54 protein-coding genes (2 of these 54 only partly in view) are annotated in these 56,759 nt (G+C 72.4%); 28 read left to right on the forward strand and 26 right to left on the reverse strand.

Annotated elements, in window-relative coordinates; genetic code table 11:
* Together gad and D0Z67_RS16065 are read right to left on the reverse strand one after the other, a co-directional pair.
* On the reverse strand, positions 1–197 hold the beginning of the coding sequence (gene gad / locus D0Z67_RS16060) for a glutamate decarboxylase (protein ID WP_031182751.1). Its footprint begins 1,207 nt before the window's first position; 197 of the gene's 1,404 nt are visible here — the first part of the coding sequence; the start codon lies at positions 195–197; its stop codon lies beyond the left edge, outside the window.
* Positions 198–241: 44 nt separating this feature from the next.
* The gene (locus D0Z67_RS16065; protein WP_031182752.1) at positions 242–1,528 is read right to left on the reverse strand and encodes an ion channel protein; all 1,287 of its coding nucleotides are present in this window, start codon (positions 1,526–1,528) and stop codon (positions 242–244) included.
* A gap of 133 nt (positions 1,529–1,661) precedes the next feature.
* Between D0Z67_RS16065 and D0Z67_RS16070 the strand changes: the two genes are divergently transcribed.
* Positions 1,662–2,423, forward strand: coding sequence for a MerR family transcriptional regulator (locus tag D0Z67_RS16070; protein WP_031182753.1), 762 nt, complete (start codon positions 1,662–1,664; stop codon positions 2,421–2,423).
* A gap of 16 nt (positions 2,424–2,439) precedes the next feature.
* Here the strand turns inward: D0Z67_RS16070 and D0Z67_RS16075 are convergent, their stop codons facing one another.
* Positions 2,440–2,805: a YbjQ family protein gene (locus tag D0Z67_RS16075; RefSeq protein ID WP_031182754.1), complete on the reverse strand. Its 366-nt coding sequence runs from the start codon at positions 2,803–2,805 to the stop codon at positions 2,440–2,442.
* 145 nt (positions 2,806–2,950) lie between these two features.
* On the opposite strand from D0Z67_RS16075, the gene D0Z67_RS16080 reads away from it, so the two are divergent.
* Complete coding sequence (locus D0Z67_RS16080; RefSeq protein ID WP_031182755.1) at positions 2,951–3,955, forward strand: DedA family protein; 1,005 nt, start codon at positions 2,951–2,953, stop codon at positions 3,953–3,955.
* Positions 3,956–3,966: 11 nt separating this feature from the next.
* On the opposite strand, the gene D0Z67_RS16085 is transcribed toward D0Z67_RS16080, so the two are convergent.
* Both D0Z67_RS16085 and D0Z67_RS16090 read right to left on the reverse strand, forming a co-directional pair.
* Positions 3,967–5,622, reverse strand: a complete 1,656-nt coding sequence (locus D0Z67_RS16085; RefSeq protein ID WP_031182756.1) for a threonine/serine exporter family protein — start codon at positions 5,620–5,622, stop codon at positions 3,967–3,969.
* Between the two features lie 117 nt (positions 5,623–5,739).
* A complete protein-coding gene (locus D0Z67_RS16090; RefSeq protein ID WP_031182757.1) occupies positions 5,740–6,231 on the reverse strand; it encodes an inorganic diphosphatase in 492 nt (163 codons plus the stop codon).
* A gap of 124 nt (positions 6,232–6,355) precedes the next feature.
* Between D0Z67_RS16090 and dacB the strand changes: the two genes are divergently transcribed.
* The 6 genes from dacB to folE all read left to right on the forward strand — a co-directional run bounded on the left by dacB (position 6,356) and on the right by folE (position 14,142).
* Positions 6,356–7,906 carry a D-alanyl-D-alanine carboxypeptidase/D-alanyl-D-alanine endopeptidase gene (gene dacB / locus D0Z67_RS16095; RefSeq protein ID WP_031182758.1) on the forward strand — a complete coding sequence of 517 codons (1,551 nt, stop codon included), beginning with the start codon at positions 6,356–6,358 and terminating at the stop codon, positions 7,904–7,906.
* A gap of 261 nt (positions 7,907–8,167) precedes the next feature.
* A complete protein-coding gene (locus D0Z67_RS16100; protein WP_031182759.1) occupies positions 8,168–9,274 on the forward strand; it encodes a zinc-dependent metalloprotease in 1,107 nt (368 codons plus the stop codon).
* Positions 9,275–9,443: 169 nt separating this feature from the next.
* Positions 9,444–10,544, forward strand: coding sequence for a tRNA lysidine(34) synthetase TilS (gene tilS / locus D0Z67_RS16105; protein WP_031182760.1), 1,101 nt, complete (start codon positions 9,444–9,446; stop codon positions 10,542–10,544).
* An 86-nt stretch (positions 10,545–10,630) separates the two neighbouring features.
* A complete protein-coding gene (gene hpt, locus D0Z67_RS16110; protein WP_031182761.1) occupies positions 10,631–11,191 on the forward strand; it encodes a hypoxanthine phosphoribosyltransferase in 561 nt (186 codons plus the stop codon).
* Between the two features lie 194 nt (positions 11,192–11,385).
* The gene (gene ftsH / locus D0Z67_RS16115) at positions 11,386–13,425 is read left to right on the forward strand and encodes an ATP-dependent zinc metalloprotease FtsH (RefSeq protein ID WP_031182762.1); all 2,040 of its coding nucleotides are present in this window, start codon (positions 11,386–11,388) and stop codon (positions 13,423–13,425) included.
* Positions 13,426–13,536: 111 nt separating this feature from the next.
* On the forward strand, positions 13,537–14,142 hold the full coding sequence (gene folE, locus D0Z67_RS16120) for a GTP cyclohydrolase I FolE (protein ID WP_031182763.1): 606 nt from the start codon (positions 13,537–13,539) through the stop codon (positions 14,140–14,142).
* A gap of 13 nt (positions 14,143–14,155) precedes the next feature.
* Here the strand turns inward: folE and D0Z67_RS16125 are convergent, their stop codons facing one another.
* The 6 genes from D0Z67_RS16125 to D0Z67_RS16150 form a co-directional block, all read right to left on the reverse strand.
* Positions 14,156–14,644, reverse strand: coding sequence for a DUF3180 domain-containing protein (locus tag D0Z67_RS16125; RefSeq protein ID WP_031182764.1), 489 nt, complete (start codon positions 14,642–14,644; stop codon positions 14,156–14,158).
* A 60-nt stretch (positions 14,645–14,704) separates the two neighbouring features.
* Positions 14,705–15,316, reverse strand: coding sequence for a 2-amino-4-hydroxy-6-hydroxymethyldihydropteridine diphosphokinase (gene folK, locus D0Z67_RS16130; protein ID WP_031182765.1), 612 nt, complete (start codon positions 15,314–15,316; stop codon positions 14,705–14,707).
* Positions 15,313–15,672 carry a dihydroneopterin aldolase gene (gene folB / locus D0Z67_RS16135; protein WP_030811277.1) on the reverse strand — a complete coding sequence of 120 codons (360 nt, stop codon included), beginning with the start codon at positions 15,670–15,672 and terminating at the stop codon, positions 15,313–15,315. Before folB ends, folK begins: the two co-directional genes overlap by 4 nt.
* 159 nt (positions 15,673–15,831) lie before the next feature.
* The gene (locus tag D0Z67_RS16140) at positions 15,832–16,389 is read right to left on the reverse strand and encodes a nuclear transport factor 2 family protein (RefSeq protein WP_051887941.1); all 558 of its coding nucleotides are present in this window, start codon (positions 16,387–16,389) and stop codon (positions 15,832–15,834) included.
* Entirely contained in the window at positions 16,386–17,246 is an 861-nt protein-coding gene (folP, locus tag D0Z67_RS16145; protein ID WP_031182767.1) for a dihydropteroate synthase, read from the reverse strand. Before folP ends, D0Z67_RS16140 begins: the two co-directional genes overlap by 4 nt.
* Positions 17,247–17,384: 138 nt before the next feature.
* Entirely contained in the window at positions 17,385–19,199 is a 1,815-nt protein-coding gene (locus tag D0Z67_RS16150; RefSeq protein WP_031182768.1) for a phosphatidylglycerol lysyltransferase domain-containing protein, read from the reverse strand.
* A gap of 220 nt (positions 19,200–19,419) precedes the next feature.
* On the opposite strand from D0Z67_RS16150, the gene D0Z67_RS16155 reads away from it, so the two are divergent.
* From D0Z67_RS16155 to D0Z67_RS16165, 3 genes are all read left to right on the forward strand, one after another.
* Positions 19,420–20,550, forward strand: a complete 1,131-nt coding sequence (locus D0Z67_RS16155; RefSeq protein ID WP_031182769.1) for an alpha/beta hydrolase — start codon at positions 19,420–19,422, stop codon at positions 20,548–20,550.
* Between the two features lie 94 nt (positions 20,551–20,644).
* Complete coding sequence (locus tag D0Z67_RS16160; RefSeq protein WP_031182770.1) at positions 20,645–21,844, forward strand: hypothetical protein; 1,200 nt, start codon at positions 20,645–20,647, stop codon at positions 21,842–21,844.
* Between the two features lie 36 nt (positions 21,845–21,880).
* Entirely contained in the window at positions 21,881–23,029 is a 1,149-nt protein-coding gene (locus tag D0Z67_RS16165; protein WP_031182771.1) for an NADH-quinone oxidoreductase subunit D, read from the forward strand.
* Position 23,030: 1 nt separating this feature from the next.
* Here the strand turns inward: D0Z67_RS16165 and D0Z67_RS16170 are convergent, their stop codons facing one another.
* Positions 23,031–24,026: an SAM-dependent methyltransferase gene (locus D0Z67_RS16170; RefSeq protein ID WP_031182772.1), complete on the reverse strand. Its 996-nt coding sequence runs from the start codon at positions 24,024–24,026 to the stop codon at positions 23,031–23,033.
* 142 nt (positions 24,027–24,168) lie between these two features.
* On the opposite strand from D0Z67_RS16170, the gene D0Z67_RS16175 reads away from it, so the two are divergent.
* On the forward strand, positions 24,169–25,374 hold the full coding sequence (locus D0Z67_RS16175; protein ID WP_031182773.1) for a sensor histidine kinase: 1,206 nt from the start codon (positions 24,169–24,171) through the stop codon (positions 25,372–25,374).
* A 53-nt stretch (positions 25,375–25,427) separates the two neighbouring features.
* Positions 25,428–26,099 carry a response regulator gene (locus tag D0Z67_RS16180; protein ID WP_031182774.1) on the forward strand — a complete coding sequence of 224 codons (672 nt, stop codon included), beginning with the start codon at positions 25,428–25,430 and terminating at the stop codon, positions 26,097–26,099.
* A gap of 165 nt (positions 26,100–26,264) precedes the next feature.
* Here D0Z67_RS16180 and D0Z67_RS16185 read toward each other — a convergent pair whose 3' ends face one another.
* A complete protein-coding gene (locus D0Z67_RS16185; protein ID WP_131589659.1) occupies positions 26,265–27,368 on the reverse strand; it encodes a DUF5937 family protein in 1,104 nt (367 codons plus the stop codon).
* 53 nt (positions 27,369–27,421) lie between these two features.
* A complete protein-coding gene (locus tag D0Z67_RS16190) occupies positions 27,422–28,603 on the reverse strand; it encodes a threonine aldolase family protein (RefSeq protein ID WP_037775645.1) in 1,182 nt (393 codons plus the stop codon).
* Between the two features lie 180 nt (positions 28,604–28,783).
* Here D0Z67_RS16190 and D0Z67_RS16195 point away from each other — a divergent pair, with 180 nt between their 5' ends.
* The 10 genes from D0Z67_RS16195 to D0Z67_RS16235 all read left to right on the forward strand — a co-directional run bounded on the left by D0Z67_RS16195 (position 28,784) and on the right by D0Z67_RS16235 (position 36,903).
* The gene (locus tag D0Z67_RS16195) at positions 28,784–29,782 is read left to right on the forward strand and encodes a Rossmann-like and DUF2520 domain-containing protein (protein ID WP_037775623.1); all 999 of its coding nucleotides are present in this window, start codon (positions 28,784–28,786) and stop codon (positions 29,780–29,782) included.
* Positions 29,779–30,780 carry a pantoate--beta-alanine ligase gene (panC, locus tag D0Z67_RS16200; protein WP_031182778.1) on the forward strand — a complete coding sequence of 334 codons (1,002 nt, stop codon included), beginning with the start codon at positions 29,779–29,781 and terminating at the stop codon, positions 30,778–30,780. The genes D0Z67_RS16195 and panC overlap by 4 nt, the downstream gene beginning before the upstream one ends.
* A complete protein-coding gene (locus D0Z67_RS16205; protein ID WP_031182779.1) occupies positions 30,777–32,474 on the forward strand; it encodes an L-aspartate oxidase in 1,698 nt (565 codons plus the stop codon). Before panC ends, D0Z67_RS16205 begins: the two co-directional genes overlap by 4 nt.
* 48 nt (positions 32,475–32,522) lie before the next feature.
* Positions 32,523–33,503, forward strand: a complete 981-nt coding sequence (nadC, locus tag D0Z67_RS16210) for a carboxylating nicotinate-nucleotide diphosphorylase (RefSeq protein ID WP_031182780.1) — start codon at positions 32,523–32,525, stop codon at positions 33,501–33,503.
* 5 nt (positions 33,504–33,508) lie between these two features.
* Positions 33,509–34,306, forward strand: a complete 798-nt coding sequence (locus D0Z67_RS16215; RefSeq protein ID WP_031182781.1) for a type III pantothenate kinase — start codon at positions 33,509–33,511, stop codon at positions 34,304–34,306.
* Positions 34,307–34,443: 137 nt separating this feature from the next.
* Entirely contained in the window at positions 34,444–35,103 is a 660-nt protein-coding gene (locus D0Z67_RS16220) for a hypothetical protein (RefSeq protein WP_031182782.1), read from the forward strand.
* A 77-nt stretch (positions 35,104–35,180) separates the two neighbouring features.
* The gene (locus D0Z67_RS29700) at positions 35,181–35,357 is read left to right on the forward strand and encodes a hypothetical protein (RefSeq protein ID WP_030811235.1); all 177 of its coding nucleotides are present in this window, start codon (positions 35,181–35,183) and stop codon (positions 35,355–35,357) included.
* 66 nt (positions 35,358–35,423) lie between these two features.
* The gene (locus D0Z67_RS16225; protein ID WP_078873509.1) at positions 35,424–35,819 is read left to right on the forward strand and encodes a BlaI/MecI/CopY family transcriptional regulator; all 396 of its coding nucleotides are present in this window, start codon (positions 35,424–35,426) and stop codon (positions 35,817–35,819) included.
* Positions 35,820–35,828: 9 nt separating this feature from the next.
* Positions 35,829–36,362 carry an amino-acid N-acetyltransferase gene (locus D0Z67_RS16230; protein ID WP_031182784.1) on the forward strand — a complete coding sequence of 178 codons (534 nt, stop codon included), beginning with the start codon at positions 35,829–35,831 and terminating at the stop codon, positions 36,360–36,362.
* A gap of 205 nt (positions 36,363–36,567) precedes the next feature.
* Positions 36,568–36,903 carry a histone-like nucleoid-structuring protein Lsr2 gene (locus D0Z67_RS16235; protein ID WP_031182785.1) on the forward strand — a complete coding sequence of 112 codons (336 nt, stop codon included), beginning with the start codon at positions 36,568–36,570 and terminating at the stop codon, positions 36,901–36,903.
* On the opposite strand, the gene D0Z67_RS16240 is transcribed toward D0Z67_RS16235, so the two are convergent.
* Complete coding sequence (locus D0Z67_RS16240; RefSeq protein WP_223179111.1) at positions 36,882–37,544, reverse strand: SCO3374 family protein; 663 nt, start codon at positions 37,542–37,544, stop codon at positions 36,882–36,884. The two genes, D0Z67_RS16235 and D0Z67_RS16240, sit on opposite strands and share 22 nt — an antisense overlap.
* A 430-nt stretch (positions 37,545–37,974) precedes the next feature.
* Between D0Z67_RS16240 and D0Z67_RS16250 the strand changes: the two genes are divergently transcribed.
* Entirely contained in the window at positions 37,975–40,497 is a 2,523-nt protein-coding gene (locus D0Z67_RS16250) for an ATP-dependent Clp protease ATP-binding subunit (protein ID WP_031182787.1), read from the forward strand.
* A gap of 72 nt (positions 40,498–40,569) precedes the next feature.
* Here the strand turns inward: D0Z67_RS16250 and D0Z67_RS16255 are convergent, their stop codons facing one another.
* The 3 genes from D0Z67_RS16255 to D0Z67_RS16265 form a co-directional block, all read right to left on the reverse strand.
* The gene (locus D0Z67_RS16255) at positions 40,570–41,895 is read right to left on the reverse strand and encodes an MFS transporter (protein ID WP_031182788.1); all 1,326 of its coding nucleotides are present in this window, start codon (positions 41,893–41,895) and stop codon (positions 40,570–40,572) included.
* The gene (locus D0Z67_RS16260; RefSeq protein ID WP_031182789.1) at positions 41,892–42,557 is read right to left on the reverse strand and encodes an ArsR/SmtB family transcription factor; all 666 of its coding nucleotides are present in this window, start codon (positions 42,555–42,557) and stop codon (positions 41,892–41,894) included. The genes D0Z67_RS16255 and D0Z67_RS16260 overlap by 4 nt, the downstream gene beginning before the upstream one ends.
* A gap of 103 nt (positions 42,558–42,660) precedes the next feature.
* Positions 42,661–43,272, reverse strand: a complete 612-nt coding sequence (locus D0Z67_RS16265; protein ID WP_031182790.1) for an HAD family acid phosphatase — start codon at positions 43,270–43,272, stop codon at positions 42,661–42,663.
* A 441-nt stretch (positions 43,273–43,713) separates the two neighbouring features.
* Between D0Z67_RS16265 and D0Z67_RS16270 the strand changes: the two genes are divergently transcribed.
* Entirely contained in the window at positions 43,714–44,259 is a 546-nt protein-coding gene (locus D0Z67_RS16270) for a M23 family metallopeptidase (protein ID WP_031182791.1), read from the forward strand.
* A 66-nt stretch (positions 44,260–44,325) separates the two neighbouring features.
* On the opposite strand, the gene D0Z67_RS16275 is transcribed toward D0Z67_RS16270, so the two are convergent.
* Positions 44,326–44,925, reverse strand: coding sequence for a TetR/AcrR family transcriptional regulator (locus D0Z67_RS16275; RefSeq protein ID WP_031182792.1), 600 nt, complete (start codon positions 44,923–44,925; stop codon positions 44,326–44,328).
* A 122-nt stretch (positions 44,926–45,047) separates the two neighbouring features.
* Between D0Z67_RS16275 and D0Z67_RS16280 the strand changes: the two genes are divergently transcribed.
* The gene (locus D0Z67_RS16280; RefSeq protein ID WP_031182793.1) at positions 45,048–46,640 is read left to right on the forward strand and encodes an MDR family MFS transporter; all 1,593 of its coding nucleotides are present in this window, start codon (positions 45,048–45,050) and stop codon (positions 46,638–46,640) included.
* A 316-nt stretch (positions 46,641–46,956) separates the two neighbouring features.
* Here the strand turns inward: D0Z67_RS16280 and cseC are convergent, their stop codons facing one another.
* The 5 genes from cseC to D0Z67_RS16305 form a co-directional block, all read right to left on the reverse strand.
* On the reverse strand, positions 46,957–48,288 hold the full coding sequence (gene cseC / locus D0Z67_RS16285) for a two-component system sensor histidine kinase CseC (protein WP_031182794.1): 1,332 nt from the start codon (positions 48,286–48,288) through the stop codon (positions 46,957–46,959).
* 8 nt (positions 48,289–48,296) lie between these two features.
* Entirely contained in the window at positions 48,297–49,001 is a 705-nt protein-coding gene (gene cseB / locus D0Z67_RS16290) for a two-component system response regulator CseB (protein WP_031182795.1), read from the reverse strand.
* Positions 49,002–49,045: 44 nt separating this feature from the next.
* Positions 49,046–49,702 carry a hypothetical protein gene (locus D0Z67_RS16295; protein ID WP_031182796.1) on the reverse strand — a complete coding sequence of 219 codons (657 nt, stop codon included), beginning with the start codon at positions 49,700–49,702 and terminating at the stop codon, positions 49,046–49,048.
* On the reverse strand, positions 49,690–50,229 hold the full coding sequence (locus D0Z67_RS16300; protein ID WP_031182797.1) for a SigE family RNA polymerase sigma factor: 540 nt from the start codon (positions 50,227–50,229) through the stop codon (positions 49,690–49,692). Before D0Z67_RS16300 ends, D0Z67_RS16295 begins: the two co-directional genes overlap by 13 nt.
* A gap of 272 nt (positions 50,230–50,501) precedes the next feature.
* Positions 50,502–51,377 (reverse strand): HhH-GPD family protein, encoded by an 876-nt coding sequence (locus D0Z67_RS16305; protein WP_031182798.1) that lies wholly within the window; start codon positions 51,375–51,377, stop codon positions 50,502–50,504.
* A gap of 181 nt (positions 51,378–51,558) precedes the next feature.
* On the opposite strand from D0Z67_RS16305, the gene D0Z67_RS16310 reads away from it, so the two are divergent.
* On the forward strand, positions 51,559–52,395 hold the full coding sequence (locus tag D0Z67_RS16310; RefSeq protein ID WP_031182799.1) for a hypothetical protein: 837 nt from the start codon (positions 51,559–51,561) through the stop codon (positions 52,393–52,395).
* 15 nt (positions 52,396–52,410) lie between these two features.
* On the opposite strand, the gene disA is transcribed toward D0Z67_RS16310, so the two are convergent.
* Together disA and radA are read right to left on the reverse strand one after the other, a co-directional pair.
* On the reverse strand, positions 52,411–53,535 hold the full coding sequence (gene disA / locus D0Z67_RS16315; RefSeq protein ID WP_031182800.1) for a DNA integrity scanning diadenylate cyclase DisA: 1,125 nt from the start codon (positions 53,533–53,535) through the stop codon (positions 52,411–52,413).
* 80 nt (positions 53,536–53,615) lie between these two features.
* Complete coding sequence (radA, locus tag D0Z67_RS16320; RefSeq protein WP_031182801.1) at positions 53,616–55,025, reverse strand: DNA repair protein RadA; 1,410 nt, start codon at positions 55,023–55,025, stop codon at positions 53,616–53,618.
* Positions 55,026–55,269: 244 nt separating this feature from the next.
* On the opposite strand from radA, the gene D0Z67_RS16325 reads away from it, so the two are divergent.
* A protein-coding gene (locus D0Z67_RS16325; protein ID WP_031182802.1) for a BACON domain-containing protein crosses the window boundary here: on the forward strand, positions 55,270–56,759 show its 5' portion. It continues 220 nt past the right edge of the window; the window shows 1,490 of its 1,710 coding nt (coding positions 1–1,490); its start codon is at positions 55,270–55,272; the stop codon falls past the right edge of the window.

Raw genomic sequence — 56,759 nt, forward strand, 5'->3', positions numbered from 1 at the left:
TTCAGCCGGGCGTTGCCGTCCAGCATCAGTTCGTCGTGCACCACCTGGTACGCCGTCGAGGGGGCCAGCGGCTTCTCCGGCATCCGGTGGGTGGCCGGGGCCTCGGTCATCCCGCTCACGGGGTCGGCGTCCCCGAAGAACGGGTTGACGGATATGCGGCGTTCCCCGTGCTTCTTGGAACCTCGGTGCAGCGCCATGGGCCATGCCTCCATCTGGGGGGAGATCTCAGATCAGGAACGGTTCAGCGGATCGGGGTCCCGTCCGCGTGCAACTGCATCTGCGGGCGTCCGGTCACCAGCAGCCAGGCGGGCAGCGAGGCGATGCACAGCAGGGCGAGCACTGCGGGGGAGGAGACCAGGGCGGCGGCCGTGAAGAGGCTGATCCAGCCCTGCCGGGTGATCGCCAGCAGCATGCCCAGCACGCCCGTGGCCACCGCGACCGCGGGCTGCACGGCCGGGACCAGGGCGTGCGCGCACAGGCCGAACGCGGCCCCGATGAACACGGACGGGAAGATCCGGCCGCCCCGGAACCCGCAGGAGGCCGCCACCACCAGCGCGGCCAGCTTCACCACCGCCAGCACCGCGAACTGGCCAGCCGACCAGCCGTCGGGGTCCCGCGCCAGCTCCCCGACCTCGGTGAGCCCCTTGAACAGCGTCAGATGCCCGCCCGCCGCCGCCAGCGCGCCCAGCACCAGGCCGCCCGCCGGGAGCATCAGCATCGGGTGCCGCAGCCGGTGGAAGGCGGTGTGGACGTAGGGGAAGACGCGGACCGCGCACATGCCGAGCAGCGCGGCCGCCGAGGCGATCACCAGGGCGGCTACCACGTCGTTCCAGCGGGGGTGGCCGAAGGGCGGCAGGCCCAGGTCGAAGGTGGGGCGGGCGACCAGGGTGGTGGTGATGGCGCCGCAGGCGGCCGCGGTCAGCGGGGCGAACAGGTTGTCCCAGAGCCGCCCCCGCAGCGGGCGCCCGGCCAGCGACTCGGAGATCACCAGCGCGGCCGCGACCGGGGTGCCGAACAGCGCCCCGATGGTGCCCGCCTCCGCCAGCACCGGCCACAGCGCGTCCGGCGCCCGGGGCACCAGCTTCTGCCCGAGCCACATGGCGAGCCCGACGTTGACCGCGATGATCGGGTTCTCCGGGCCGAGGCTCGGCCCGCCCGCCAGCATCAGCCCCACCGCGAGCACCAGCCCCGGCAGCACCCTGGGCGGCAGCACCGGCGCGTCCAGGCCGAGGGTGGCCGGGTCGGGCCCGGCGTGCCCGGGGACCAGCCACACCACCAGGCCGACCGCGACACCGGTGGCGAACAGCATCACGAACATCCAGAGCACCGAGTACCGGCCCACGCCGAGCGCGTCCGGCAGCGGTCCCCACAGCACGTGCTGGAGCTGTTCGGCGGCCGTGCTCACCCCGACGAAGACGAGGCTGGTCACGATCCCCACCGCCACGGAGGGCAGGATCAGCGGCAGCAGCGCACGCGCCGGGGCCGTGGGAGAGGTCGGGGGCGGCTGCCGCGCGGTGTCCTGGGCCACGCGATCACCATAAGCGGACAGAACGGGCACAACATCCCGGGCGGGAGTCCCCCTTGCACCTCACCCGGCGTGAGGACCGAGCGTGGACCCCGGCGGCGCACCCGGCGCCGCCGACGACAAGGAGCGAGGAACGTTGAGCTTCTCCGTGGGACAGGTCGCGGGGTTCGCCGGGATCACGGTGCGCACCCTGCACCACTACGACGAGATCGGGCTGCTCGTGCCCAGCGCCCGCACGCACGCCGGACACCGGCGCTACGCCGACGCCGACCTCGACCGGCTCCAGCAGATCCTGTTCTACCGCGAGCTGGGCTTCCCGCTCGACGAGGTCGCCGCCCTGCTCGACGATCCCGGCGCGGACCCCCGCGCCCAGCTGAGGCGGCAGCACGAGCTGCTGACCGCCCGGATCGAGCGACTGAGCCGGATGGCGGCGGCCGTGGAACACGCCATGGAGGCACGCACGATGGGCATCGACCTCACCCCCGAGGAACGCTTCGAGGTTTTCGGGGACCACGACCCCGAGCAATACGCCGAGGAGACCGAGCGCCGCTGGGGCACCACCGAGGCGTACGCCGAGTCCCGCCGCCGCACCGCCCGCCACACCAAGGCCGACTGGCAGCGGATGCGCGCCGAGTCCGACGACTTCAACGCCCGTTACGCCACCCTGGTGGCCGACGGCGTCCCGCCCGCCGACCCGGCGGCGATGGACCTCGCCGAGGAGCACCGCCGCCACATCGACCGCTGGTTCTACCCGTGTCCCCACGCGACGCACCGCTGTCTGGGTGAGATGTACGTCGCCGACCCCCGCTTCACCGCGTACTACGACGCCCTCGGCCCCGGTGTCGCCGCCCATCTGAACGCGGCCATCGCGGCCAACGCCGACCGGCACGCGGCGTAGGCACCCCGGTCCTGGCTCACTCCTGGGCCAGGACCACCGCCGTGCCGTACGCGCAGACCTCGGTGCCCAGGTCGGCAGCCTCGGTGACGTCGAAGCGGAAGGCGACCACCGCGTTGGCACCCCGCGCGCGTGCCTGCTCCACCAGGCGCTCCATGGCCTGGTTGCGGGTCTGCACCAGGGTCTTGGTCAGCCCCTTCAGCTCGCCGCCGATCATCGACTTCAGCCCGGCGCCGATCTGGCTGCCCAGGTGCCGCGAGCGCACGGTGAGGCCGAAGACCTCGCCGAGCACCCGCTCCACCCGCCGTCCGGGCACGTCGTTCGCCGTCACCACCAGTACGTCCGGCTCGGGCCCCTGGCCGCCGCCGTAGTCTTCGAGTCCCATGACGCACAGCTTTGCGCCGGTCGCCGCACCGTGCATTCTGGGACGGCCGCTGGAACCCGGGCCCGTCACGAAGCGTTGATAGCTTTGGGCGGCCACCCTCGCAGCCGCCGTCGCCGCCCTCTTCCCCCCTCAGGAGCCCGGACCCGTGATGACACTCGCCCTCGGCCCGAGCTGGCTCGATCCCAACTACCTGCTGGACACGTACAGCATCTGGGGTCTGCTGCTCATCGTCTTCGCCGAGTCCGGCCTGCTCATCGGCTTCTTCCTGCCGGGTGACTCGCTGCTGTTCACCGCCGGTCTGCTGATCACCTCGGGGCAGCTGGACTTCCCGCTGTGGGGGGCGATCGCGCTGATCTGCGCCGCCGCGATCCTGGGCGACCAGGCGGGCTACATGTTCGGCAAGAAGGTCGGACCGTCCCTGTTCAACCGGCCCGACTCGCGCCTGTTCAAGCAGGAGAACGTGATCAAGGCGCACGAGTTCTTCGAGAAGTACGGACCGAAGTCGCTGGTCCTGGCCCGCTTCGTGCCCATCGTGCGCACCTTCACACCGATCGTCGCGGGCGTCAGCGGGATGCGGTACCGCTCGTTCCTGACCTTCAACGTCATCGGCGGTGTGCTCTGGGGCGCCGGGGTGACGCTGCTGGGCTCCTGGCTCGGCAACATCGGCGTCGTCAAGGACAACATCGAGGCGATGCTCATCCTCATCGTCCTCATCTCGGTGATCCCGATCGCCATCGAGTTCCTGCGCGCCCGCGGCAAGAACAAGCGCGACCAGCAGCAGGCCCCCGAGCAGCCCGCGTACGAGCAGCAGCCGCAGGCCCCGGTGATGGACGACTCCACGACGCAGCTGCGCCGCATCGAGCCCGACCAGCCCCACCAGGACCCCTACGGCCGCCCCTACGAGCAGCAGGCGGCCCCCCAGCAGCAGCCGCAGCACTGGCAGCAGGGCTACGGCAACCGGCCCCAGGGCGGCCAGGGCCACGGCGGCTACGGGCAGCAGCAGGACCCGTACTACGGACAGCAGCCCCACCAGCCCCACCAGCAGCCGCAGTACGACGGCTACGGACGGCCGCACCACCCCCAGCAGCAGCAGTCCTACCCCTACGGCTACGACCAGGGCCACGGCCAGGGCGGTCACCACCCCCAGTAGGGGATGGCCGCCTAGAAACCCCTGGTCCGCTTGGCCGCCCGGCGCTTGCCGGGGGAGCCGATCCGCAGGGTGAGCCGGGAGATCTCCGCACCCAGGTTCACCCCGATGGCGATGGCCATGGCCAGGGAGACGGCCTTGGCCAGCGACACCAGTCCCTTGTCCACATGGCTCTGCGCGATGGACAGCAGTCCGAAGTACGTGGCCGAACCGGGCAGCAGCGGGCCGATCGCCGCCGTGGTGAACGGCAGCGCGGACGCGAACTGATAGCGCGCCAGCAACTGCCCGAAGAGGCCCACCAGACCGGCCGCCACCGCCGTGGATGCCACCGGCGAGAAGTTGGCCGTGTGCAGCGCGCCGTACACCGACCAGGCGACGCCGCCGTTGAGCGTCACCCACAGCACGGTGGAGCGCTCCTGCTGGAGCAGCACCGCGAAGGTCAGCGACAGCACCATGGAGGCCAGGATCTGCAGCACCGGCCGGGACTGGATGTTCAGCACCGCGTCCGGGTTCAGCTCGCCGCCCACCTGCACACCGAAGTACAGCACCGTCAGCACACCGATCACGATGGCGACGAAGAAGTACATGACCTCCAGCAGCCGCGCCGACGCGGTGATGTAGAAGCCCGTCAGTCCGTCCTGCACGCCCGCCACCAGCGCCCGTCCGGGCAGCAGCGCGAAGAGTCCACCGGTGACCACCGCGGACGCCTTCACGTCCACGCTCGCAAGGGCGAACGCCACGCCGATCGCGGCGGGTGGCATCGCGGCCACCGTGAACTGGTAGAACTCCGGCAGCCCGCGCCCGGCCAGCAGCCAGGCGAGCCGGTCGCCGAGCATCGCGCCCAGCGCGGCCGCCACGAACACGATCGCGTCACCGCCGACCAGCACCGAGGCCGCGCCCGCCAGCAGCCCGCTCGCCAGGGTCAGCGCCCAGCCGGGGTAGGGGTGCCGGTTTCGGCGCATCTCCGCGAGCCGGCCGTACGCCTCCTCCAGGGAGACATGGGCCTCGGCGTCCGTGAGATCGTCCACCAGCCGGAAGACCGCCGCCAGCCGGGTGTAGTCGGTGCCGCGCCTGCGGACCGTCCGGGACGCCGTCACCGGGTCCTCCACCAGGGAGGGCTGGTGGGTGATCGACAGCAGGGTGAAGGTCACCGTCGGCTCGCAGCGGTCCAGCCCGTAGGACCGGCACACCGCGAACATCGCGGCCTCCACGTCCTCGGCGCCCTCACCGCCCGCGAGCAGCAGCTCGCCGATACGCAGGGTCAGGTCGAGCACGCGCGGGACCGCGGGGCCCTCGTCCTCGGCGCGCACCACCGGCTCCAGCGCCGGCCGCTCGGCCACCGGCATGCGCAGCATGGTGCGCATCCGGTCCTGCCAGGGCGCGTCGGTGATCAGCGTGATCATCGGGACGCCCGTCGCGGGGGTGAACGCGGACGACGACTCCTTGACGCTGTAGGTGCGCGGTGTGTTGAACGCCGAGCCCTCCGGCTCGGCCTCCGCCTGCGTCGACTCCAGCCCCTTGGGCATGGCGAACTCGGACGTCGTCTCCGACTCGCCGCTTCCCCTGGCGACCGCGAGTCCCTCCGGGATGGCGAACTCGGACGTGATCTCCGGGTCGAACGTGGCCCGCGCCTCGTCCGACCGGGGCTTGCGGTCCTCCGCCTCCGACACCTCGCACCGCTCCCTGAATGGCACCTTCCGATTACGCCTCAGTATGCGCGTGAAAGCACGAGCGGGCCGCACCACCCCCACCGGGGTGACACGGCCCGCTCGCCGAGGAAGGGCAGGTCAGTGACCGCCCTGCTCCTCCAGGCGCTTGTAGGAGCGCTCGATCTCGGCCTCGGCCTCCTGGCGGCCCACCCAGTTGGCGCCCTCGACCGACTTGCCCGGCTCCAGGTCCTTGTAGACCTCGAAGAAGTGCTGGATCTCCAGGCGGTCGAACTCCGACACGTGGTGGATGTCGCGCAGGTGCTCCACGCGCGGGTCGGTCGCCGGGACGCACAGCAGCTTGTCGTCGCCGCCGGCCTCGTCCGTCATCCGGAACATGCCGATCGCGCGGCACTTGATGAGGCAGCCCGGGAACGTGGGCTCGTCCAGGATGACGAGCGCGTCCAGCGGGTCGCCGTCCTCGCCGAGCGTGTTCTCGACGAATCCGTAGTCGGTCGGGTAGGCGGTCGAGGTGAAGAGGCGACGGTCCAGGCGGATCCGACCGGTCTCGTGGTCCACCTCGTACTTGTTCCGCGAACCCTTCGGGATCTCGATCGTGACGTCGAACTCCACCGGTGGCTCCTCCATGATCAGCGCATAGTTCTGGTGATTAAGTGTCCCTCACGCAGGAGTGTGATCGCGAAAGGGGCTGGTGGTCGTGCCGGAGCTGGGACCTTTGCGGTCCGTGGGACCGCGTGTGAAGCGGCTCGCGGACGCCCTACGACCGAGTCTGGCGCACACGGCGTCCGTGGTGAAACCGCGTCTCGCGCGGTTGACGTCCGCCCTGCGTCCCGGACCTGGCCAGGCCGGTCCCAGGCCCTCTCGGACCTGGTACTTCACCGCCTCGGCGGCCACCGCCGGACTGGCACTGGCCGCCGGCGCAGTGGCCGTGGCCGGCCCCTTCGACGGCGCCGGTCAGCGTACGGCGGAGCGGGACCGCGCGGTCGCCCTCACGCTCGCACGTGGCGGAGATCACGACGCCGTCGGCAGCGTGGGGGGCGGTGCCGAGGCCGTGCCGAGCGCCCCGCCCGTGCTGCGCGCGCTCGGCGCGGCCGCGGAGCCCGCCACGTCCGGCAAGGTGCCGCCGAGCGGCATCGCGGGCGTCCTGGACCCCCTGCTGGCCGACCCCGCCCTCGGCGAGGGCCACGCCGCGGCCGTGGTGGACGTGGCCACCGGCCGCCGTCTCTACGGCACCCACTCCGGCCAGGCGTTCACACCCGCCTCCACCACCAAGATCGCCACCGCCGTGGCCGCGCTGTCCGCGCTCGGCCCCGACCACCGGCTCACCACCCGTACCGCGCTCGACCCCGACACCGGCGAACTGGTCCTCGTCGGCGGCGGCGACCCCACCCTCACCGCGCACAAGGCGAGCGGCGGCTGGGCGAGCCTGCGCACCCTGGCCACCGGCACCGCCGCCGCGCTGAGGAAGCGGGGCGTCGAGAAGGTCACGCTGTCCTACGACACGACGCTCTACTCCGGCCCCTCGCGCCACCCCATCGGCGTCAACGACAACCTCGCCGAGGTCACCGCCCTCACCGCCGACGAGGGCCGCACCGACAACTCCGGCAGCGGACCGGTGACCCGGGTGGCCGACCCCGCCGCCGAGGCCGCCCGCACCTTCGCGGGGCTGCTGAAGGAGGCGGGCATCGAGGCGACCCCGCCCGGCCCCTCCAAGGCGACCTCGCGCGCGACGACCCTCGCCGCCGTCTCCTCGCCCCCGCTGTCCGACGTGGTCGAGCGGATGCTGACCAACAGCGACAACGACATCGCCGAGGGGCTGGCCCGGCAGACCGCCCTCGCCTCCGGGCAGCCCGGCAGCTTCGCGGGCGGCGCCAAGGCGGTCGCCGCCCGGCTCACCAAGCTCGGACTGCCGATGCGCGGCGCCTCCTTCCACGACGGCAGCGGGCTCGACCGGGACGACCGGCTCACCGCCGACCTCCTGACCTCCCTGCTCGCCACCGCCGCCGACCCCGGCCGGCCCGGCCTGCGCCCCGTCCTCACCGGCCTGCCCGTCGGCGGGTTCACCGGCACCCTCGCCGAGCGCTACGCCGACGGCGGCGCGGCCGGCCTCATCCGCGCCAAGACCGGCACCCTGACCGGCGTCAACTCGCTCGCCGGCACGGTCGTCACCAAGGACGGCCGCCTCCTCACCTTCGCCTTCCTCGCCTCAGGCACCACCGACCCCCAGTCCGCCCAGTCCGCCCTGGACCACACGGCAACCACCCTGGCCAACTGCGGCTGCGGCTAGCCTCCGGCGGTCGGACGGGGGCCCAGCCTTGGCGAGCCACGGCCCGCGCCGGGCGCCCCTGGCGGGGTGAGTCTCCGCGCGGGACGCGCCAAGGGGCCGACCATCGGACCGGGCGGCCGGTCACGCGGCGTTGGGACGGCTCGTCTCCCCGGGATCGGCGTCACCGGGTCCCCGTCCGGCACGGTCCGCGCACTGCCCGGAGGGCGGGGGCTCACGTACCGTTGACGCATGACGAGCTTCGGTGGCACCGCTTCTCAGGGGATGGTCGACTGGAACCTCGCGGTGGCGACCGCGACGCGGCTCGTGCGGCCGGGGCCGGAGATCAGCAGGGAAGAGGCCAGGGCGGTGGTCGCTGAGCTGCGCCGGCACGCCAAGGTCTCCGAGGAGCACGTCCGCGCCTTCACCCGCATGGGGACCGGGGACGTCCACGACACCCCCGTACTGGTCGTCGACCGGCCCGGCTGGGTACGGGCCAACGTCGCCGGGTTCCGCGAGCTTCTGCGGCCGCTGCTCGACAAGATGCAGGAGCGGCGCGGCCCCGGCGCGGGCAACGCCGTCCTCGGTGCCGTCGGCGGCAAGGTGACCGGCGTGGAACTCGGCATGCTGCTGTCGTTCCTGTCCTCCCGCGTCCTCGGCCAGTACGAGACCTTCGCCCCCGCCGCCCCCGACCTGCCGGCCGGCACCGCGCCCGGCGGAGGCGGCCGGCTGCTGCTCGTCGCGCCGAACATCGTCCACGTGGAGCGCGAACTCGACGTCGACCCCCACGACTTCCGGCTCTGGGTGTGCCTGCACGAGGAGACGCACCGCACCCAGTTCACCGCCGTGCCCTGGCTCCGCGACCATCTGGAGGGCGAGATCCAGGCGTTCCTCGCGGAGACCGACGTCGACCCGATGACGTTCCTGGAGCGCGTCCGGGACGCCGCCCAGTCGCTCGCCGGGGGCCGCCCCGAGGGCGAGGAGGAGGACGGCGGACGCTCGCTGGTGGAGCTGGTGCAGAGCCCGGCCCAGCGGGAGATCCTCGGCCGCCTCACCGCCGTCATGTCCCTGCTGGAGGGGCACGCCGACTTCGTGATGGACGGTGTCGGCCCCGAGGTCGTGCCGAGCGTCGCCGAGATCCGCGAGAAGTTCCAGCAGCGCCGGGCCAAGGGCGCCTCCCGCCTCGACCTCGCGCTGCGCAAGCTCCTCGGGCTGGACGCCAAGCTGCGCCAGTACCGCGACGGCGAGCGCTTCGTCCGCGCGGTCGTCGACGAGGTCGGCATGGACGGCTTCAACCGGGTGTGGACCTCGCCCAACACGCTGCCCACCAAGGCGGAGATCTCCGACCCGGCGGGCTGGGTCGCGCGCGTGCACCGCACGACTGAACCCTGAGGGGCGGGCGGACGGCAGGCAAACGCCCCTCCAATCACCCGTCCGAGGGACCGTCAGCCATGCGTAGGCGTGCAATGCTCGGGGAAGGGCCCGCTTCTGTCACCATCGACGCACTCTGAGTGACCGGACTTCGGGCTCGTCCCCCGAAACTTCATGAAGGGAACCGGACATGGGTCCCCATCCCGCGGTCGCGGCGATACGCCTGGCGGTCCGCCGCGTCCTCCACGACATCGCCACCGGCCAGGCCGCCGAGCACGGCGGCACCGGACACACCACCGGCCACGGCGCCGTGGCCGTCGCCCACCGGACCGGCGGTCCGGGCACCGCGCAGCGCCACCGGGGCCCCGCCTCCGCCACCGCGCCGCTCGTCCTCGTCGCCTGCTCCGGCGGCGCCGACTCCATGGCGCTCGCCTCCGCCCTCGCCTTCGAGGCCCCCCGCCTCGGCCTGCGCGCCGGTGGCGTCACCGTCGACCACGGCCTCCAGCCCGGCTCCGCCCTGCGCGCCGACGAGGTGGCCCTCAGACTGCGCGAACTCGGCCTCGGCCCGGTGGAGTCCGTCGCCGTCACCGTGGGCCGCGACGGCGGCCCCGAGGCGGCCGCGCGGGACGCCCGGTACGCCGCCCTGGACGCCGCGGCCGAACGCCACGGCGCCGCCGCCGTCCTGCTCGGCCACACCCGCGACGACCAGGCCGAGACCGTCCTGCTCGGCCTCGCCCGCGGTTCCGGCATCCGCTCCCTGTCCGGCATGGCCGCGGTCTCGGGGGCCGACGGCCGTTACCGGCGCCCGTTCCTCCAGCTCGACCGGCAGACCGCCCGCAAGGCGTGCCTGGTCCAGTCGCTGCCCGTCTGGGACGACCCGCACAACACCGACCCGGCCTACACCCGCTCCCGGCTGCGCCACGAGGGCCTGCCCGCGCTGGAGAAGGCGCTCGGCAAGGGCGTCGTGGAGGCGCTCGCCCGCACCGCCCAGCTCTCCCGCGACGACGCCGACGCCCTGGACACCTGGGCCGGCCAGGCCGAGTCCTCCGTACGGGACGCCGAGGGCGAGCTGCAGTGCGCCAAGCTCTACGCGCTGCCGCCCGCCGTGCGCCGCCGGGTGCTGCGCCGGGCCGCCATCGAGGCGGGCGCTCCGGCCGGTTCGCTCTTCGCCCGGCACATCGAGGAGATGGACCGCCTGATCACCGGCTGGCGGGGTCAGGGAGCCATCAATCTGCCGGGCAAGGTCGTCGCTCAGCGGCAGGGTGGCAGACTGGTGATTCGGCAAGGCTGAAATCCCGACCCCCGGAGCCCGACTCCGACGGGCCGGGCCTGCCGGTGGCCGCCGGCGCGGCCATAAGTGCGGGACGACCGAAAGTGATGCGGGTGGACGCGAAAGACATGGGTGCCGACCTCCAGCGGGTGCTCATCACCAAGGAAGAGATCGACGCGAAGCTGGCCGAGCTGGCCGCGAAGATCGACGCGGAGTACGCGGGCAAGGACCTGCTGATCGTCGGTGTCCTCAAGGGCGCGGTCATGGTCATGGCGGACCTGGCGCGTGCGCTGTCCACCCCCGTCACCATGGACTGGATGGCCGTGTCCTCCTACGGCGCGGGCACCCAGTCCTCCGGTGTCGTCCGGATCCTCAAGGACCTCGACACCGACATCAAGGGCCGGCACGTCCTGATCGTCGAGGACATCATCGACTCCGGGCTGACCCTGTCCTGGCTGATCAACAACCTCGGCTCGCGCGAGCCCGCCTCCCTGAAGGTGTGCACGCTGCTGCGCAAGCCGGACGCCGCCAAGGTCTCCATCGACGTGGAGTGGGCCGGCTTCGACATCCCGAACGAGTTCGTGGTCGGCTACGGCCTGGACTACGCCGAGAAGTACCGGAACCTCCCGTTCGTGGGGACGCTCGCGCCCCACGTCTACGGCGGCTGACCCGGGCGGCGCACACCGCCGGGGAAGATCGGGAACCCCGGCGGGCTCCGTGACGTTGGAGCATTGGAAGACGGGCTGTGGTCCGTCCGGGCCGCCGAGTGCGGCTGCGGACGACGAGGCTGGGGTACCGTCAGAAGAACTGTCTTATCAAACTCACTATGGCAGGAGGGACGGGGCGTCACCGCTCCGTGTGGATGGACGTGAAGCGATACTTCCGTGGGCCGGTCATGTGGATCGTGCTGGCCGTCCTTGCCGTGGTCGTGTTGATGCAGGTCGTCGGCAATTCCGGCGGCTACAAGACGGTGGACACCGGCCAGGTCGTGGCGGCGATCAACGACAACAAGATCAAGTCGGCCAAGCTGACCACCGGTGACGAGCAGACCATCAAGGTCACGCTCAAGGACGGCGTCAAGGTCAAGGACAGCTCGAAGATCCAGGCGAGCTACATCGGCGACCAGGGCGTGGCTCTGGCGCAGACCCTGCAGAACAAGTACCAGGACAAGCAGATCACCGAGGGATACACCGTCTCTCCCTCGAAGCAGAGCCCGTTCGTCGGCGTGCTGCTCACCCTGCTGCCCTTCGTCCTGATCGTGGTCGTGTTCCTGTTCCTGATGAACCAGATGCAGGGCGGTGGTTCGCGGGTCATGAACTTCGGCAAGTCCAAGGCGAAGCTCATCACCAAGGACACGCCGAAGACCACCTTCTCCGACGTCGCCGGCTGTGACGAGGCCGTCGAGGAGCTCCACGAGATCAAGGAGTTCCTCCAGGAGCCGGCCAAGTTCCAGGCCGTCGGCGCCAAGATCCCCAAGGGCGTGCTGCTGTACGGTCGCCCGGGTACCGGCAAGACCCTGCTGGCGCGTGCCGTGGCGGGCGAGGCCGGGGTGCCGTTCTACTCGATCTCCGGTTCCGACTTCGTCGAGATGTTCGTCGGTGTCGGTGCCTCCCGTGTGCGTGACCTGTTCGAGCAGGCCAAGGCGAACGCCCCGGCGATCGTCTTCGTCGACGAGATCGACGCGGTCGGCCGGCACCGTGGTGCCGGGCTCGGCGGCGGTCACGACGAGCGCGAGCAGACCCTGAACCAGCTCCTGGTCGAGATGGACGGCTTCGACGTGAAGGGCGGCGTCATCCTGATCGCCGCCACGAACCGGCCCGACATCCTGGACCCGGCGCTGCTGCGTCCCGGTCGTTTCGACCGGCAGATCGCGGTCGACCCGCCGGACCTCCAGGGCCGCCTGGAGATCCTCAAGGTCCACCAGAAGGGCAAGCCGGTCGCGCCCGACGTCGACCTGGCCGCCGTCGCCCGCCGGACCCCCGGCATGACCGGCGCCGACCTGGCCAACGTGCTCAACGAGGCCGCGCTGCTCACCGCGCGCAGCGACCAGAAGCTGATCGACAACAAGGCGCTGGACGAGGCGATCGACCGTGTGGTCGCGGGCCCGCAGAAGCGGACCCGGATCATGTCGGACAAGGAGAAGAAGATCACCGCGTACCACGAGGGCGGACACGCCCTGGTCGCGGCGGCCTCGCCGAACTCCGACCCCGTCCACAAGATCACCATCCTGTCCCGCGGCCGTGCCCTGGGCTACACGATGGTGCTCCCGGACGAGGACAAGTACTCGACCACGCGCAACGAGATGCTCGACCAGCTCGCCTACATGCTGGGCGGACGCGCGGCGGAGGAACTGGTCTTCCACGACCCGACCACCGGCGCCGCGAACGACATCGAGAAGGCCACCAACGTGGCCCGCGCGATGGTCACCCAGTACGGCATGACCGAGCGGCTCGGCGCCATCAAGTTCGGCGGCGACAACTCCGAGCCGTTCCTCGGCCGTGAGATGTCGCACCAGCGCGACTACTCGGAAGAGGTCGCCGGGCTGGTCGACGAAGAGGTCAAGAAGCTCATCGAGACCGCGCACAACGAGGCGTGGGAGATCCTGGTAGAGAACCGGGACGTGCTCGACAACCTGGTCCTGGCGCTCCTGGAGAAGGAGACCCTGGGCAAGGAGGAGATCGCCGAGGTCTTCGCGTCGATCCACAAGCGCCCGCCGCGTCCGGCCTGGACCGGCTCCTCGCGGCGTACGCCGTCCACCCGCCCGCCGGTGCTCTCCCCCCGGGAGCTGGCACTGACCAACGGTGCGAACGGCACGACGCCCGCGATCAGCACGGTCAAGTCCACGACGACCGAGCACGGTCCGGTCCCGGAGCCGTCCCCCGAGGACCGCCCCGAGAGCTGACGCTCCCTTCGGCCACCGGCCGGAATGCATGCCGCGCCCCCCGGGTTCTAGCCTGGGGGGCGCGGCATTTCACCATGTCCGCGCGCTGGACGCACAGGAACGAGGCACCACATGACCGACCCCGTGACGCTGGCCGGTGACGGCACCATCGGCGAGTTCGACGAGAAACGCGCCGAGAACGCCGTCCGCGAGCTCCTGATAGCCGTCGGCGAGGACCCCGACCGCGAGGGCCTCCTGGACACCCCGGCACGGGTGGCACGGGCGTACCGGGAGATCTTCTCCGGGCTCCGGCAGCGCGCGGAGGACGTGCTCACCACGACGTTCGACCTCGGGCACGACGAGATGGTCCTGGTGAAGGACATCGAGGTCTACAGCACCTGCGAGCACCATCTGGTGCCCTTCCGGGGCGTGGCGCACGTGGGCTACATCCCGTCGGTCACGGGGAAGATCACGGGCCTGTCGAAGCTCGCCCGGCTGGTGGACGTGTACGCGCGCCGCCCGCAGGTGCAGGAGCGGCTCACCACGCAGATCGCGGACTCGCTGATGGAGATACTCGAACCGCGCGGGGTGATCGTGGTGATCGAGTGCGAGCACATGTGCATGTCCATGCGCGGCATCCGCAAGCCGGGCGCGAAGACCATCACCTCGGCGGTGCGCGGTCAGCTCCGGGACGCGACGACCCGCAACGAGGCGATGAGCCTCATCATGGCGCGCTGACCGCGCCCTCCGCTCAGGCGGCCGGTTCGGTGCCGGTGGGCGGGGTGTCGTCGTCCTCGGGGAGGCGGCAGACGCGTTCCAGGAGGATGGCGGCCGCTATGACGGCGAAGCCGGCGAGGACCGAGAAGCCGGCGTAGATGGCCTGGTCGCGGCGGGCCGGGATGTCGAGCAGCTCCAGCAGGAGGACGCCCGTGCCGCCGTAGACGCCGCTGACCAGGGCGGCTACCAGGGCGCTCGCGTGGCCGAAGACGACCGCGCGGGCGGCCATCATCGGGTCGACGCCCTTGGCGTCCGGGCGGCGCTCGCGCTGGGCCTTGAAGCGGGCGCGCAGGGAGAGCGCCGTGGCGAACAGGACCACGGCGATCAGCGCGAGCACGATGGGCGCGGCCACCGGTACGCCGGGCAGGGTGCCGAGCGAGTTCCAGAGGCGGGCGCCGGCCCAGGACAGGACGCCGGCGACGACGAACACGCCTGCCAGCACCCTGATGCGAAGCTGTTTCACGGTGTCCCTTCAGGTCCCCCCGGACCGTGCGGGGCCCGTGGTCGTTGTCGACCTTAACGACTACTCGGGCAGTCGGAGTTCCAGATCCGCGCGGGGCGCGACTCCCTCGCGGGTGACACCGGACAGCAGACCGGCGACCGCGCCCTGACCGGGCAGCTCGGCGCCGGGGTCCACGTCGTGCCACGGGGCGAGGACGAAGGCCCGCTGGTGCGCGCGCGGGTGGGGCAGGGTGAGCCGGGGGTCGGCGGAGGTGACGTCGGCGTAGGAGACGATGTCGACGTCCAGGGTGCGCGGGCCCCACTGCTCGTCGCGGACCCGGTGGAACGCCTCCTCGACGGCCTGCGCCCGCTCCAGCAGGGAGGACGGCGGCAGGGTGGTCTTCAGCACCACGACCGCGTTCAGGTACGAGGGCTGGCTGCCGGGCTCGACGCCCCACGGCTCGGTCTCGTACACCGGGGAGACGGCCTTGACGCGGACGCCGGGGGTGTCCTCCAGCGCGTCCACGGCGCCCTGGAGGGTTTCCAGACGGTTGCCGAGGTTGGAGCCGAGGGAGAGGACGGCCCGCTGGGGGTTGTGCAGGGTGGAGTCGGCGTCGTCGACCTGCTGGACGACGGACGCGGGCACCGGCTGGACGGTCGGGTCGCTGTGACCCTTGCTGAAGGGACGGGTCATGCTCGGCTCCGGAGGATGGTGACGGTCACGTCGTCGAAGGGGACGGTGATCGGGGCGTCCGGCTTGTGGACGCAGACCTCGATCTCCTGGACGCCTTCGTGCTTCAGACAGGTCTGCGCGATCCGCTCGGCGAGGGTCTCGATCAGGTTGACCGGCTCACCCTCCACCACGGCGACGGCCTCCTCGGCCACGATGCCGTAGTGCACGGTCTTGGTGAGGTCGTCGTCGGCCGCGGCCGGGCGGGTGTCCAGACCCAGGACGAGGTCCACGATGAAGGTCTGGCCCTCCTCGCGTTCCTTGGGGAACACCCCGTGGTGCCCACGGGCCTTCAGGCCCCGCAGCGCGACACGATCCACGCGAATCACTCCTGCAATCGTCGGGAACGGCCGGTCGCTGCCGCGCTCGGGCGGCACACCGGCCCTGGACGAATCTACCCGCGCGCACGGACAGCGCCGGGCCACGGGGGTGCCGGCTGGTAGCCGCACTTACCCCGGCGAGGGTGATTCCAACCACGCTCAGGCGAGTGTGCCGTCGTCCGGCCCCACGCCCTCGTCACCGCCGGCCCCGCCCGCTCCGCCCTCGTCGTCCTCCTCCTCGTCCTCGGACGTGGCGAGGACCGGGGAGGCGTGGTGGGACCACAGCTTCCAGCCCTCGGAGGTGCGCCGGAACACATTGGTGGCGACGACGAGCTGCCCGACCAGCGGCCCCAGCTCCTCGCCCTCCTCGGGCGCGGGCCCGCCGCTGAGGATGTTCTCGGTGCAGCTCACGATCGCGGTGTTCCCGGTGACGGAGACATGCACGTCGGTGAGGAAGAACTGGATGTAGTCGGTGTTCGCCATGATCAGCGCGTACGACCTGAGCACCTCGCCGCGCCCGGTGAGCACCGGCCAGCCGGGGTGGACGCAGGAGACGACCCCGGTGTCGGCGGGGTCGTGGTACTCCTCGTCGACGCCCAGGTCGGCGGGGGCCAGCCAGAGCCCGGCCACCTCCTCGAAGTCACCGCGCTCCATCGCCTCGTAGAAGGAGGTGTTGGCGGCGGACACCTCTTCGACGTCGACGTCGGCGGCGCTCACCGGGCCCCCTCCACCGCGCGGGCCACGCGGACCGCGTCGGCCGTGGCGCGTACCTCGTGGACGCGGACGGCCCAGGCGCCGGCGTGGGCGGCGAGGGCGGAGACGGCGGCGGTCGCGGCGTCGCGTTCGCGGGCCGGCGGGGTGGTGCCTCCGGGACCGGCCAGGACGTGGCCGAGGAAGCGTTTGCGGGAGGCGGCGACCAGGAGGGGATGGCCGAGCGCGTGCAGCCGGTCGAGATGGGCGAGGACGGTGAGATCGTGCTCCGCGTCCTTGGAGAAGCCGAGGCCGGGGTCGATGACGACGCGTTCCGGGGCGACGCCCGCCGCGAGGACGGCCTCCACGCGCGCGTGCAGCTCGTCGCAGACCTCGGTGACGACGTCCTCGTAGACGCCCCGCACGTTGCCGCCCTCCAGAAGACCGCGCCAGTGCATGACCACGAAGGGGGCGCCGGTGGCGGCGACCACGGGCAGCATCGCGGGGTCGGCGAGACCGCCGCTGACGTCGTTGACCAGCACGGCGCCCGCCGCGAGCGCCTGCTCGGCGACGGCCGCGCGCATGGTGTCCACCGAGACCGTCACACCCTCGGCGGCCAGGCCGCGCACCACGGGGACCACCCGGCGCAGCTCCTCGGCCTCGTCGACGCGGGTCGCGCCGGGCCGGGTGGACTCGCCGCCGACGTCGACCAGATCGGCGCCCTCGGCCGCGAGGCCGAGCCCGTGCTTGACGGCGGCGGTGGTGTCGAACCAGCGGCCGCCGTCGGAGAAGGAGTCGGGGGTGACGTTGACGACGCCCATGACCGCGCAGCGGTCCCACGTCGGAAGACCCGCCACTTCGCCTCGCCCGCTGAGGTTCTTCATACGTTCAGCGTAGGCCCCGGGGCGCACGGCGAAGGCGCCCGGGTCGGTACGGAACGGCACCTTCCGGACCGCCCCGGCAAGGCGGTCCGGGGCCTTCGGGGCCCTCCGCGCGAGCTGCGCGGGATTGGTCCGGCCGGGTCAGGCGGCCCGTACGCCGTGCTCGTGGGAGCCGTGCGCGCAGGGCCGGGCGGCGGTGTTCCGGCGGCGCCGCAGGAAGCGGGGCAGCGGCAGCGCGAGGTCCACGAAGCCCTCCGCCTGCATCGCGGCGAAGCCGATGCGGGGCAGGTCGGCCGAGGCCCGGTAGACCACGAAGCGGGGCTCCCAGCGGGGCTGGAACTTGGCGTTGAACTTGTACAGCGACTCGATCTGGAACCAGCGGGAGAGGAACACCAGCAGCCCCCGCCAGGCCCGCAGCACCGGCCCGGCGCCGATCTTCTCGCCGCGCGCGAGGGCGGAGCGGAACATGGCGAAGTTGAGCGAGACCCGGGTGATGCCGAGCTTGGGCGCGGCCTGGAGGGCGGCGACGATGAGCAGCTCGTTCATGCCGGGGTCGGCGAGCCGGTCACGGCGCATCAGGTCCAGCGAGACGCCGTCCTCGCCCCACGGCACGAAGTGCAGGACCGCCTTCAGATCGCCGTACGGGCCGGGTGTGTCGTCGTGCTTGTGGGCGGTGGCGATCAGGCAGTCGCCGTCGGCGGGGTCGCCGATGCGGCCGAGCGCCATGGAGAAGCCGCGCTCGTTGTCGGTGCCCCGCCAGTCCTCGGCGGCCAGCCGTACGCGCTCCAGCTCGCCGTCGGAGAGGTCACGGACGCGCCGGACGCGGGTCTCGTAGCCGGCCCGCTCGATGCGCTTGACCATCTGGCGCACGTTCCGCATCGCGCGTCCGGCGAGGGAGAAATCCGCCACGTCGACCACCGCCTCGTCGCCCAGCTCCAGGGCGTCCAGGCCGGTCTCGCGGGTCCACACCTCGCCGCCCGTCTCCGAGCAGCCCATCACGGCGGGGGTCCAGGAGTGTGCCTTGGCCTCGTCCATGAAGCGCTCGATGGCGCCGGGCCACGCCTCCACGTCCCCGATGGGGTCGCCGCTGGCCAGCATCACGCCGGAGACCACCCGGTAGGTGACGGCGGCCTTGCCGCTGGGGGAGAAGACGACGGCCTTGTCCCGGCGCAGCGCGAAGTGGCCGAGGGAGTCGCGGCGGCCGTGCCGGTCCAGCAGGTCCCGCAGGCGCGCCTCGTCCTCCTCGGTGAGGCGGGCGGCGGGGTGTTCGGGCCGGAAGGCGAGGTAACTGGTGGTCACGGCGGTGAGCCAGCCGAGGGCGCCGAGGGAGAAGGCGACCGTCCAGGAGGTGCTGCCCTGGTAGTCGACGGGACCCTCGAAGCCGAACAGGCCGTAGACGACATGGGTCAGCCGATCGGCCAGGCTCGGGTCGCCGAGGGTCCGGTCCGGGTGGACGCTGACGATGATCAGTCCGAGGACGAGGGAACCGGCGCTCATGAGGACGAAGTTGGCCAGGGCCCGCCAGCGGCTGCGCGGATCGGGCAGCGCGGCGAACTCGGCGCGGTGGCGCAGCAGCGGCACCAGGAGCGCGACCGAGATGAACACGCCGAGCAGCGAGTGCCGGTACACGAACTCGGCGACCGCGCCGGCCGGCAGCAGCACGACGGCGGCCCGCCAGGCCCGCCGCTTGCGGCGCCTGAGCCCGTGCGCGAGCAGGAGCAGCAGCACGCCCGCGCTGAGCGAGAGGGCCGCGGCGAACGGCCCGAAGGAGCCGGGCAGCGCCTCCGCGATCGCGTGCATACGGCTGTGACGGAAGCGCGGGAACACGCCCGCGGCGATGTCGAGCAGGCCGACGAGGGCGCAAGCCCGGCCGATCAGGGTGGGGACGGCCTCCGCACGCGGGCCGCGCAGTATGCGCCGCGCCCGGTTCGAACCCCGCGGAACCCCGCCTGACAATTCCCCATCTATCCTGACAGACATCGCATCCCGTAGCTCTGCGAGAGACCTTGAACCCGGTGCCGATCGGGCATCCGGTGACATTGCGCCCTCTAGGACGGTGTCTTGGGGAGACAGGTTCCTCCCGCTCCGGAAAGTCGGGTCAAAGGTCAAGGAAAGCCTGGGGCAAATCCGTGCTGCCGCACGGGTGTCCGAGGCGGAAAGCGCAGGCAGGACGGCCATGGGTCTCACGAGCAACTCACTTCTGGTGCTGGCGGTGGCGTTCGCCGTGGTGCTGTTCGCGGCCACGCTGTGGCTGTGGCCGCGCCTGGCCCGGCGCAGCTGGGCGGCCCTCGGCGGCCGGATCGGTCTGCTGCTCGCCACCCAGTTGGCCCTGATCTGCTCCCTCGGGGTGGCCGCCAACCAGAGCTTCGGCTTCTACGCGGGCTGGGACGACCTGCTCGGCCGGGAGACCGCGCAGGGTGTCATCGTCGACCAGTCGGCCACCACCCCGGGCGCGGGCGGCCCGCTCCAGGTGGTCAACATCAAGGCCCCGCCGGGTGACGCCGGTTCGCGGGCCTCGGCGGTGGGCCAGGTCCAGAAGGTCGACATCGTCGGCCGGCTCTCCCACATCGCCACCCCGGCCTACGTCTATCTGCCCCCGGAGTACTTCCAGCCCCGGTTCCGCACCCGGACGTTCCCGGTCTCGGTGGTGCTCACCGGCTACCCGGGCACCGCGCAGGCCCTCGTCACCAAGCTCAAGTACCCGACCGTCGCGCGGGGTCTGGCCAAGGACGGCCGGGCGCAGCCGATGATCCTGGTGATGCTGCGGCCCACCGTCGCGCCCCCGCGCGACACCGAGTGCGTGGACATCCCGCAGGGCCCGCAGACCGAGACCTTCTTCGCCAAGGACCTCCCCGAGGCCGTCCTCGCGCACTACCGGGCCGGTGGCCGCCCCAGGAGCTGGGGCATCATCGGCGACTCCACCGGCGGCTACTGCTCCCTCAAGCTCGCCATGCGCCACCCGGACGTCTACGCGGCCGGCGCCGGCCTGTCGGCGTACTACACCGCGCCCATCGACCCCACCACCGGCGACCTCTTCCACGGCAACCGCAGCCTGCGTGATCACGCCGATCTGCACTGGCTGCTCGCGCACGAACCGGCCCCCGACACCTCCCTGCTCGTCACCAGCAGCAAGGTCGGCGAACACAACTACCGGGACACGCTGAGGCTCGTGAACGAGGTGCGCGCCACCGGCCGGACCAGGATCTCCTCCATCATCCTCGAGAGCGGCGGCCACAATTTCAACACCTGGCGACGCGAGGTCCCGCCCGCCCTCCAGTGGCTCAGCGGCCAGCTCAGCGACCGTTGAGCCCGAGTGCTGAAACCCCGTGAAGCCCTTGCCGTGGCCGGAATTTTGGGCCTCGGGGGCCCATGGGGCGCCTACGCGCGGTAAGTTTCTGGCCATGCCACGTGGACGCCACCGCCATTCACCGCCTCTGCACCGGCTGTTGCCTCCCTCCGCGATCGCCGGTGTCGCCGTCGTCTGCGCGCTGGCTCCCTGGGTGTTCTCCTCCCTCGGGGTGGTGCGCGCCCTGGCCGGTGTCGCCGCGCTCACGGCGATCGGCGGCGCGGTCGTGATGCGCCAGTGGGACGCACAGGCGGGCAAGCAGGTCGCCGAACTGACCCGAGCCCGGGTCAGCGACGAATGGCGGTACGACGAACGGGTCGCCGAACTGGAGACCGACCTGGAGGAGTCGCGCGAGCTGCGCGCCAAGCTGGAGCGGCGCCTGCGGGCCAAGCGCGCCGAACTGGCCGGGCTGCGCGGCGAACACGCCTCCCTGCTGCGCCGGTACGCGACCGCCGAGACCGAGCGCGCCAGCGCGCTGGAGGGGCGCCGGCTGCTGGAGATCGAGGCGGTGCCGGAGTCCGGCGCCCTCGCGCTGCCGGCCGGGACGAGCGTGGCGGCTGCGGAGGACACCACCGAGGCGCCGGAGGCCGCGGAGGCCATGTCGGTCCCGGAAGCCGTGTCGGCCAAGGAGCTGTACCTGAAGGCCGCGACCGCGCTGGCCCGGCTGGAGCGGTCGGCGGAGGAGCCCGAGCCCGTGGCCGAGCCCGCAGCGGACGCCGAGGCGGAGTCCGAGGTGGCAGCCGTTGCCAAAGGAGATCCGGACAGTGCGGGCACTGAGGCCGGCGCCGACGGCACCGACGGGCACGCCGCCGAGCGAGCCGAGGCGCCCGCCGAGGGTCTGGGACCCGTGGACGCCGAAGGCGAAGTGACCGAGGCGCACACCACCCCCGGGGAGGCCGCCGAGGAGGCTCCGGAGGAGGCCCAGGCGCACACCGCCACCGGGCAGCGTGCCGCCGGGCACTTCACCGTGCCGACCGCCGTCGCCGTCGTACCGGCCGCGCCCTCCCGGCGTCCGCTGGTCGAGGGCGGGTTCGACTTCTTCGGTACGCAGAAGGACACCTCGGCGGAGCTGGACGTGCGCAACGAGGACCTGGCCGACGTGGTCGGGCAGGAGGCCCTCGCGCTGCACAAGGCGGACGCCGGGATGGCGTACAAGCCCGCCGGCAGCTACGACGTGGGCCAGGTCATCGACCTGACGGCGCACGACGAGACCGAGCACATCGACGTGGAGGGGCTGCGCAGCGCGGCCTCCTGACCCGCTCTCCCCCAGGCGTGGGGGAGACTGGGACGCATGACTGCCACGGAGACCACGGTCGGGATCGGCGGTGCCGCCGAGAGCACCGACATGGTGCTCAACATCGGCCCGCAGCACCCCTCCACGCACGGCGTGCTCCGGCTGCGCCTGGTGCTGGACGGCGAGCGCGTCGAGCGTGCCGAGCCGGTGATCGGCTATATGCACCGGGGCGCGGAGAAGCTGTTCGAGGCCCGTGACTACCGGCAGATCATCATGCTGGCCAACCGCCACGACTGGCTGTCGGCGTTCTCCAACGAGCTGGGCGTGGTCATCGCCGTCGAGCGGATGCTCGGCATGGAGGTGCCCGAGCGCGCGGTGTGGACCCGCACCCTGCTCGCCGAGCTGAACCGGGTGCTCAACCACCTGATGTTCCTCGGCTCCTATCCGCTGGAGCTGGGCGGGATCACCCCGGTCTTCTACGCGTTCCGGGAGCGCGAGGTGCTCCAGAACGTGATGGAGGAGGTCTCCGGCGGGCGCATGCACTACATGTTCAACCGGGTCGGCGGCCTCAAGGAGGACCTCACCGACGGCTGGACCGGCCGCGCGCGGGACGCGGTGGCCGCCGTCCGCTCCCGCATGGACGTCTTCGACGACCTGGTCCTCGGCAACGAGATCTTCCGGGGGCGCACGCGAGGCGTGGGCGCGCTCACTCCCGAGGCCGTGCACGCGTACGGCGTGAGCGGGCCCATCGCGCGTGCCTCGGGCGTCGACTTCGACCTGCGCCGCGACGAGCCGTACCTCGCCTACGGGGACCTCCAGGACACCCTGAAGGTCGTCACCCGGACCGAGGGCGACTGCCTGGCCCGCTTCGAGGTGCTGCTGGAGCAGACCCACAACGCGCTCGCCCTCGCGGACGCCTGTCTGGACCGGCTCGCCGAGCTGCCGCCCGGCCCGGTCAACCAACGGCTGCCCAAGGTGCTGAAGGCGCCCGAGGGGCACACCTACGCCTGGACCGAGAACCCGCTCGGCATCAACGGCTACTACCTGGTCAGCAAGGGCGAGAAGACGCCGTACCGGCTGAAGCTGCGGTCGGCGTCGTACAACAACATCCAGGTGCTGGGGGAGCTGCTGCCGGGGACGCTGGTGTCCGACATGGTGGCGATCCTGGGGTCGCTGTTCTTCGTGGTGGGAGACATCGACAAGTGAGTCACAGGGGCGGCTCGGGGAGCCCGGCCGGCTGGAGGAGCCAGACGAAGTCGCCGAGGCCGCCCGGCGCGGTGAGTTCGGCGGCGGCTCCGGCGGCCGCGAGGGCGCGTACGTAGGCCGCCGGGTCCGTGGTGGCCAGGGTGAGCGGGGGGCGTGCGCCGGTGACGTCCAGCGCGCGCAGGGCCTCCCGCTGGGTGAGCAGGCGGGGGGTGCCGTGGGTGCTCCCGCCCGCCGCGCAGGCGTCCAGGGCGACGTGCGCGGTGATGTCGCAGGTGCCGTCGGGCACCGGGGCCGTCTCCCGGCCCGCGCGGAATCCGGTGAGCGTGCCGTAGGGCGGGCGGGTGCCGAGGGTGTGGGCGTAGTCCACGGCCACCGCGAGCCCCCGCTCCAGCCTGCCGACGGCTTCGGCCCAGGCCCGGTCCCTCGGCAGCCCGATCTCCGCCCGCAGCCCCTCGTCGGCGGCCAGGGGCCACCACCGGGCCAGCCACTCCGCGTCCGCGCCCGTCACCGGCTCCCCGAGCCGCTCGGTGCCGTCCGGCGCGACCAGCACCAGCCGGGGCACGCCCGCGCGGTCGGTCTCGGCCACGTCCACGGGCACGTTGTCCAGCCACTCGTTGGCGAACAGCATCCCGGTGACCCCCTCGGGCACCTCCGCCCGCCACGCGATCCGCCCGTCCAGCCCCTCGGGCCGGTCCGCGACCTCCACGGCGTACGCCCGCGTGCGCGCCGCCACCCCGTCGGGCAGCGCGGCCAGCACCCCCTGGACCAACTCCCCGCGCCCGGCGCCCAGATCGACGAAGTCCAGCACCTCGGGCCGCCCCAGCGCCACGTCCACCCGGCACAGCAGCCGGGCCACGGCGGCGGCGAACAGCGGCGAGGCGTGCACGGAGGTACGGAAGTGCCCGGCGGGCCCCTCGGGACGCCGGTAGAAGCCCCCGGGCCCGTACAGTGCCCGCTCGGTCGCCTCCCGCCAGCCCCGCTCAGATGTCTCCCGCACCGGGTCAGCCTAGGCGTACGCCCACCGGGTCGGCCTATGCGTACAGACGACCGGGGCATCCACCTTGCGGCGTACGTGTGCCGGGCACGGATCGCCCCTTCGGCTGACCCCCGCACGCACCGGGTTTCCCTACGCTGATGACGTGCAGCGCCTCTATGACTTCCTCCGCCGCCACCCCACGGGGGTCGACTGCTTCTGGGCCGTCGTCCTGCTCGGGCTCTCCGGCGTGAGCGTGGTGAACATGGACGGCGCCCCGCACCACCACGGCTCCTTCGCCGCGGCCTGGGTGATCTCCACCGTGCTGTGCGTGATCCTGGCGCTGCGCCGCCGCCTGCCGGAGCTGATGCTGGTCGCGGTGCTGGCCGCCGGGCTGGCGCAGCTCATCCTGGACGTCGAGCCGCTGGTCGCCGACTTCACCATGCTGGTGATCGTCTACACGGTCGCCGCGACCGGCGCCCTGTGGGCCTCCAGGCTGGCGCTCGCCACCAGCCTGGTCGCGGCCTCGCTGGCACAGCTCCGCTGGCCGAACGAGCAGGTCAGCGGGTTGGGGCAGCTCGCGCTCGCGGTGTTCCAGACGGTGCCGTTCGCGCTTGCCTGGGTGCTCGGCGACTCCATGCGCACCCGCCGCGCCTACTTCGCCCAGCTGGAGGAGCGGGCCGCCCGGCTGGAGAAGGAGCGCGAGGCGCAGGCCAAGGTCGCCGTCGCCGCCGAGCGCGCCCGGATCGCCCGCGAACTGCACGACGTGGTCGCGCACAACGTCTCGGTGATGGTGGTGCAGGCCGACGGCGCCGCCTACGTCCTGGACGCCGCCCCCGACCAGGCCCGCCAGGCGCTGGAGACGATCTCCTCCACCGGCCGCCAGGCGCTGGCCGAGATGCGCCGCCTGCTGGGCGTGCTGCGCACCGGCGAGCACCAGGAGAGCGGGGAGTACGTCCCGCAGCCCGACGTGCGGCAGATCGACGACCTGATCGAGCAGTGCCGCGACTCCGGGCTGCCGGTTGACTTCAAGGTCGAGGGCACCCCGCGCCCGCTGCCCAGCGGGGTGGAGCTGACCGCGTACCGGATCGTGCAGGAGGCGCTCACCAACACCCGCAAGCACGGCGGGGCCGAGGCGGGCGCCAGCGTCCGGCTGGTGTACTTCGACGACGGGCTCGGCCTGCTGGTCGAGGACGACGGCAAGGGCGCCCCGCACGAGCTGTACGAGGAGGGCGGCGCGGACGGCCAGGGACACGGCCTGATCGGCATGCGGGAGCGGGTCGGCATGGTCGGCGGCACCCTGGACGCCGGGCCGCGTCCCGGCGGAGGCTTCCGCATCAGCGCGCTGCTCCCGCTGAAACCGGCGCACTGACACCTGTCACGTACGCGCCCCACACTCCAAGAAGGACACGGAAGAGGACCCCGATGGCGATCCGCGTGATGCTCGTCGACGATCAGGTGCTGCTGCGCACCGGTTTCCGGATGGTGCTCGCCGCCCAGCCGGACATGGAGGTCGTCGCGGAGGCCGGCGACGGGGTGGAGGCGCTCCAGGTGCTGCGCGGCACCCCCGTCGACGTGGTCCTGATGGACGTGCGCATGCCCAAGCTGGACGGGGTGGAGACCACCCGGCGCATCTGCTCCGAGCCCGAGCCGCCCAAGGTGCTCATCCTGACCACGTTCGACCTGGACGAGTACGCGTTCTCCGGGCTGAAGGCGGGCGCCTCCGGCTTCATGCTCAAGGACGTGCCGCCGGGCGAGCTGCTCAGCGCGATCCGCGCCGTGCACAGCGGGGACGCGGTGGTGGCGCCCTCCACCACGCGCCGGCTGCTCGACCGGTTCGCCCCGATGCTGCCCTCGGCCGTCAAGGAGCCCCGGCACGCGGAGCTGTCCCGGCTCACCGAGCGCGAGCGCGAGGTCATGATCCTGGTCGCCCAGGGGCTCTCCAACGGCGAGATCGCGGCCCGCCTGGTCCTCTCCGAGGCGACCGTGAAGACGCATGTGGGCCGCATCCTCACCAAGCTGGGGCTGCGCGACCGGGTCCAGGTGGTCGTCCTCGCCTACGAGACCGGACTGGTCCGTGCGGGCGGCCAGCCTTAGGGGGTGTCTTGTCGATCGGGCCGGATGAGGGAGCGGCGTCTGGTGCCGTGCATCGCAAGGCGGAGGAGGGAGTCGATGCGGAGCATCGGGGACCGACGACAACGCGGCGAGGTGCGGTGCCAGGCGTCGCGAGCCCGGCGTGATCGACAAGACACCCCCTAGGGCTCAGCGCAGGACGCCCTCGATGAAGTCGCTGCCCAGCCGGGAGACGGCGGCCAGGTCCAGCTGGTGCTGGACGTAACGGCCCTGGCGGCAGCTGGTGATCAGGCCGGCCTTCTTCAGCACGGCCAGGTGGCGGGATACCTCGGGCGCGGACATGCCGTGCGCGTCGGCGAGTTCGCTGGTGCTGTGCGGGCTGCGGGCGAGGTGGCGGCACAGGCGCAGGCGCGCGGGGTGGGCGAGGGCCTCCATGCGCAGGGTGAGCTGCTCGACGGTGGGCGCCTTGGGACGCGTGGCCTTGGCGGGGTAGGTGATGACGGGCTGCCAGTCGTACCGGTGCAGCACGATCACATGCGGCCAGCCGAGGCTGGTCGGCACCAGGACGAGGCCGCCGTCACCGGTGGTGCCCCGGCCCACCAGGAGCTTGTCGATGGTGACGATCCCGGCCTCCTCGTCCAGCGACACCGCGCCGGAGAGCGAGGAGAGGGCCTCGGCGGGACCCTTGCGGCGCAGCAGCTCGGTCTTGTGCCGTGCGTCGGCGGCGAGTTGGGGTTGCAGCCGGGCCCAGGTGTCGGCGAAGAACGCCTCGTCGCAGTCGAGCACCAGCTGCCGGAACCAGGCGCGGACCGTCGGCGGGTCCTCCAGCAGGCGCCGGGCGAACCGCTCCTGGACGGCACCGCGCGCGGCGGCCAGGTCCAGGGCGCGGCGGCGCAGCTCCGGGTCGCCCAGCGGGCCGGGGCTCCGCCGGGAGTACTGGGGGTGGCAGGTGAACTCCAGCGCCGCGTCGACGAACTGCTCGTCCGTCAGCTTGTCCAGCTGGTCGAGATCCTCGGCGAGCGTGCCGCCCGGCAGCCCGCGCCGGCCGGGGAGCCCGGCGAAGGGCGCGAACACGTCGGAGAACGTGGTGCGCCACAGGAAGTCCGCCTCGCAGAGCCGGTCGGCCAGGCACGGGTCCAGCCGGCTGGACACGGCGGTGACCCAGCCCTGGAGCTCCGGATGGTGACCGGGCTCGCTGAGCGCGTGCAGGGCCATCCCCAGCTCGGCCAGCGGTGAGGGCACCACGGAGATGCGCTCCGCCGGGAGCCCCTTGACGTCGATGGTCACGCTCATGTGCCCATGGTGCCCCCGGCCACTGACAACGCCCCCCGGATTGACGGCCCCCGTCAATCGACGGGACCCGGGGGCCGGTCGTCCCGGGCCAGCCGTCCGGCGAAGTCCACGGCCGCCTCCCGTACGTCCTGTGCCGTCCACTCCAGGCCCGCCGCGCGTACCCCGGTCTCCGTGAAGGAGAGGCCGGGGCCCCGGGAGTCCCAGGCGCCGGCGAACAGCAGGGTGCCGGTCTCCTCGGCCTGCCGCACCGCCGCCTCCGCGAGTACCTCGGGCTCGTACGGGAGCCAGACCTGGAAGTCGTGGGTGTGCGGCACCTCGGGGTGGACCCGCGCCCAGGGCAGCCCGGCCTCGGCGAACCCCTCGCGCAGCGCGGCGGCGACCACGCGCGCGTGCCGGACGTATTCGGGAAGCCTCGGCAGCTCCCGTTCCAGGCCGGCGAGGGCGGAGAGCGCGGTCGGGAACTGCTGGAAGACCATGCCCCCGTACCGGTGCCGCCAGGTGCGCGCCTCCTCCACGAGGCTCGCGGGACCGGCGAGCGCGGCGCCGCCCAGGCCGCCGAGGGACTTGTAGAACGACACGTAGACGCTGTCTGCCAGGGCCGCGATCTCCGCCAGGGGGCGGCCGAAGTGCTCGGTGGCCTCCCACAGGCGGGCGCCGTCGAAGTGCACCACCGCCTCGCGCTCCCGGGCGGCCTCGACCGTCTCGGTCAGCTCCTCCCAGGAGGGCAGCAGGAACCCGGCGTCGCGCAGCGGGAGTTCCAGCATGAGCGCGCCGACGGGCTCGTCCAGGCCGTGCACGTCGGCCGCTGTCACCGGGCGCGGCTCCTGGCTCACGGTCACCGGGCGCAAGCCGCTGACCTGGCTGAACGCATGGCGTTCGTGCACCTCGGGGTGGGACAGGGCGTGCAGGGCGACGGCCGGGTCGCCGGTGCGGGCGGCCCAGCAGCGCAGGGCGACCTGCTGGGCCATGGTGCCGGTCGGGAAGAAGACGGCGGCCTCGGTGCCGAGCAGTTCCGCGACCCGGCGCTCCAGGGCGGCCACCACGCCGTCGCCGTAGACGTCGGCGGGCTCGTCCAGGTCGTACACCTCGGGGGCCGCCGCGGTCAGCTCGGTGAGGCGTTCGCGGAGGGTGCCGCGCCAGCCGGCGCGCGCCAGCACGCGCGGGGCGGTGCGCATCGCGGTCCGGCGCCGCTCCCGTATCGAAGGTCGCTGTTCGTCCTCGGTCGTGTCGCTCATGCGGGGGATCATGCCGCGCCGGGCGCCGCGCGGGTACCGGGTTTTCCGGGCGGGGCGGGGGCGGGCCGGTGCGGTGGCCCACAGCCTGTGGACAACCGGGGGCCGGCCGCCGGATAGCGTTAACATGACGAGAAATCGTCCGGTACCCAGAGCGGACTGGAACGGGAAGGTCACGGTCGCGTGAGTACAGTCCATCCCCCTAACAGCACAGACGGCGCGGGCACCCAGGACCGCCCCGCGCGGCTCACTGTCGGCGTCGTCGGCGCCGGACGCGTGGGCCCCGCCCTGGCCGCGTCCCTCCAGCTCGCCGGACACCGCCCGGTGGCCGTCTCCGGCGTCTCCGACGCCTCGCGGAGGCGCGCCGAGAAGATGCTGCCCGGCGTGCCCCTGGTGCCGCCCGCCGAGGTGCTCCAGCGCGCCGACCTGGTGCTGCTCACCGTCCCCGACGACGCCCTGCCCGGCCTGGTCGCCGGCCTCGCCGAGACCGGCGCCGTCCGCCCCGGCCAGCTCCTCGTGCACACCTCGGGCCGGTACGGCGTCTCGGTGCTCGACCCGGCCCTGCGCGCGGGCGCGCTGCCGCTCGCGCTGCACCCGGCGATGACCTTCACCGGCAGCCCGGTCGACGTCCAGCGCCTCGCGGGCTGCTCCTTCGGCGTCACCGCGCCCGGGGAGCTGCGGCTCGCGGCCGAGGCCCTGGTCATCGAGATGGGCGGCGAGCCGGAGTGGATCAGCGAGGAGAGCCGCCCGCTCTACCACGCGGCCCTCGCCCTGGGTTCCAACCACCTGATCACCCTGGTGGCCCAGTCCATGGAGCTGCTGCGCACGGCCGGGGTCGGCGCCCCCGACCGGATGCTCGGCCCGCTGCTCGGCGCCGCCCTGGACAACGCGCTGCGCTCCGGTGACGCGGCCCTCACCGGCCCCGTCGCGCGCGGGGACGCGGGCACCGTCGCCGCGCACATCGCCGAGCTGCGCGAGCACTCCCCGCAGACCGTCGCCGGGTACGTGGCGATGGCCCGCGCGACCGCCGACCGCGCCCTCGCCCACGGCCTGCTCAAGGCCGAGCTGGCCGAGGACCTGCTCGGCGTGCTCGCCGACGAGGGGACCGGCACCGGCACCACCCCCGGCGAGGGCACCGACGCGGACGACGACGAGAACGGCCCCGAGGGGAACGACCGATGACCACCGCCCTGCTGAGCACCGCCGACGAGCTGCACGCACGCGTGCGCCACGGCCGTCGTGCCGTCGTGATGACCATGGGCGCCCTGCACGAGGGCCACGCCACGCTGATCCGCGCCGCCCGCGAGATCGCCGGGCCGGACGGCGAGGTCGTCGTCACCGTCTTCGTCAACCCGCTCCAGTTCGGCGCAGGTGAGGACCTCGACCGCTACCCGCGCACCCTGGACGCCGACCTCGCGCTCGCCGGGCACGCGGGCGCCGACGCGGTGTTCGCCCCGGCCGTCGAGGAGGTCTACCCCGGCGGCGAGCCCCAGGTGCGCGTCACCGCGGGCCCCATGGGCGGCCGGCTGGAGGGCGCCACCCGCCCCGGCCACTTCGACGGCATGCTCACCGTCGTCGCCAAGCTGCTGCACCTCACCCGGCCCGACGTGGCGCTGTACGGGCAGAAGGACGCCCAGCAGCTCGCGCTCATCCGGCGCATGGTGCGCGACCTCAACTTCGGCGTGGAGATCGTCGGCGTGCCCACGGTCCGCGAGGAGGACGGGCTCGCCCTGTCCAGCCGCAACCGCTACCTCGCCCCCCAGGAGCGCGCCACCGCCCTCACCCTGTCCCGGGCCCTGTTCGCCGGCCGCGACCGGCACGCGGCCCAGGAGGCCCTGCGCGCACGGGCCCTGGAGGTGCCGTCCACGCACGCGCGTGCCGAGGCGCTGAGCGCCATAGGCGAGTCGCGGGCGGCGGCCGACGCGCACGCCGTGGCCACCGCCACGCCCGGCGGCCCGGCGGCCGTCCGCGCGGCCGCCCGCCAGGCCCTGGACGAGGCCGCCCGCTTCGACCCGCCGCTCGACCTGGACTACCTCGCCCTGGTCGACCCGGCCGACTTCACCGAGATCGCAGACGACTTCACCGGCGAGGCGGTCCTCGCGATCGCCGCGCGGGTCGGCTCGACCCGGCTGATCGACAACATCCCGCTCACCTTCGGCAGCCCTGGAGCCGCCCTGTGACCAGCACCGGCATACGACTGCACGCCCCCGCCCCCGGCTGGTCCATCCCGGCCGACGTCGTGGTGGTCGGCTCCGGCGTGGCCGGCCTGACCGCCGCGCTGCGCTGCGAGGCGGCCGGCCTGACGACGGTCGTCGTCACCAAGGCCCGCCTGGACGACGGCTCCACCCGCTGGGCGCAGGGCGGCATCGCGGCCGCCCTGGGCGACGGCGACACCCCCGGACAGCACCTGGACGACACCCTGGTCGCGGGCGCGGGCCTGTGCGACGAGGACGCCGTACGCCTCCTGGTCACCGAAGGCCCCGACGCCGTACGGCGGCTGATCGGGACCGGTGCCCGGTTCGACACCGACGACGCGGGCTCGATCCAGCTCACCCGCGAGGGCGGCCACCACCGCCGCCGCATCGCCCACGCGGGCGGGGACGCCACCGGCGCGGAGATCTCCCGCGCGCTGGTCGGCGCCGTCCGCGCGCGGGGCCTGCGCACCATCGAGAACGCGCTCGTCCTGGACCTGCTCACCGACGCCGAGGGCCGCACCGCGGGCGTCACCCTGCACGTCATGGGAGAGGGCCAGCACGACGGCGTGGGCGCCGTGCACGCGCCCGCCGTGGTGCTCGCCACCGGCGGCATGGGCCAGGTGTTCTCCGCGACCACCAACCCCCCGGTGTCCACCGGGGACGGCGTGGCGCTGGCGCTGCGCGCGGGCGCCGAGGTCAGCGACCTGGAGTTCGTGCAGTTCCACCCCACCGTGCTGTTCCTCGGCCCGGACGCCGAGGGCCAGCAGCCGCTGGTCTCCGAGGCGGTGCGCGGCGAGGGCGCCCATCTGGTCGACGCCGACGGCACCCGCTTCATGCTCGGGCAGCACGAGCTGGCCGAGCTGGCCCCGCGCGACATCGTCGCCAAGGGCATCACGCGGCGGATGCAGGAGCTGGGCGCCGCGCACATGTACCTCGACGGACGGCACTTCGGCGCCGAGATGTGGGAGCACCGCTTCCCGACCATCCTGGCCGCCTGCCGCGCCCACGGCATCGACCCGGTCACCGAGCCCATCCCGGTCGCCCCGGCCGCCCACTACGCCTCCGGCGGCGTCCGCACCGACGAGCGCGGCCGTACGACCGTGCCGGGCCTGTACGCGTGCGGCGAGGTCGCCTGCACCGGCGTGCACGGCGCCAACCGGCTCGCCTCCAACTCCCTGCTCGAAGGGCTCGTCTACGCCGAGCGCCTCGCCGCGGACATCGCGGCCGAGCACACCGAGAACGGCCCGCACACGCGCGTACCGGCCCCCGTCCCGCACCACGGCACGCCCGCGCACCCGCTGCTGGCCCCCGAGGACCGGCTCGCCGTGCAGCGGATCATGACCGAGGGCGCGGGCGTGCTCCGCTCGGCCGCCTCCCTGGAGCGCGCCGCCCGGCGCCTCGCGGAACTGCACGCCCGCGCCAGCGACACCCTGGACGGCGAGGGCAAGACCGCCGAGCCCGGCGTCGACACCTGGGAGGCCACCAACCTGCTGGACGTGGCCCGCGTCCTGGTCGCCGCCGCCGCGCTGCGCGAGGAGACCCGCGGCTGCCACTGGCGCGAGGACCACGCCGACCGCGACGACCCGCACTGGCGCCGCCACCTCGTGGTGACCCTCCGCGCGGACCGTTCGCTGGCCGTACGCACCACCGAGAGCGCAGACTTCCCCCCTACCCGGTGACATCTCGGTCCACCGGGTGAACCAGCCTCCCCAGGAGCAGTGACGAACGTGAGCACCGACGACCTTCCCCTCGCCCCGACCGGCGGCTGCGGCGACGGCTGCGCCTGCGGCGCGGACGAGGAGGGCGAAGAGCAACTGGAGTGCGGTCTCGACCCCGCGCTGGCCGCGCTGCTGGCCGAGTCCGGGCTCGACCCCGTCGAGATCGAGGACATCGCCAACGTCACCGTCCAGGAGGACCTGGCCGGCGGCGTCGACGTGACCACCGTGGCGACCATCCCCGAGGACGCGGTGGCCACCGCCGACTTCGTCGCCCGCGAGGCCGGCGTGGTCGCGGGCCTCCGGGTCGCCGAGGCCGTGCTCTCCGTCGTCTGCGAGGACGAGTTCGAGGTCGAGCGGCACGTCGAGGACGGCGACCTGATCGAGGCCGGCCAGCGCCTGCTGTCGGTCACCACCCGCACCCGCGACCTGCTCACCGCCGAGCGCAGCGCCCTGAACATCCTGGGCCGCATGTCCGGCATCGCGTCCGCCACGCGCGCGTGGGCCGACGTGCTGGAGGGCAGCCGCACCCGCGTGCGCGACACCCGCAAGACCACCCCCGGCCTGCGCTCGCTGGAGAAGTACGCGGTGCGCTGCGGCGGCGGCGTCAACCACCGCATGTCGCTCTCCGACGCCGCCCTGGTCAAGGACAACCACGTCCTGGCCGCCGGCGGCGTTGCCGAGGCGTTCAAGGCCGTACGGGAGACCTTCCCGGACCTCCCCGTCGAGGTCGAGGTGGACACCCTGCACCAGCTCCACGAGGCCGTCGAGGCGGGCGCCGACCTGATCCTGCTGGACAACTTCACCCCCGGCGAGTGCGCCGAGGCCGTCACCCTCACGGCCGGCCGCGCCGAGCTGGAGGCGTCCGGGCGGCTCACCCTGGAGAACGCCCGCGCCTACGCCGACACCGGCGTGGACTTCCTGGCCGTCGGCGCCCTCACCCACTCCTCGCCGGTGCTCGACATCGGCCTGGACCTGCGCCCGGCGGAGTGAGGCGGATGCTGCTCACGATCGACGTCGGCAACACCCACACCGTCCTCGGTCTCTTCGACGGCGAGGACATCGTCGAGCACTGGCGCGTGTCCACCGACCCGCGCCGCACGGCCGACGAGCTGGCGGTGCTGCTCCAGGGCCTGATGGGCACGCACCCGCTGCTGGGTGAGGAACTGGGCGACGGCATCCACGGCATCGCCATCTGCGCCACGGTGCCCTCGGTGCTGCACGAGCTGCGCGAGGTCACCCGCCGCTACTACGGCGACGTGCCCGCGGTGCTGGTCGAGCCCGGCGTCAAGACCGGGGTGCCGGTGCAGTTCGACAACCCCAAGGAGGTCGGCGCCGACCGCATCATCAACACGGTCGCCGCCAACGAGCTGTACGGCGGCCCGGCGATCGTGGTCGACTTCGGCACCGCGACCACCTTCGACGCGATCTCCGCGCGCGGGGAGTACGTCGGCGGGGTCATCGCCCCCGGCATCGAGATCTCGGTGGAGGCGCTGGGCGTCAAGGCCGCGCAGCTCCGCAAGATCGAGGTGGCCCGCCCGCGCAACGTGATCGGCAAGAGCACCGTCGAGGCCATGCAGTCCGGCATCGTCTACGGCTTCGCCGGCCAGGTGGACGGCGTGGTCGGCCGGATGGCGCGCGAGCTGGCCGACGACCCGGACGACGTCACCGTGATCGCCACCGGCGGTCTGGCGCCGATGGTGCTGGGCGAGTCCACGGTGATCGACGAGCACCAGCCCTGGCTCACCCTGATCGGCCTGCGCCTGGTCTACGAGCGCAACGTGCCGCGCAGGTAGCCGGGCGAGCGGGGGACTCAGGGCCGGGCGGGGGAACCCTGGGTCCGACACGCGTGACAATGCGTCCCATTCCGTAACTTTTGTCCGATTAGCGGTAGCGTCGCCGCATGCCCACGCCATACGGAACTCGCGGCGGCATGGCGTTCGGCGCGGAGGAGCTGCGTGTGCTCCGCCGCGCCCTCGCCCTCGCCCTCCACCCCGGCACGGCCTCCGCCGAGGACGTGCAGGACTGCTTCCGCCTCGCCGACTCGGTCGACGAGGCACTGGACGAAGCGGCTCGCCTGCGCGCCTTCCTCCTGGCCGACCTGGGCCGCTACCGAGCCGCCCTGCCCGGCACCGCGGCCGGCTACCTCGCCCTGCTCCAGGAGGCGCTCGGTGCCGGGCACCGGCCCGCCCCGGACGACCTCGCCGCCCTGCGCGCCCTGCGCGGCAACCCGGTGGCCGCCACCCTGCTGGCCCACTGCCAGGGCGTCGTCGAGCGATGCGTCCGCGCCCGCTTCGCCACCGGCACGCCCACCGTCCCCGCGCCCGCCGCACCGCCCTCCCGCGCCCGTCTGCTGGCCCTTCCGGGCGGCGCGGAGGGCTCCCGGCCCACCGGGGCCGACGAGTCCGGGGAAGCCGCTCAGAAGCCCGCCGAGGAGCCCTCCCGGCCCCCGGCCCCGCGCCCCGGCGAGCGCCCCGCCGCACCGGCCGCCCCCAAGCGCCCCGTCCCCACCCCCGGCGAGGTCTTCCCGCGCCGCAAACCGCAGTCGCCGCCCGCAGGCCAGGACCGCGCCCGGCACCTCGCCGCAGGCTGACCTGGCCCTACGGGGCGGGGAGGACATAAGGCCCACCCCGCCCCCGCCGGGCCGCCCCGCCTGGCTACTCTGAAGCCATGGACTACGTCTCCGCGCTGGTGCCCCCCTTCGTCATGGCCGCCCTCTTCATCGGGGTCGTCCGCGTGATCGTGAAGACCCAGGGCGGAGCGGCCAAGGGCAAGGAGGACGCGGCCGTCGACGCCGCCCTCGCCCGCGCCGAGAACGCCCGCCAGGCCGCCCACGGCGACGCCTGAGCCACCCGCACGTCGGCACCGGTTTCGACCGGATCTCCCCCTATTATTTGTTTTGTGCCTCGCCCCTTGGGAGATCTCGAAGACGCCGTCATGTCACGGGTGTGGAAGTGGAACCGCCCGGTGACCGTCCGGGAAGTCCTGGAAGACATCCAGCGGGATCGCTCGATCGCGTACACCACCGTCATGACGGTTTTGGACAATCTTCATCAGAAGGGCTGGGTCCGCCGTGAGGCGGAAGGCCGCGCCTATCGATATGAGGCCGTCTCCACCAGAGCCGCCTACGCGGCCGCGCTGATGAACGACGCCTGGTCGCAGAGCGACAACCCCGCCGCCGCTCTCGTCGCGTTCTTCGGGATGATGAGCGAGGAACAGCGTCAGGCCCTCAGCGACGCCATCCGTATCGTCCAAGGGCCGCAAACGCGGGAGAACCCCGGTTCGGCGGAGGAGACCGGCGGACGATAGCGTCCGCCCATGTCAGCGAAGAGCCCCGAAGTCTCCGCGAATGCCATCACCGTCCGGCGTGCCCGGACCAGCGATGTTCCCGCTGTCCGCCGACTCCTCGACGCCTACTCGCGCGACCGCATCCTGCTCGACAAAGCCACGGTCACCCTTTACGAGGACATCCAGGAGTTCTGGGTCGCGGAACGCGGTGACAACGCCGAGGTCGTCGGCTGCGGCGCCTTGCACGTCATGTGGGAAGACCTCGCGGAAGTCCGCACTCTCGCGGTGAACCCGGCCCTCAAGGGCGCCGGAGTGGGCCACCGGCTGCTCGGGAAGTTGCTCGACACCGCGCGCCGGCTCGGCGTTCGCCGGGTTTTCTGTCTGACCTTCGAAGTCGACTTCTTCACCAAGCACGGCTTCGTGGAGATCGGTGAGACACCGGTCGACACCGATGTGTACGCGGAGCTGTTGCGCTCCTATGACGAGGGCGTCGCGGAGTTCCTCGGTCTCGAACGAGTGAAACCCAACACCTTGGGCAACAGCCGGATGCTTCTGCATCTGTGATCGCCAATGCCCCGGTTCCCTATGTCCGAAACGCGCACGTTTCCGGACGCGAGAGGGTCTGGGGCCTCTCCCCGAGGGTTTGTGTTTTTCCGGCAAAAGCGGTTTGCTTTCCGGCGTACTGCTGCACTGCATATAACAGGGGCGGCTAAACGGCGTACGCCGCGGACACCTCCCCGCCCTCACGTTTTCGATGAAAGGAAATCCCGTGGCACAGAAGGTTCAGGTCCTTCTTGTCGACGACCTCGACGGCGGCGAGGCTGACGAGACCGTGACGTTCGCGTTGGACGGCAAGACGTACGAGATCGACCTCACGACCGCCAATGCGGACAAGCTGCGGGGCCTTCTCGACGCCTATGTGAAGGGCGGCCGTCGCACCGGTGGCCGTTCCTCCGGTGGCCGCGGCAAGGCCCGCGCCGCCGCCGGTGGCAACCAGGACACCGCGGCCATCCGCGCCTGGGCCAAGGAGAACGGCTACGACGTGAACGACCGCGGCCGCGTTCCCGCGTCCATCCGCGAGGCCTACGAGAAGGCCAACGGCTGATCACGCCCCCGCGAACGGGGCCCGGCGCCCCGCCGCAGCCGGACCCGGTGGCACTGCGCTGCCACGGTGTCCACCAGCCGTACGAGATCGGGGGCGCCCGTGACGCCCTCGAAGGACGGCAGCGCGGGCAGCGTCGCCTCCACATCACGCCCCGGCTCGGGGGGCCGCAGCCAGACGGCGGCCCCCTGCACGGCCCCGGCGCCCGGCCGCGGCACCGCCGCGCCCGCCGCCCGCACGGGCGGGTCCGGCGCCTCCGTCAGGTCCCCGGCGCCCAGCGCCCGCAGGTCCAGCGCCAGCGCCCCCCACTCCAGCCAGTCGAGCAGCCCCGGCAGCTCCTCCGCGCCGCCCGCGGCCACCAGCAGCCGCATCCGGCCGCCCACGAGGGCCACCGGGGACTCCGGCGCCAGATGCCGCAGGGCCGCAGCCCCCGCCTCCGCCGGGACGTCCAGCACGTCGAAGCGCACCCCCGTCCTCAGCCGCAGCGGCACCCCCGGCGCCGTCGGCCAGCCCAGCACGCTTTCGTACCAGTGCCGGGCCGCCGCCCCGGGGGCCGGCGCGAGCGGACGCCTCGGGCGCGGGAAGGGCAGTGCCGATGACGCCGGGAAGGGCTCCGGGGATGCCGGGGACGTTGAGCCAGCCATGCCAGGTGCAACCGCCGAAGGCACCTGGGAGTTACGCTGAGCGTCCGGACGGTCACGTTGTGTGCGGCGAGGGGGAGCGCATGGGCGTACCCGGGGTCGTGAGGTTGTTCGCCCATAGCGGAGGGAAACGGTGCGCGCGGCATGGACCGCCCGTCACCGCGGGTAAGACATGCCTAGTGGGAGGGGGCGACACGCAGGAAAGGCCGTCTCACGTTCGCCATCGGCGGAACGGCGAGTGGGGTAACTGCCTGGCCTGCGGGAACATCGTCTCGCACCATCGAGTTGGAGCAGATGTCGGCGTTCGGGGTCAGGAGGCCATCGACGGTGTCGGCAGTTGGAATGAGCGGTCCCCGCTTGCGGGACTAAGCTGCGGAAGGACAGGGAGGGGAAGTTCCCCCCACTGCCTGACCGCTCTGAGGAGCGATTAACGATGTTCGAGAGGTTCACCGACCGCGCGCGGCGGGTTGTCGTCCTGGCTCAGGAAGAAGCCCGGATGCTCAACCACAACTACATCGGCACCGAGCACATCCTCCTGGGTCTCATCCACGAGGGTGAAGGTGTCGCCGCTAAGGCCCTGGAGAGCCTCGGCATTTCGCTTGAGGCGGTCCGTCAGCAGGTGGAGGAGATCATCGGTCAGGGCCAGCAGGCCCCGTCCGGCCACATCCCCTTCACCCCCCGTGCCAAGAAGGTCCTGGAGCTCTCGCTCCGGGAGGCCCTTCAGCTCGGCCACAACTACATCGGCACCGAGCACATCCTGCTCGGCCTGATCCGTGAGGGCGAGGGCGTCGCCGCCCAGGTCCTGGTCAAGCTGGGCGCAGACCTCAACCGGGTGCGCCAGCAGGTCATCCAGTTGCTCTCCGGTTACCAGGGCAAGGAGACGGCCACCGCAGGCGGCCCGGCCGAGGGCACCCCCTCGACCTCCCTGGTGCTGGACCAGTTCGGCCGGAACCTCACCCAGGCCGCTCGTGAAACCAAGCTCGACCCGGTCATCGGGCGCGAGAAGGAGATCGAGCGGGTCATGCAGGTGCTGTCCCGCCGTACGAAGAACAACCCGGTGCTGATCGGTGAGCCCGGCGTCGGCAAGACCGCCGTCGTCGAGGGCCTCGCCCAGGCCATCGTCAAGGGCGAGGTGCCCGAGACCCTCAAGGACAAGCACCTCTACACCCTGGACCTCGGTGCCCTGGTCGCCGGCTCCCGCTACCGCGGTGACTTCGAGGAGCGCCTGAAGAAGGTGCTCAAGGAGATCCGCACCCGCGGCGACATCATCCTGTTCATCGACGAGCTGCACACGCTGGTCGGTGCGGGCGCCGCCGAGGGCGCGATCGACGCCGCCTCCATCCTCAAGCCGATGCTGGCCCGCGGTGAGCTCCAGACCATCGGTGCCACCACGCTGGACGAGTACCGCAAGCACCTGGAGAAGGACGCGGCCCTCGAGCGCCGCTTCCAGCCCATCCAGGTCGCGGAGCCGTCGCTGCCGCACACCATCGAGATCCTCAAGGGCCTGCGCGACCGGTACGAGGCGCACCACCGCGTCTCCATCACCGACGAGGCGCTGGTCCAGGCGGCCACCCTGGCCGACCGGTACATCTCGGACCGCTTCCTGCCGGACAAGGCGATCGACCTGATCGACGAGGCCGGTTCCCGGATGCGCATCCGCCGGATGACCGCGCCGCCGGACCTCCGCGAGTTCGACGAGAAGATCGCCGGTGTCCGCCGGGACAAGGAGTCCGCGATCGACTCGCAGGACTTCGAGAAGGCCGCCTCCCTGCGCGACAAGGAGAAGCAGCTCCTGGCCGCCAAGGCCAAGCGGGAGAAGGAGTGGAAGGCCGGCGACATGGACGTCGTCGCCGAGGTCGACGGCGAGCTGATCGCCGAGGTCCTCGCCACCGCCACGGGCATCCCGGTCTTCAAGCTGACCGAGGAGGAGTCCAGCCGCCTGCTCCGCATGGAGGAGGAGCTGCACAAGCGGGTCATCGGCCAGGTCGACGCCGTCAAGGCGCTGTCCAAGGCGATCCGCCGTACCCGTGCCGGTCTGAAGGACCCGAAGCGTCCCGGTGGCTCGTTCATCTTCGCCGGTCCGTCCGGTGTCGGTAAGACCGAGCTGTCCAAGGCGCTCGCCGAGTTCCTCTTCGGTGACGAGGACGCGCTGATCTCCCTCGACATGTCGGAGTTCAGCGAGAAGCACACGGTCTCGCGTCTCTTCGGTTCGCCCCCCGGTTACGTGGGTTACGAGGAGGGTGGCCAGCTCACCGAGAAGGTGCGCCGCAAGCCGTTCTCGGTCGTCCTCTTCGACGAGGTCGAGAAGGCCCACCCGGACATCTTCAACTCGCTGCTGCAGATCCTGGAGGACGGTCGCCTGACCGACTCCCAGGGCCGGGTCGTGGACTTCAAGAACACGGTCATCATCATGACGACCAACCTCGGCACGCGGGACATCTCCAAGGGCTTCAACCTGGGCTTCGCGGCCTCGGGCGACTCGAAGACCAACTACGAGCGCATGAAGAACAAGGTGTCGGACGAGCTGAAGCAGCACTTCCGTCCCGAGTTCCTCAACCGCGTCGACGACGTGGTCGTCTTCCCGCAGCTGACCCAGGCGGACATCCTCCGGATCGTCGACCTGATGATCGGCAAGGTGGACGAGCGCCTCAAGGACCGGGACATGGGCATCGAGCTCTCCCAGTCCGCCAAGGAGCTGCTCTCCAAGAAGGGCTACGACCCGGTGCTGGGCGCGCGTCCGCTGCGTCGCACGATCCAGCGCGAGGTCGAGGACACCCTCTCGGAGAAGATCCTCTTCGGCGAGCTGCGTCCCGGCCACATCGTGGTCGTCGACACGGAGGGCGAGGGCGAGAACCAGACCTTCACCTTCCGCGGCGAGGAGAAGGCAGCCCTCCCGGACGCCCCGCCGATCGAGCAGGCGGCGGGCGGCGGCCCGAACCTGAACAAGGACGCGTAACCCTCCGGGGGTCCGCGTAGGTCCGGAAAAGGGGGCCGGTGCTTTCGGGCACCGGCCCCCTTTTCCGTATGTTCAGGGCGTGGCGCCCGAGGTCTGTCGAGAAGCGTTCTCCCCGAAGTCCTTCCCCGGCCCGTGCCGGGCGCGCGTGCTGTCCATGTCGCGCCACTCCGGGCGCAGCCCCGCCAGGTTCGTGGTGAGGAAGTAGGCGGCCCCGCAGGTGAGCAGTACGGGGACGAACCCGGCCGAGGCCACCGCCGCCCCGGCGAGCAGCCCGCCGAGGGGGATGCCCGCCCAGGCCAGTGAGTCCCCGAGCGCGTTGACCCGGCCCAGCATCCGGCGGGGCACCCGTTCCACCAGGACCGCGCCCAGCACGGGGTTGAGGAAGCCCGCGCCGAACCCGCTGACGGCCATGACGGCCAGCACCACGCCGAGCCGGACATCGACGGCGAGGATCAGGAACCTCGGCGCCCCCGCCAGCAGGAAGCCGATCAGGACCACGGCCCTGCGTCGCAGCCGGTGCGCGACCATCGCGGCGATCAGGCTCCCGGCGACCGCCGCCGCCCCCGTGACACTGCCGGTGAGACCGAGCGCGGCCGGACCGTGGCCCGACTCCCTGGCCCAGACCGGCCTGAGGACGGTGTTGAACGCGGCGTCCAGCAGGTTGGTGACGGCCACCATGGCGATGGCGGTGAGCAGCAGCGGCTCGGTCCGCAGAAAGCTGAAGCCCTCACCGAAGCGCTGCCAGTAGCCCGCCCCGGACGCCTCGGCCGGGTGCGCCGCGGACTCGGCCGGCCGTGCCGTGCGCCGGGGGAACGCCAGCGCGACGACCAGCGATCCCAGGGCGAAACAGCCGGCGTTGACCGCGACGCAGGTGAGGGGGTCGAGCAGGGCCACCAGCGAGCCGCCGACGGCGGGGCCGACCGTGGCGGCGAGCCGCTCGGTCACCCCGGACAGGCCCGCCGCCCGCTCCAGTGGGACCCCGCCGCGCTCGGCCGCCTCCGGGACCATGACCTCCTTGGCCAGGTCACCGGGTCCCCGGGCGGCGCCGATCACCGCGACCAGTGCCAGCAGCAGCGGGAAGGACAGCAGGTGCAGGGCGTGGCACAGAGGGATGGCGGCGGCGGCGACCGCGCTGACGAGGTCCGTGGTCCAGGAGACGGTGCGCGGTCCGGCCTGGTCCACCAGCGGCCCGGTGAACGCCTTGACCGCCACATAGGGCGCCATCTCGCAGAAGGCCACCACCCCGGTCTGGGTGGCGCTGCCGGTCGTGACCAGGATGAACCAGGGCAGCGCCACGGCGGAGACCCGGGTGCCGGTCAGGGAGACCGCCATGGCGGTCAGCACCCCGGCCAGCGGCCGTAACGAGCGGGCGCCTGGGCGCGGAGATGCCTCGGTCATGACGTTTCAGTGCCTGATGGGTCATCAGCAGACTCACTTGTGACGGGGATTGGGCTCGCATCCAGCTCGGGCAGGAGATGTGTGACGAGGCCGACCCGCTCGGCGCCCTCCGGCGCGCTCAGCGCAGCCTCGGGGGTGTCCCGCCGGTAGCGGGCGAGGACGGACCTCAACTCCTCACGCAGGGAGGCCGCTTCGTCAGGGGTGAGGCGCAGGGCCCAGTCACTCAGGTCGAAGGTGTCCCGCCAGGCAGGAGGCATCGTCTGCAGCTCGCTCAGCGTCTGCTGGACGCGCAGGGTGTAGGCGGCGGCGACGGACTGCAAGTAGGCGAGTGTGGCCTCGGGTTCGCGCTCGGCCAGCTCCGGGTCGTTCAGCTCGGTCATGTGGTGGACCGAACGCCACCAGCGTTCACGGGCGTTGCCGCGCTCCGTGTCCTCTTCCACGAAGCCGGCGGCGCCGAGCTGGCGCAGGTGGTAGCTGGCCGTCCCGGAGTTCACGCCGAGCCGCTCCGCGAGGCGGGTGGCGGTCGACGGGCCGTGCTTCCGCAGCAGCCCTACCAGCCGGACCCGTACCGGATGCGCCATGGCGCGCAGCCCCTTGGCGTCCAGTACGGCCGAGTTCACATCAGTGGGCGGGCCCTCGGGCCGCTTCGTCGCATCGGTCACCCTGGGGATACTAGACCGCCAAGACTTCTTCGCAAAGGTCTCTTCGCAAAGAAGTCTTGGCGAATCCTCAGGGGTCAGGCGCCTGCAGGTGTCCGATCGCTGTTCAGGACAACTGCCCGTCATAGTCCGGCAGTTTGAACGTCCTTTCCGCGTGCCCGCCGGTCAGGTCGGAGGGGCTGTTGCCGATGTTGGCGATGATTGTGTAGCCCTGGCGTTCGATGTCGGCGCGCTGGGCGGTCTTGTAGTCGGCGACGTTCTTGAAGAGGTCGACGAGGCCGCGGACCCGGAGGTCGGTGACGCGGTAGCCGTCGTGTTCGAGGTTGTAGGACGTGGGCCAGTGGAGGAGGCCGGGGCGGGCGGTGACGAAGATGAGGGCGACGCCGTGGTCCTGGGCGTACTGGGCGACCTTCAGGACCGGGCGGTTGGCGGGCTGGGGGAACCGGAAGCCGAAGTCGGTCTCCAGGGTGGTGTTGTCCACGTCCAGGACGATGGCCTGCTTCTCGGTGCCACTGGAGGCCGCGCGGCTCTGGATGTAGGGGAGGGCCTCGTCCATCACCCGCCCGCAGTCCTGCTGCCAGGTCGCGTAGTCGACGGCTGCGGCCGAGGGGGCGGGGGCGGCGGTGCCGGCGGCCTCGGCGGGGGCGGCGAGCGCGGTCAGCGCGGCGGTGGAGACGGCGACGGCGGCCATCCGGCGTGCCAAGGGGCGTCTGGTCATGAAGGCGGGTCCTCTCGCGTCCGTACGGTGCAGTGCATGCTCTGCGGAGCGGGTGGCGCGAGGGGAACCGTAGGGTTACTGGACGGTAGGTTGCTAGAGGCGCGCGTCACATTTATGGGGCCCCGGACGGAGGCCGCCGGTGACATGCCGCACAGGCGAAATGTCCGGTACTAGCCGGGATAGTGGTATTCCAAAACGGGGCAAACCCAGACGTACACGTCGAAACCCTGAGTGATACCGGCAGGCCGTACCGCCTGGTCCGGCCGAGGTGCCCGGCCTGTCAAGAGATGACCGATTTCGGATACTTCTACTACCTCGCGCCGTAGATGGGCCCTTTGAACCCGGATGGGGGGGTGGGTTACCAATGTGGAGTCCCGCCCGGCACACGGTGAAACATCCGTACGCCGGGTGGCTCTCTGTCTCCGAGTTCACGAGGTATCGATGTTCAAGCGTTCCACGTCTGTCCGTACGTCCGCGCTCCGCACTCGCGTGGCCGTCCTGGCCGCCGCTGTCGGTGGCGCGGCCGTGCTGGGTGGCGGGGTTGCCAGCGCCGCCTCCGCCTCCGCGACCTCCTGGGTCGACCCGGTGAAGAAGTACACCCTCTCCGCCAGCTTCGACCAGGGCGGCAGCCACTGGGCGCACAAGCACAGCGGTCAGGACTTCGCGGTGCCCACCGGCACCGAGGTCCTCGCGGCCCACGGCGGCACCGTCGTCAAGGCCGGCCCGAACGGCGCCGGTGACGGCCCCGCGTACGGCAACGCCATCGTCATCAAGCACGGCAACGGTCTGTACTCGCAGTACGCCCACCTGTCCCGTGTCGACGTCAAGATCGGCCAGGTCGTCAAGACCGGCCAGCACATAGCCAAGTCGGGCAGCACCGGTAACTCCACCGGCCCGCACCTGCACTTCGAGATCCGCAAGACGCCGAACTACGGCTCGGCCGTCAACCCGGTCACCTTCCTGAAGGCTCACGGCGTCCACGTCTGAGCCCCGGGCGACCGCCCCCCGGCCCTCACCGGCCACCGCCGGTAGTCCGGACCACGGATGTCCGGACTACCCCTTGCCGTAGGCGCCCTCGTGCGCCTGCGTCACCAGATCCACGGCGACTTCGAGAACCGCTTCGCGCTTCTTCTCGGGGTCGCCCTTCAGGTCCGCCAGCAGGAACATCCCCGCGTGCAGCGTGAACAGCGCGCTGACCGAGCGGACCTGGTCCACCATCTCGGCCTCGGGGTCGATGATGATCTCCCTGAGGCCCTTCATGCGTTCCTTGAACGTGTCCCCGATGCGCAGCTCCCGCACCGTCGCCTGGTTCTCCTGCATGAACCGGAAGAGCGGGTGCGCCCCGGCCAGTGCCGCGCTGTAGCGCCGTACGATCTCCTGCTTGGTCTCCAGGGTGTGCGGCTGGCTGCGGCCCCACTCGATCAGGTCCTCGATCGGCTGCGTCAGATCCTCGAAGAGGCTGACGATGATCTCTTCCTTGGTCTTGAAGTGGTAGTAGAGAGCCGCCTTGGTGACATCGAGGTGCTCCGCGATCTCGCGCAGCGAGGTCTTCTCGTATCCCTGTTCCGCGAAGAGTTCGAGCGCGACGTCCTGGATGCGCTGACGGGTGTTGCCGCGTCGCTGCTGCTTGGTGCCGTCCATGGTGTCGACCATCCTCGTACTCCCCCCGCTCCCGCGGAAACTTACTTGACGCCCGGCTAGTAGCAGGCTACCTTCCAGCATAGTGAACTAGCCGGGCGGCAAGTAAGTAGCAGCCGCCAGGGGGAGTGGGAGAAATGGCGGACACGCAGACGGCCAAGGCGGGCCAGGCGGAGCCCGAGCAGCCGGAGAAGCAGCCGAAGAGCGTACGAGTGGTTCTGCTCGCGCTCATGATCGCCATGATGCTGGCGATGCTGGACAACATGATCGTGGGCACCGCGATGCCCACCATCGTGGGCGACCTGGGCGGGCTCGAGCACCTGTCCTGGGTGGTGACGGGGTACACCCTCGCCACCGCGGCCTCGACCCCGGTCTGGGGCAAGATCGGTGACATGTACGGGCGCAAGGGCGCCTTCCTCGGCTCGATCGTGATCTTCCTGATCGGCTCCGCGCTCAGCGGCATGGCCCAGGGGATGGGCGAGCTGATCGCGTTCCGGGCCGTCCAGGGTCTGGGCGCCGGTGGTCTGATGGTCGGCGTCATGGCGATCATCGGCGACCTGATCCCGCCGCGTGAGCGGGGCAAGTACCAGGGCATGATGGCCGGCGTCATGGCGCTGGCGATGATCGGCGGCCCGCTGGTCGGTGGCACCATCACCGACAACTGGGGCTGGCGCTGGACCTTCTACATCAACCTGCCGCTCGGCGCGGTCGCGCTGGCGCTGGTCTCGGCCGTGCTGCACCTGCCGAAGAAGCGGTCCAAGGCGGGCATCGACTACCTCGGTGTGGTCCTGCTGACCGTCGGCATCACCGCGATCGTGCTGGTCACTACCTGGGGCGGTACCGAGTACGCCTGGACCTCCGCGCGGATCATGGAGCTGACCGCCCTCGGCGTCGTCTCGCTGGTCGGGTTCGTGTTCTGGCAGACCAAGGCCGCCGAGCCGGTGCTGCCGCTGCACATCTTCAAGAGCCTGAACTTCACCCTGATGTCCGTCATCGGCTTCGTGACCGGCTTCGTGATGTTCGGCGCGACGCTCTTCCTGCCGCTGTACCAGCAGGCCGTGCAGGGCGCCTCCGCCACCAACTCCGGGCTGCTGCTCCTGCCGATGCTCGGCGCGATGCTGGTGACCTCGATGGTCGCGGGCCGGGTCACCACGGGCAGCGGCCGCTACAAGGTCTTCCCGGTGACCGGCGGCGTGCTGATGATCATCGGGCTGTACCTGATGTCCACGATGGACACCGACACCACCCGGCTGACCTCCGGTATCTACATGGCCGTGGTCGGCGCGGGCATGGGCTGCCTGATGCAGGTGACCATGCTGGTGGCGCAGAACAGCGTGGAGATGAAGGACATGGGCGTCGCGTCCTCCTCCGCCACCCTGTTCCGTACCCTCGGCTCCTCGTTCGGTGTGGCCGTCATGGGCGCCCTGTTCAACAACCGGGTGCAGGACGTGATGACCGAGCGCGCCGGTGCGCTGGGCAAGGGCATCACCGAGAAGTCCGCCCAGCTGGACGCGGCCAGCCTGGCCAAGCTGCCGGCCGCGGCGCGGGAGGCGTACCAGCACGCGGTGTCCGCGGGCACGCACTCCGCCTTCCTCCTCGGCTCCGCCATCGCCATCGTGGTCCTCGTCGCGGCCGTCTTCGTCAAGGAGGTCCCGCTCCGCGGCGGCCCCGCGAAGCCGTCCACCGAACCCACGGACGCGATCCCGGCCCCGGCGATCGAAGCGGTCTGACCACCCCGTCTGTACCGAAGGCCCCCGACCACTGGTCGGGGGCCTTCGTCGTTCCGGCGGGACCGGCGAGCCCGGGACCGCGCCTGGCCCGTCCGCCGGCACCCGGCCTCGCGGGTCTCCCGGTCCACGGTTCGAGCGGTCTTCCGGCGGCCCGCCCATCTCCACGCCTTCGGCCGGGGCCGACGCGTCTCCGCACAGACCCGTGCGTTTCCGTGCGCCCTGGCGCCCGCGTCGGTTACGGGCCTCGCCCGTACGGTCGTCCGCCCGGCTGTCCCGTGAGGCCCGCTGTGCGCCCGGCCCACCCGCCGGGAGGCGGTCAGCCGCGCAGCGTCGGGGGGACCGTGTAGCTGCCTGTTGCTGTCGGGGCGTGTTCGGGGAGCCAGAGGACGGCTACCGCGCCCTCGCCGTGGGGGCGGATGTTGCGGAAGGTGAGGCGGGCGCCGAGGACGCGGGCCTGGCCGGCGGCGATGGTGAGGCCGAGGCCGTGACCCTGGCCGGCGCGGTCCTCGCTGCCGGTACGGAAACGCAGCGGGCCCTCCGCGAGGAGTTCCTCGGGGAAGCCGGGACCGTGGTCGCGTATCCGGATCACCCGGCCCTCGACGGTCACCTCGATGGGCGGCTCGCCGTGCCGGGCGGCGTTGGTCAGCAGGTTGAACAGCACCCGCTCCAGGCGGCGCGGGTCGGTGGTGACCTCGGACTCGTGCACCACCCGTACGACGATGTCCGGGTCCTTCGCGGCCACGCGCCGGGCGACGAACTCGCCCAGCATGATGTCCTGCAGCTCGGCCCGCTCGGAGGCCCCGTCCAGCCGGGCCACCTCCAGCACGTCCTCCACCAGCGTGCGCATCGCCTTGGCCCGGTCCAGCACCAGCTCCGTGGGCCGGCCGGGCGGCAGCAGCTCGGCGGCCGTGAGCAGCCCGGTCACCGGGGTACGCAGCTCGTGCGCGATGTCGGCCGTGACCCGCCGCTCCGCCTCCAGCCGCTGCCGCAGCGCGTCCGCCATGGCGTCCACCGCGCGGGCCAGATCGTCGGCCTCGTCGCGTACGACCCCGCCGATGGCCTCCCGTACCCGTACGTCGGTCTCGCCGGTCGCCAGCCGGTTCGCGGCGACGGCGGCCTTGCGCAGCCGGCGGGAGAGCTGGCCGCCGATCACCACGCCGAGCGCGCTGCCGCCGAGGACCACCGCGATGGAGCCGATGAGCAGCGCCTGGTCGAGGTCGGCCAGCACGTCGGCGGACTTGTCCGGGAAGGCGCCGTGCAGCGAGAGCACATGCCCGTTCTTGACCGGCACCGCGGCCCAGATGTCCGGCTCGCCGCTGCCCGTGTCGCTGACGTAGCTGGCCCGGCGCCCCTCCTCCACCTTGGCCCGCAGCTCGGCCGGGAGAGCGGGGTCGTCGATCTTGATGCTGGGGAAGTTGGGCCGCCCGGCGAGCTCGTAGTTCCGCTGGGCGAGCTGGACCCGCTGGTTGGCCAGGTCACGGGCGTTGTCCAGCATGGAGACGCGGGCCGCGTTGTGCACGACCAGGCTCAGCGCGATCGCCACCAGACCCGCGACCAGCGCGATCGCCGCGCTCAGCTTCCACCGCAGACCGGTGCGCAGGCCGACGCCCGCCACCCGCCGCACCGGACGTCGAAACAGACTCCGCATGACCGCCCTCAGCCCCGCAGCTTGTAGCCGAAGCCGCGGACCGTCTCGATCCGGTCCTGGCCGATCTTCTGCCGCAGCCGCTGCACATGGACGTCGACGACGCGAGTGTCCCCGCCCCAGCCGTAGTCCCAGACCCGCTCCAGCAGCTTGTCCCGGGAGAGCACGGTGCCCGGCGCGCCGGAGAACTCCAGCAGCAGCCGCATCTCGGTCGGGGTGAGCGCCACCGGCTCCCCGGCCCGCCGCACCTCCATGCCGTCGGTGTCCACCTCCAGCTCGCCGAAGGTCAGCACTCCGTCGCTGTCCGCCGCGCCGTCCGGCCCGGCACCGGACGGGTGCCCGGCGTGCCCGAAGCGGCGCAGCACCGCCCGGATGCGGGCGACCAGCACCGCGCCGTCGAACGGCTTGGTCACGTAGTCGTCGGCGCCCGCCTCCAGGCCCAGCACCACGTCGATGGAGTCCGCCCGCGCCGACAGCATGATCACCGGCACCGTCGACTCGTCCCGGATACGGCGGCACAGGCTGACCCCGTCGAGGCCCGGCACCATCACGTCCAGCAGCGCGATGTCGGGCCGGTCGGCGCGGAACGCCGCGAGGCCCGACAGCCCGTCGGGCATGGCGGTGACCGCGAAGCCGTCCCGCTCCAGGGCGAGCTGGGTGGCCTCACGGATGACGTCGTCGTCCTCGACGAACAGGACGTGCGTGTGCTCTGGCATCCGGTGCTCTCAGTCCTCGTGGGTCCTCGTGGTCGGGCGGCGCGTCAGTCGCCGGGCACGGGGGTGGGCTGTTCGTGGCCCGCCGCCCCGCTGTAGTCCGTGTGCACGGGCTTGCCCGCCACGAACCGTCCCGCCTTCCACGTATAGGGGACGACGTCCTCGCCGGAGGGGCTGGAGATCGGGTCACCCCGGCTGTACACCTGCTTGGTCACGGTCAGCGCGCCCTGGTCGATCTCCGCGTAGACCGGAGACTCCTCGGTCTTGAACACGTTCCGGTACGAGCCTCCGCTCTCCCGGTACACATACGCGCCGATACCGACCGCGTCGGCGCAGGTCAGCACGTTGACCACGACGTCGGAGCGGTCCGAGTCGGTCAGGTCGCCGTAGGAGACGTCCACGGGGTAGTCGTCACCGCTGCCGCACGGCTTCAGCTCGTGCTTGACGGCCGCCGAGACCGCCGGGTCCCGCTTGAGCAGGCTCACCGCGTCCACGCGGTGGTAGCCGGCCGCCGGGCTGGGGGAGGGGGAGGCGGGTGCCGCGCCGGCCACGGCGGAGGCGTGCGCCGGGCCCTCGTCCCGCGCGCCGGTGCCCCCGGCGCCGCAGGCGGTCGCGGACATGCCGACGGCGGCGACCCCGGCCACCGCCAGGACCACCGCACGTACGCCTCGGACACGTCTGGGCCCCCCAGTCAGGCCGCGCAACGCTCCCGCTCCTCACGCTCCAGCGCGCGTGCATCCAGGTCGCGGGCCTCCAGCTCCTCGCGGAGCCGGGCGAGCGCCCGGTGCAGCGTGCTCTTGACCGTGCCCGCGGACATGCCGAGGGCCGCGGCCGTCTCTTCCGTGGACATCTGCTCCCAGTGTCGCAGGACCACGACACTTCGCTGCTTGGGAGCGAGCACCTTGAGGATGTCCATCAGCAGGGCGCGGTCGGCGTACTGCTCGGTGGAGTCCGCGACCGGGCCCTCGGGGAGCTGCTCGGTCGGCACCTCCTCCAGCTTGCGCGCCCGCCACCACTCCGTACGAGTGTTGATCATGACGCGGCGCAGATAGGCGTCGGCCAGCCGCTTGTCGGCGATGCCGTCCCAGCGGCCGTAGGTGCGGGCCAGCGCGGTCTGGAGCAGGTCCTGCGCGTCCACCGGGTCCGGCACCAGGCGGCGGGCACTGCGCAGCAGCGCGTCCTGCCGGGTCCGTACGTACTCCTCGAACTCGAGCACCTCGCCCTGCGCCATGATCCGACCGCCTTCCGTGTTCCCCGTCGCCCCGGTCGGTGCCGGGGCCTTCTTCCCGCCGGCCCGGTGGTCCGCCGGGCACGGAACGAAGCTACGGAGCGGTTGTCACGGGGTTGTCCGAGGAAGCCTGCGGCCGGCACTCGGCTGTCCGTCGGTTGTGTAACAGCCGTGAGGTGGGGGTAGGGAAGGCGCCCGTCATGTCCCTTTATGGGCTGCTTTGTTGGGGTGGTCGGGCCGTAACGGGCGGCCGGTGGCTGTGACTTTCCTGTGGGTCAGCCGAGCGGCAGCCGGTACATCCCGCCGGGCAGCGGCTCCACCAGACCGTCCGTGACGAGGCCGTCGAGCGCGCGGGCCCGCTGCACCGGCTCGTGCCACACCCGGTCCAGCGCGGTCTGCGGCACCGGGACATGCGCGTCCCGCAGCACCGCGAGCAGCTTCCCGCGCACCTGGCGGTCGGTGCCCGCGTACGTCTGCCCGCGCCGGGGCGGACCCTCGTGCTCCGGCTTGCCCGCGAGCCGCCAGGCGCACTGCGCGGCGATCGGGCAGCGGTGGCACTCCTCGTTCTTCGCCGTGCACACCAGCGCGCCCAGCTCCATGGATGCGGCCGCCCAGCGCGCGGCCGTGTCGTCCTCGTCGGGCAGCAGCTCGCGGGCGAGCCGGCGCTCGGCGGCCGTGGTGGCGTTCGGCGGGTAGCGCACCCCGGACACCGCCCGCGCGAACACCCGGCGCACATTGGTGTCCAGCACCGGGTGCCGCTGCCCGTACGCGAAGGAGGCCACGGCGGCGGCCGTGTACTCCCCGATGCCGGGCAGCGCCAGCAGCTGGGCGTGGTCGGTGGGTACGTCCCCGCCGTGCCGCTCCGTTATGGCGACGGCCGCGCCGTGCAGCCGGAGCGCGCGGCGCGGGTAGCCGAGCCGGCCCCAGGCGCGCACCGCCTCACCCGGCGGCTCCTTGGCCAGGTCGGCCGGGCGGGGCCAGCGGGCGAGCCACTGCTCGTAGACCGGCAGCACCCGGCTGACCGGGGTCTGCTGGAGCATGAACTCACTGACCATCACGCCCCAGGGCCCCGCTTCCGGGCGGCGCCAGGGGAGGTCGCGGGCGTGGGAGTCGAACCAGTCGATCACGGGGGCGTGAAGCTTCTCAGTCATGGCCTTCCGATCCTGCCACGCCGCACGCGGACCGTGTGGGTCACCGCCCGCGCACGGAGCGTCGCGCTCGGCACAAGATGCCGGTGCGGGAGGGAAGTTACCGGGATGATGATCCGGAAAAGTTGGTGCGAGGGCGGCGGGGGACGCGAGTCGTGGGCATGATCTCTCGTAGAGTTCCCGCGTGGGATCTCTGCGCAATCCGGTCGGGCCGCTTCCCTCCTCCATCTACTGGCGACGGAGGGTCGTCATCGTGTCCGTGATCGCCCTGGTGGCGCTCGTGGTCACCTGGATCGTCGTGTCCGGCGGCGGGGGAGGCAAGAACGGCGCGGGCGGCCCCGACGGCAAGAATCCCGCGTCCACGATCACGCCGGGTCCCACCTCCTCCGGCCCCGCGATCAGCCAACACCCGGGCGGACGCGACGAGTCGGGCGGCGGCGGCTCCGGCGACGGCGGCTCGGACGGCTCCGGTTCGGGCGACGGGTCCGGCTCGGACGGCTCCGGCGACGGCAGCGGCTCCGGCGACTCCGGTTCGGGTACGGGCGGTTCGGGCTCGGCGTCGGGCACGGGCGGCGGCGATGTCGGCACGGGCGACGCGCTGGCCGCGTCCTCCCCGCTCCCCGTGTGCGCGCCCGGCAAGGTCACGGTGAGCCTGCGCAGCAAGCACAACTCCTTCTCGCCCGACGAGACGCCCACCTTCGAACTCACCGTGCGCAACAGCTCGTCCGGCGACTGCAAGGTCGACCTCGGCCCCGAGCACACGGTCCTGCAGATCACCCCGGCCGACGGCGACGACCCCTACTGGGCCTCCGACGACTGCCCCCAGGGCGCCAAGAGCCTGATCTTCCGCGTCCCGGCCGAGGAGAGCATCACCTACACCGTGAAGTGGGACCGCCACCCCAGCGCCGCCAAGTGCGCCACCCCGCCCGCGGGCAAGGCCAAGCCGGGCACCTACCTGCTGGAGGCGAAGGCATCGGGCTTCACCAAGACGCAGACGTCGTTCGTCCTGTCGGCGGACTGAGGCAGTGCCCGGGAACTAGACGTAGCGCTCCAGGATGGAGGACTCGGCAAGCCGCGAGAGTCCCTCCCGCACGCTGCGGGCCCGCGCTTCTCCCACCCCGTCGACGGCCTGAAGATCATCCACGCTGGCGGCGAGCAGTTTCTGCAGTCCCCCGAAGTGCTCCACCAGCCGGTCGATGATCGCCCCCGGTAGCCGCGGAACCTTCGCCAGCAGCCGGAACCCGCGGGGCGACACCGCGGAGTCCAGCGACTCGGGAGAGGCGGTGTACCCCATCCCCCGTGCCACCGTGCCCAGTTCGAGCAGCTCCGCATGGCTCAGCGCGTCCAGCTCGAACAGCGCCTCCTCCACCGTGCGCGACCGCTTCGCCGTCGGTTCGGGCACGTAGTCCCGGACGACCAGCTCACGGTCGGGCTCGACCCCGGCGATCAGTTCCTCCAGCTGGAGCGCGAGCAGCCGCCCGTCCGTACCCAACTCGACCACGTACTCCGCGATCTCGGTGGCGATACGGCGGACCATCTCCAGGCGCTGCGCGACCGCGGAGACGTCCCGGACCGTCACCAGGTCCTCGATCTCCAGCGCGGACAGCGTGCCCGCGACCTCGTCCAGGCGGAGCTTGTACCGCTCCAGCGTGGCCAGCGCCTGGTTGGCGCGGGAGAGGATCGCCGCCGAGTCCTCCAGGACCCGGCGCTGCCCGTCGACGTACAGCGCGATCAGCCGCATCGACTGGGACACCGAGACCACGGGGAAACCGACCTGCTTGGAGACGCGGTCGGCGGTGCGGTGCCGGGTGCCGGTCTCCTCGGTGGGGATCGTGGGGTCCGGGACCAGCTGGACGCCGGCGCGCAGGATCTTCGACAGGTCCGAGGAGAGGACGATGCCGCCGTCCAGCTTGCACAGCTCGCGCAGCCGGGTCGCGGTGAACTCCACGTCCAGCACGAAACCGCCGGTGCACATCGCCTCGACCGTCTTGTCCCAGCCCAGCAGGATCAGGCCGCCGGTGTTGCCGCGCAGGACCCGCTCCAGACCGTCGCGCAGGGCGGTGCCCGGGGCTACGGCGCTCAGCGAGGCGCGCATCAGGCCATCGGCACCGGCACTCCCACCGGACTTTCCGGGAGCTGAAGCCCGGTCGTTGGCTGCCACTGCACTCCTCCGGTCGCAGGTTCTGACGCGCTTCCGTCACGGCACGCGTTTCGCACGGACGGGCGAGACCTGCGCAAAGTCTACCGGCGGTCCTCCGTCTCCCGCGGGGCCTCTCGGCGACGGGAGCGGGGCAGCACCCGCAGCGCGTCGCCCACGTCGGCCACCTCGACGACCTTCATCCCGGCCGGGACCTTGCCCGGATCGCCCGGTACGAGCGCGTGCGTGAAGCCCAGCCGGGCCGCCTCGGAGAGCCTGCGCTGCACGCCTGTGACGCGTCTTACCTCGCCGGCGAGACCCACCTCACCGATGGCGACCAGATTCTTCGGCAGCGGGGTGTCACTGGCCGCCGAGGCGAGCGCCAGCGCGATGGCCAGGTCGGCCGCCGGCTCGGAGAGCTTCACCCCGCCGACGGTCGCGGAGTAGATGTCCCGCTTGCCGAGCGCGCTGATCCGGCCGCGCTGCTCCAGCACCGCCAGCATCATGGAGACCCGCGAGGTCTCCAGGCCGGAGGTGGTGCGGCGGGGGGAGGGGATCTGGGAGTCCACGGTGAGCGCCTGCACCTCGGCCACCAGCGGGCGGCGCCCCTCCAGGGTCACGGTCAGACAGGTGCCGGGCACCGGCTCGGCGCGCCGGGTGAGGAAGAGGCCGCTGGGGTCGGCGAGGCCGGTGATGCCCTCGTCGTGCAGCTCGAAGCAGCCGACCTCGTCCGTCGCCCCGTACCGGTTCTTCACGCCGCGGACCAGGCGGAGGCGGGCGTGCCGGTCGCCCTCGAAGCTCAGGACCACGTCGACGAGGTGCTCCAGCAGGCGGGGGCCCGCGATGGCGCCGTCCTTGGTGACATGGCCGACCAGCAGGGTGGACATGCCGCGCTCCTTGGAGGCGCGGATCAGGGCGCCGGCCACCTCGCGGACCTGGGCCATGCCGCCGGGGGCGCCGTCGATCTCGGGGGAGGCGACCGTCTGCACCGAGTCCAGGATCAGCAGGGAGGGCTTGACCGCGTCCAAGTGGCCGAGCACGGCGGCCAGATCGGTCTCGGCGGCGAGGTAGAGGTGGTCGTGCAGGGCGCCGATGCGGTCGGCGCGCATCCGGACCTGGCTCGCGGACTCCTCGCCGGTCACGTAGAGGGTCCGGTGCTCCTCGCTCGCCGACTTGGCCGCCACGTCGAGCAGCAGCGTGGACTTGCCGACGCCGGGCTCGCCCGCGAGCAGCACGACCGCGCCGGGTACGAGTCCGCCGCCGAGCACCCGGTCCAGCTCGGGGACGCCGGTGGTGCGGGCGGTCGCCTGGCGGCCGTCGACCTGGCCGATGGGCAGGGCGGAGCTGGTGACGCGGCCCGGCGCCGTCGTACGCACCGCGGGCGCGCCGTACTCCTCGACCGTGCCCCACGCCTGGCACTCGGGGCAGCGGCCGAGCCACTTGGCCGTCTGCCAGCCGCACTCGGTGCAGCGGTAGGACGGACGCTCCTTGGCGGACTTGGTACGGGTGGCCATGCGGAAACCGTAGCCCCCGCCACTGACAACGCCCGCCGGCCGTTCTCGGAGGGCGCGCGAGCGGGGCGCACGCCGGGGCATCGGGGCGCACGCGGAGCGAACCGTTCCGGATGCCCTCCACCGGCTTCGCGCCCGCTCCCCGGAGCCCGGTGTCCCCTTATGAGGGATCGTTTCACCCGTACGGATTAAAAGTGCTCAAGGTGCAAGTAGGGGAACTCCGCCGACGCCTACGGTCGCACAGGTGATGAGCAGCACTCCGGAGACCACGACCCGCACCACCGGCGCACACCGGGCGCAACGGGCGCACCGGGAGGCGCGCGACCGATCCGCGGCGCGGAACATCGCCCAGCGGGCACCGTCGCGCCATGAGGCGTATCTGGACGGCCTGTTCACCTACTGCCTGTCGGTGCTGTGCGACCACGACGCGGCCACCGCCGCCCTCGGCGAGGTCCTCGTCATCGCCGAACGGCGTGGCCGCCGCGACCCGCAGACCCCCGGCGACCACCGGGCCTGGCTGTACGCGCTGGCCCGCTGGGCCTGTCTGCGCGGCCTCGCCCAGGCCCGCCGCAAACGGCAGGCCACCCACGCCGCCGGCCGCCCCGGCCCCGGCACCCCGGCGCCCGAACCCGCCCCGCCCGCCGAGGTGCTGGAACTGCGCCGCCGCGAACTCGCCCTGCTGGCCTGGCCGGAGGCGGCCGGGACCACGCCCGAGCAGCGCGAGGCGCTGGAACTCGCCGTCCGGCACAAGCTCGCCGCCCCCGAGGTCGCCGCCGTGCTCGGCCTGGAGCCCGCCGCCGCCCGCGAACTGCTGGCCTCCGCCGCCTGCGAGGTCGAACGCACCCGCGCCGCCCTCGCCGTGGTGGAGACCGGTGGCTGCCCGAGCGTGGCCCACCTGACCGGCGACAGCCAGCTGATGCTGAGCGCGGCCCTGCGCCGCGAGCTGGTCCGGCACGTCGACGACTGCCCGCGCTGCCGCCGTACCGCCGAGCGCGCCGTACCCGGCCGCTGGCCCGGCGCCGCCGTCACGCCGGCCGAGCTGCCCCTGCTCCCCGCGCCCCGTGCCGCCCTGCACTCCGCGCTCGCCCACCCGCCGCGCGCCCGGTCCGCCGCCGTGCCGCGCTTCGACCGGCGCGGCTTCCCGATGGACCCCAAGGACCGCGCGGCCCGCCGCGACAAGCTCCGCTCGCGTGCCGTCACCACGACCGTCGTCGCCACCGTGGTCGCCGCCCCGGTGTTCGCCCTGTGGGCCGCCTACCGGGGCGCGCCCACGATCGGCGGCGACGACAGCCCCGGCGCCGCCCGCGAGGCGGACGGCCCCGGCGTGCTCGGCGGCGACCCGGCGGGCGGCTACCAGAACGCGGGCAACGCCAGCGTGCAGCCCGGCACCCGGCCCGCCGAGAAGGGCAAGTCGGACGTCTCCGTGGAGGTCGTCAGCGTCAACGGCGCCGGGGACGCGGGCGCCGGCCGGCTCGCGGTAGCCGCCGCCCACCACGGCGACACCACGCTGATCACCCTCAGCGCCTCCGGCGACGCCCCGGTGCGCTGGTCCGCGACCACCTCCGCGCCCTGGCTCTACCTCAGCCGGTCCGCCGGCACCCTCGACCCGGGCGACTCGGTCACGGTCAAGGTGTACGTCGACCATCTGCGCGAGCCGTCGGGCCACTGGCGGGCCCGCGTGGCCGTCGCCCCGGCCGGCGCCGTCGTCACCATCGACGGCGACGGCCCGGCCCCCAC

The sequence above is a fragment of the Streptomyces seoulensis genome, from assembly GCF_004328625.1.
GTDB lineage: Bacteria > Actinomycetota > Actinomycetes > Streptomycetales > Streptomycetaceae > Streptomyces > Streptomyces seoulensis.

Coding starts and splice junctions, on each gene's coding strand:
- D0Z67_RS16275 (WP_031182792.1), bottom strand. CDS start 44,925: ATGGTCGACACCATGGACGGCACCAAGCAGCAGCGACGCGGCAACACC.
- D0Z67_RS16280 (WP_031182793.1), top strand. CDS start 45,048: ATGGCGGACACGCAGACGGCCAAGGCGGGCCAGGCGGAGCCCGAGCAG.
- cseB (WP_031182795.1), bottom strand. CDS start 49,001: ATGCCAGAGCACACGCACGTCCTGTTCGTCGAGGACGACGACGTCATC.
- D0Z67_RS16185 (WP_131589659.1), bottom strand. CDS start 27,368: ATGAGCGTGACCATCGACGTCAAGGGGCTCCCGGCGGAGCGCATCTCC.
- D0Z67_RS16250 (WP_031182787.1), top strand. CDS start 37,975: ATGTTCGAGAGGTTCACCGACCGCGCGCGGCGGGTTGTCGTCCTGGCT.
- tilS (WP_031182760.1), top strand. CDS start 9,444: ATGGGTCCCCATCCCGCGGTCGCGGCGATACGCCTGGCGGTCCGCCGC.
- D0Z67_RS16265 (WP_031182790.1), bottom strand. CDS start 43,272: ATGACCAGACGCCCCTTGGCACGCCGGATGGCCGCCGTCGCCGTCTCC.
- D0Z67_RS16190 (WP_037775645.1), bottom strand. CDS start 28,603: ATGAGCGACACGACCGAGGACGAACAGCGACCTTCGATACGGGAGCGG.
- D0Z67_RS16305 (WP_031182798.1), bottom strand. CDS start 51,377: ATGACTGAGAAGCTTCACGCCCCCGTGATCGACTGGTTCGACTCCCAC.
- ftsH (WP_031182762.1), top strand. CDS start 11,386: ATGGACGTGAAGCGATACTTCCGTGGGCCGGTCATGTGGATCGTGCTG.
- D0Z67_RS16165 (WP_031182771.1), top strand. CDS start 21,881: ATGACTGCCACGGAGACCACGGTCGGGATCGGCGGTGCCGCCGAGAGC.
- D0Z67_RS16230 (WP_031182784.1), top strand. CDS start 35,829: ATGTCAGCGAAGAGCCCCGAAGTCTCCGCGAATGCCATCACCGTCCGG.
- D0Z67_RS16155 (WP_031182769.1), top strand. CDS start 19,420: ATGGGTCTCACGAGCAACTCACTTCTGGTGCTGGCGGTGGCGTTCGCC.
- D0Z67_RS16180 (WP_031182774.1), top strand. CDS start 25,428: ATGGCGATCCGCGTGATGCTCGTCGACGATCAGGTGCTGCTGCGCACC.
- panC (WP_031182778.1), top strand. CDS start 29,779: ATGACCACCGCCCTGCTGAGCACCGCCGACGAGCTGCACGCACGCGTG.
- D0Z67_RS16160 (WP_031182770.1), top strand. CDS start 20,645: ATGCCACGTGGACGCCACCGCCATTCACCGCCTCTGCACCGGCTGTTG.
- D0Z67_RS16240 (WP_223179111.1), bottom strand. CDS start 37,544: ATGGCTGGCTCAACGTCCCCGGCATCCCCGGAGCCCTTCCCGGCGTCA.
- D0Z67_RS16100 (WP_031182759.1), top strand. CDS start 8,168: ATGGTCGACTGGAACCTCGCGGTGGCGACCGCGACGCGGCTCGTGCGG.
- folP (WP_031182767.1), bottom strand. CDS start 17,246: ATGAAGAACCTCAGCGGGCGAGGCGAAGTGGCGGGTCTTCCGACGTGG.
- folE (WP_031182763.1), top strand. CDS start 13,537: ATGACCGACCCCGTGACGCTGGCCGGTGACGGCACCATCGGCGAGTTC.
- radA (WP_031182801.1), bottom strand. CDS start 55,025: ATGGCCACCCGTACCAAGTCCGCCAAGGAGCGTCCGTCCTACCGCTGC.
- D0Z67_RS16255 (WP_031182788.1), bottom strand. CDS start 41,895: ATGACCGAGGCATCTCCGCGCCCAGGCGCCCGCTCGTTACGGCCGCTG.
- D0Z67_RS16300 (WP_031182797.1), bottom strand. CDS start 50,229: ATGGCGCAGGGCGAGGTGCTCGAGTTCGAGGAGTACGTACGGACCCGG.
- hpt (WP_031182761.1), top strand. CDS start 10,631: ATGCGGGTGGACGCGAAAGACATGGGTGCCGACCTCCAGCGGGTGCTC.
- cseC (WP_031182794.1), bottom strand. CDS start 48,288: ATGCGGAGTCTGTTTCGACGTCCGGTGCGGCGGGTGGCGGGCGTCGGC.
- D0Z67_RS16075 (WP_031182754.1), bottom strand. CDS start 2,805: ATGGGACTCGAAGACTACGGCGGCGGCCAGGGGCCCGAGCCGGACGTA.
- folK (WP_031182765.1), bottom strand. CDS start 15,316: ATGACCCGTCCCTTCAGCAAGGGTCACAGCGACCCGACCGTCCAGCCG.
- D0Z67_RS16220 (WP_031182782.1), top strand. CDS start 34,444: ATGGCGTTCGGCGCGGAGGAGCTGCGTGTGCTCCGCCGCGCCCTCGCC.
- D0Z67_RS16215 (WP_031182781.1), top strand. CDS start 33,509: ATGCTGCTCACGATCGACGTCGGCAACACCCACACCGTCCTCGGTCTC.
- D0Z67_RS16270 (WP_031182791.1), top strand. CDS start 43,714: ATGTTCAAGCGTTCCACGTCTGTCCGTACGTCCGCGCTCCGCACTCGC.
- D0Z67_RS29700 (WP_030811235.1), top strand. CDS start 35,181: ATGGACTACGTCTCCGCGCTGGTGCCCCCCTTCGTCATGGCCGCCCTC.